Origin of the sequence: Staphylococcus sp. HMSC13A10, assembly GCF_001808005.1 — a bacterium.
Lineage (GTDB): Bacteria > Bacillota > Bacilli > Staphylococcales > Staphylococcaceae > Staphylococcus > Staphylococcus pasteuri.
Window position 1 is genome coordinate 173,014 of the sequence record NZ_KV791823.1, and the last position, 57,671, is coordinate 230,684.

Genomic DNA, 57,671 nt, shown 5'->3' on the forward strand with positions numbered 1-57,671 from the left:
GACCTATTTTTTTAGTATTAAGTATTTTTCTTAACTTAAATACTACATCATGGCTAGTTAAGCCTCTTTCTTTAAATACTGGTAATATACCGTTATACATGGTTTCACACCTTTTTAATTATCAATATTAATATCCCTGGCTATTATACCACTACTAATTAGTAATATGATTTGTTTGATAGATAATTAAAATCTATTCAGTCATTTTATATGTATTTAGCCTGAGAAAAAAGTTTCCCAGGCTAAGTGTTGTCATACTATATTTATTTATCTTGTTTGTGTAAATCTTGAATCATTCGTTCGATTTTATTTCCGTATTCAATGGATTCATCATATTCAAATGATAATTCTGGAATGATACGTAATCTCATACGTGATCCAAGCTCAGATTTGATAAAGCCTTTAGCTTTTTCTAATGCTTTAAATGTGTTGTCGACTTCTTTTTTATCGCCTAAAACTGTTAAATAAACTTTTCCTTGAGATAAATCATTTGTTAATTCAACATCAGTAATTGTGATAAAACCAACACGTGGGTCTTTCACTTTATTGTTAACGATATCCATGATTTCTTTTTTCATTTGTTCGCCAACACGTTCTGCTCTCATATTGCTCATCTTTGTCACCCTTTCTAAATTTTTCTTTAGTTAAAATAAGAGGTGAGATCAAGGCAATTTTCTTTTCAGAAACTTAACGTTGTTTCAAAAAGTGTCGCCAGTCTCAACCTCGAATAAATCATTAGTATAAATTATCTTTTAATTTCAACCATTTCAAACGCTTCAATAATGTCGCCTTCTTTTAGGTCATTGTATTTTTCAATTGTAATACCACATTCATAACCTTGAGCAACTTCTTTAGCATCGTCTTTAAAACGTTTTAGTGTATCTAATTCACCTTCAAATTGTACGATACCATCACGGATAACACGTACACCTGCATTACGTGTAATCTTACCGTCAGTAACATAACTACCTGCAATTGTACCAACTTTAGATACTTTAAATGTTTGACGTACTTCTGCTTGTCCAATCACTTGTTCTTCAAATTCAGGATCAAGTAAACCTTTCATTGCTGATTCAATTTCTTCGATAACGTTATAGATAACGCGATGTAAACGCATATCTACATTATCAGCTTCAGCAGCACGTTTTGCTCCTGAATCAGGACGAACGTTAAATCCGATGATAATACCATTTGATGCATTGGCTAATGTTACGTCTGATTCATTAATCGCACCTACAGCAGTGTGAATGATACGTACGTTTACACCTTCAACATCAATTTTCATTAATGATGCAGCTAATGCTTCAACAGAACCTTGAACGTCACCTTTAATAATCACGTTTAAGTCTTTCATTTCACCTTGTTTCATTTGTTCAAACAAGTTATCTAAAGTAACATTTTTACTTTCTTGACGTTGTTGGATAACACTTTCTTCATGACGTGCTTCACCAATACGACGAGCTTGTTTTTCGTCTTTAAATACTACAAAGCGATCGCCTGCTTGAGGTACATCGTTAATACCAGTAATTTCAACTGGAGTTGATGGACCAGCAGTTTTAATACGTTGTCCTAAATCATTTACCATAGCACGAATACGTCCATACGTATTACCAACTACGATAGAATCACCTTGGTGTAATGTACCGTTTTGTACTAATAGTGATGCAGCTGGACCACGTGATTTATCTAATTCTGCTTCAATTACTGTACCTACAGCTTGTTTTTCTGGGTTAGCTTTTAATTCTTGTACTTCTGCTACTAAACCAATCATTTCTAATAAATTATCGATACCATCACCGCTTAAAGCTGAAAGTGGTACAATGATAGTATCGCCACCCCAGTCTTCAGGAATTAAACCATATTCTGTTAATTCTTGCATAACACGGTCTGGATTTGATGTTGGTTTGTCAATTTTATTAACTGCTACAATTGTTGGAACATTGGCTTCTTTCGCATGGTTAATTGCTTCAATAGTTTGAGGCATAACACCATCATCAGCAGCTACTACTAAAATTGTAATATCTGTCACTTGAGCACCACGTGCACGCATAGTAGTGAAAGCTGCGTGTCCTGGTGTATCAAGGAAAGTGATTTTTTTACCTTCATTTTCAATTTGATAAGCACCAATATGTTGAGTGATACCGCCAGCTTCACCTGCTGTTACTTTAGTGTGACGAATTGAGTCTAGTAATGTTGTTTTACCGTGGTCAACGTGTCCCATGATTGTCACTACTGCTGGACGCTCAATTGCATCTGGATCTTCTGATTCATCATCGAAATAAATTGATAAGTCTTCTTCTTCAATAACAACTTCTTCTTCGATTTCAACACCATAGTCATCTGCAATTAACTCTAATGTCTCTTGATCTAATGATTGATTAATATTTGCAACAATACCTAATAAGAATAATTTTTTAACAATACCTGAAGATTCAACATTTAACTTATCAGCTAATTCGCCAACTGTAATACCTTCTTGGTACGTAATTTTTGATGGCATTTCTTTAGGTTCTGCTTGTTGTTGGTTGTTTTGTTTTTGGTTGTTCTTTTTATTGTTTTTATTATTTTTGTTATTCTTATTATTTTTCTTATTATTGTTGTTATTTTGATTATTTTGGTTGTTTTGTTGTTTACCTTTGTTGTTTTTATTCTGACCACTTTGATTATTTGATTTATTATTATTTTGTTTCTGATTGTTTTGTTGTTTGTTTTCAGATTTTTTGTGATTATTTTGAGTATTTTTAGTGTTTTCTTTGCTTTGTTCTGGCTTGAACTTTTTGTCTAAAGCTTTAATTTGGTCGTCTTCTAAAGCTTGCATGTGATTTGACACTTCAACGTTCATACTCTTTAATTCATCTATAATCTCTTTACTCTTTAGATTTAATTCTTTCGCATATTCGTAAATTCTTTGTTTACTCATATAATCACTCCTCACGATATTCATCTATCATAGATAGCAATTTTTTGGCAAAACCTTGATCAGTTAAACCTACGTTTACCCTCTCACCTTTACCAATAGCTATCCCTAACTCTTCTCTAGTTCCAAATACCCTTAATGGCACTTTATAACTCGAAGTTTTATTTTGTATTAATTTCATAGTGTTAGGAGAAGCATCATTAGCTAATATAACTAATTTAATATTGCCTTTTTGCATATCATTGACAATAACTGATTCACCCGTTTTCACTTTGCCCGCTCTCATTGCAAGCCCTAAAAAATTAAATATCTTCTCATTCATTATTTTGGAATCTCTTCTCTATAAATTAAACGAATAACCTCTTTATAAACAGGTTCTAATTGTTCTTTTGAAGCTTTAAAATATTTTTCTAAAACTTCTTTTTGTTGTGCATTTTCTACTAATTGTACATCTTTAGAAACATAAGCACCTCGTCCTTGTTTCTTACCAGTAGCGTCAGCAAAAATTTCGCCTTCTTTATTGATCACAACTCTAATCATATCTTTTTTAGGATGCATTTCATTCGATATGATACATTTACGCATTGGAATTTTTTTCTTTTTCATGTTACATCATCACTCCAACCTATTTTTCTGTATCTTTATCTTCAACAGAAACGTCATCTGTTTCTTCTAATTCTTCATCTGTCTCAGCAGCTAATTCTGCAGTTGTTAAATTAGATTCTTCTAAATTCACATCATCAAATTCAACATCTTCGTCACCTGTATTGACTACTTCGTCCGCAATAGGTTCAGTTTCAATAACAGGATAAATACCCGCTTCACGTGCATCGCTTTCAGATTTGATATCAATTTTCCATCCAGTCAGTTTAGCAGCTAAACGTGCATTTTGACCACGTTTACCAATAGCTAATGACAATTGATAATCTGGAACGACAACAACTGTTGATTGATTTTCTTCATCAACAATGACTTCTAATACTTGTGATGGACTTAATGCATTTCTTACAAATACTTTAGGGTCTTCATTCCATTGAACGATATCAATTTTTTCTCCACCTAGTTCTTCAACAACCGCTTCTACACGTGCACCTTTAGAACCTACACATGCACCAACTGCATCGATATCAGGATTTTCAGAATAAACACTGATTTTAGAGCGATCGCCAGCTTCACGTGCAACAGATTTAACAATAACTGTACCGTCAAAGATTTCAGGTACTTCTTGTTCAAATAAACGTTTTAGTAAACCTGGATGGCTTCTTGAAACATAAATTTGAGGTCCTTTAGTTGTCTGTTCAACTTTATTAACAAATACTTTGATTCGTTCGTTTGGAATGTAACTTTCATTAGGACTTCTTTCAGCCTCAGATAATACTGCTTCAATACGGCCTAAATTTACGTATACATATCTATGATCAACACGATCAATAACACCTGTTAAAATGTCTTCTTCTTTGTCGATAAATTCATCATAAAGAATTTCTCTTTCAGCATCTCTTAAGCGTTGCATAACAGCCTGTTTTGCAGCTTGAGCACCTACGCGTCCGAAATCTTGAGGTGTTACGTCTTCTTCGTAAATGTCACCAATTTCATATGCTGGATTTTTAACTAATGCTGTACTAATATCCACTTCTTCTCTGTCATCGAATACTTCTTCAACAACTTCTTTTCTTGCTATAACTTTGAAAGTACCTTCATCCATGTTTAACTCTACTCTCACGTTTCTAGCACTATCATAGTTTTTCTTATATGCTGTAATTAAAGCTGCTTCAATTGCATCAATTAAAACTTCTCTAGGAATTTTCTTTTCCTTTTCTAAATATTCAGTAGCTAATAATAATTCATTACTTGACACGATTTTTCCTCCTCACCACATTAAAGCATTACTGCGTGACGTGCTTTTGCAATTTTATTGCGTGGTATTTCTATCGTTTTAGTTTTAGATTTTTCTTTAACTTCTATTAGTATAATATCCTCTTTGACATCTTTTAAAATACCTAACCATTCTTTTTCTTTTTCAATAGGTGCATAAAGTGATACAAAGATAGGATGTGTAATTGCATCTTTAAGTGCTTTTTCATTTTTAATAGGTCTTTCAGCACCTGGAGAAGCAACATCAAGGTAATACATTTCAGGTATAGGATCGTTTTCATCCATTGCTTCGCTGATTTTTTCAGATGCTAACGTACAATCATTTAAATCAACGCCACCATCTTTATCTATAGAAATTCTTAAAAAATGATCTTTACCTTCTTTAACATACTCAATTTCAACTAGTTCAAAGTTAAGGTCATCTAATACGGGTTGAATAATAGGTTCTACTTGTTCAGCTATTTTACTCATACAGGCCTCCCTTTTAGGCAAATAGAAAAGAGCGGGTATATGCCCACTCTTTTGCCTGAGTTACTAATTTTTTAAGCAAGATAAGTATATCATAAGTTTCACTTGTAAACAAATCACAGCATAATCACTATGGTTGTTCATTAAAATGAAATAGTTATTCTATAAATTGATTACTAAAATTAACTCTTATTTTTAATTTACATATCGAAAATTGATAATTGTGCTTTATCAGGTAAGCCTGGTAATGAACCTAAATCATCTAAGTATTCAATTACCTTTTGTGATAGACCTGCTTTTTTATTTAAGTCTTCTTTTGATAAAAATGGTCCTTCTTCTCGCGCTTCAACAATTCTCTTAGCAACGTTTTCCCCTAGTCCTGGAACAGCAATAAACGGTGGAATTAAACTGTCATCTTCAATTATGAAATCGAATGCTTGACTTTTTTCAAGACTGATAGGCTGCATGCGGTAACCACGATGTGCCATTTCATTCATAATTTCAAGAACAGTTAACACGTCTTTTTCTTTTTTGCCTAAATCCATATATCTTGAGTACATATCTTTAACTGTATTTTTAATACTTTCTTTATCTTTAATCATTGTAATTAAATCAAAATCAGATGCTCTAACAGTAAAGTATGATGCATAATAATATAGTGGATGATGCACTTTGAAATACGCAATACGAACTGCCATTAATACATAGGCAGCTGCATGGGCTTTAGGGAACATGTATTTAATCTTACGACATGAATCTAAATACCAATCTGGGACATCATTTTCTTTCATAGCTTCAACCATTTCATCAGTCAAACCACGACCTTTACGCACAAACTCCATCGTTTTGAAGGCCATAGAAGGCTCTAACCCTGCATACATTAGATACACCATAATATCATCACGACAACCAATTACTGATGATAGATCACAAATGCCTGCACGGATTAATTCTTGTGCATTACCTAACCAAACGTCTGTACCATGAGATAATCCTGAAATTTGAACTAACTCAGAGAAAGTAGTTGGCTTAGTATCTTCGAGCATTTGTCTTACGAATCCAGTACCGAATTCAGGGACGCCAAACGTACCTGTTTTACATAAAATTTCTTCTTCAGTAACGCCTAAACTTTCAGGACTACTAAAGATTTTCATCGTCTCTTTATCATCAACAGGTATCGTATGAGGATCAATGCCAGATAAATCTTGTAACATACGTATCATTGTAGGATCATCGTGTCCAAGTATATCGAGTTTCAATACATTATCATGAATTGAATGGAAATCGAAGTGTGTTGTCATCCAAGCTGAACTCTGATCATCGGCTGGATATTGTATTGGTGTAAAATCATAAATATCCATATAATCTGGAACAACGATAATACCACCAGGGTGTTGACCTGTAGTTCTCTTAACGCCTGTACAACCTTTAACTAAACGGTCAACTTCTGCGCCACGTTTGTGAATACCTTGATCATTTAAATAACCTTTAACGAAACCGAATGCTGTTTTTTCAGCAACTGTACCGATAGTACCTGCACGGAAAACTTTATCTTCACCAAACAATACTTTTGTATAGTTATGTGCATTGGGTTGGTATTCACCACTAAAGTTCAAGTCAATATCGGGTACTTTATCCCCTTTAAATCCTAAGAATGTTTCGAACGGGATATCTTGTCCTTCTTTAATTAAATCATTACCACATTGTGAACATTTCTTATCAGGTAAATCAAATCCTGAACCAACAGAACCGTCATCAAAGAACTCACTCGTTTTACAGTGCGTACAAATGTAATGAGGTGGCAATGGATTAACCTCAGTAATCTCTGTCATCGTTGCCACAAAACTTGATCCAACTGATCCACGTGAACCAACCAAATAACCATCATTTAATGATTTTTTAACTAAACGTTGTGAAATTAGATAAATAACTGAGAAACCATTACCTATAATACTATCTAATTCTTTCTCTAAACGATCAATAACTATTTGAGGTAGGTCTTCGCCGTATAACTTTTTAGCATTACTATAACTTAATTCTCGAATTTCCTCATTAGCTCCATCCATTCTCGGTGTATATAGTTTGTCTTTAATCGGAACTACACGTTCAATTCGGTCGGCTAAAGCATTAGTATTAGTTACTACGAGTTCATATGCTTTCTCTTCGCCTAAAAAGTGTAGCTCATCTAACATTTCATCAGTTGTTCTAAAATGTGCTTCTGGTAATGTCGAACGATTTAACGGATTACCTGGTTGTGAAGCAATAAGTATTTTACGTGCAATAGCATCATGTTCATATAAATAATGTGCATTGCCTGTTGCGATAACTGGGATATTCGCACTTTTACCCGCTTCTATTAATCGATTATAGATTTCATGTAATGTTTCAGTATCTCTGATAAGTTCTCGATCGATTAAATCTTGATACAATGCGGGAGGTTGTACTTCTATAAAGTCATAATATTTAGCTATTTTTTCAACTTCAGATTGATCACGTTGCATTACTGCAGTGAATAACTCACCTTCATCGCATGCAGTTCCAACAAGTATACCTTCTCTATATTCATTTAATAACGATCTAGGGATTCTAGGTGTTCTGTAATAATAAGTAACTAGCGATTCACTTACTATTTTAAATAGATTTTTCAATCCTTGTTGATTTTGTACGATTAAAGTGACGTGTGAAGGTCTTGCCCTTTTATAAGCATCTTCATTAGTTAACTTTTTATTTATATCAATATGGTTGGTTACACCTAATTCTTTCATTTGTTGCACCATTTTAATAAAAATATAAGCAGTTGCTTCGGTATCATAAATGGCTCTGTGATGTTGTGTTAAATCCACGCCATATTTTTTGGCAAGGAAATTCAAACCGTGTTTTCCGTATTCTGTATTGATTGTACGAGATAATTCTAACGTATCAATAACTCCGTTAGTTGATGGTCCAAAGCCTAATCGTTCATAACCCGTGTCAATGAATCCCATATCGAAAGAAGCATTGTGAGCTACAAATATAGCGTCGCCAACCCATTCTTTAAATTCTGTAAGTACTTCTTCAATTTCTGGAGCATCGGTTAACATGTCATCAGTAATATGTGTCAAGTTAATGATTGTCTCGGATAGTTTTTCATGTGGGTTACTGAATCTCTCAAATTTATCAATGATTTCTCCGTCTTTTACTTTAACGGCAGCTAATTCAATAATCTTATCGTATTGGTTTGATAAACCTGTAGTCTCAACGTCGAATACTACATAAGTAGCATCTTTTAAATCTCGATCAGTAGGTTTATATGCAATTGGAACGCCATCGTCTACTAACATACCTTCCATACCGTATATCATCTTAATACCATTTTTCTCAGCTGCTGCATGGGCATCTGGAAATGCTTGAACAACATTATGGTCAGTAACAGCTATAGCTTTATGTCCCCATTGAGCCGCTTGGTCAACATATCCGCCAATATTAGGAATACCATCCATTTGACTCATTGATGTATGTAAATGGAATTCAACTCTTTTTTCTGCAGCTTTATCTTTTTTAGGAGATTTTTTAATTTCTTCTATGTCAGACATCATCATAACTAGGTCTCTGACAAATGTATCTTCTTCGATACGACCTTGTGCACGTACCCATTTACCTACACTTAATGCTTTGAAATGATCTAAATCATTTTTATTTTTACGTGTAAACATTTTTAACACTAATGAATCGGTATAATCTGTTACTTTTAATTCTACAATGTGGCGTCCACTTTTTAATTCTTTTAAGTTGATATCAAAAATAACACCTTCTACAGCTACTTTAAATTCTTCTTCAATAATAGACTCTATAGAACGTAGATTTTCAACTTGAATTGGTTTACCAATTTGACACTTATCTACATCACTTTCATTATTATCTTGTTGTTTAGCTTTTTCTGCTTTCATTTTTTCTAATTTTTCAGTAGCTTCTCGTGCACTTTGTTCATCTTCTTCTTGAATATGTGCTTCTAGTGACGCTAAGTCATCATCATGATTGGTATTATCTGTTTCAAACACAATTTTATCAATATCAAATCCGCAATTTTTAAATGCTGCTATTAAACTACCATTACATGCTTTATCAAAGTGATTACGCTCGATATCATTTGATACCATTACTTTTAAAATGTTACCTGACATAATCAAACGTTTTTGTTTTAACTGACCTTTAACTTTAGGTGACAATGCTGTTTGGTCAATACAATGCCCAAAATATTTGATAGCATGTTCATCTTGATTATCAGTATTTTTTACTGTGAAATAGCATTTTACAGTAGCTATTTCTTTAAACTCTTCTACTATTGCATGATTAAAGAGTAAGTAGTCTTCATGTGATAAAAAATGCGGCAATGTAATATGAAATTCCCATGTTCTGTTTTTACTTGAGACATCAATTCTTGTTAACTCGCCTTGCTCTATGATTTCTGAATCTAACTGATTAGAAATTTTAATTTGATCAGCAAGTACTTTAAATTTTTCCTGATTTGTCATTGCCAATACGAAAACCACCTTAAATATATAATTCTCTCGAAAATTCCCATGATTAATATGATATCAATGCTACAAATTATACTGATTTATGCTATGAAGTTCAAAGCAAATTTATATTATATTATACGCTTAAATGACTTATATTTCATTGATTACATTTTGAAATTTTAAAAGAAAATAAAGGAGTGGATAAGAACTCAATTTGAATTCGTTATCACACTCCTACTCAATGCTCGAATACTAAATAATGTAAATATTTCTTATACAATATTTATTAATCGTAATTTAGTTTAATGTTAAATATAAATCTTTAATGTAATCTTCTAATTGATCAATATGAATTTCTTCACTTTCTCCTGTTGAACGTTGTTTTACTTCAACAATTCCTTCTAAAGCAAGTTTACCCACAACAACTCGAATAGGTAATCCAATTAAATCTGAATCATTAAATTTAACGCCGGCACGCTCTTGTCTATCGTCATATAATACATCATATTGCTTCATTAATTGATTATACAATTGGTCTCCAAGTTCGCGTTGGTCATCTTTTTTAGGATTAATAGTGATTAAATGTAAATCAAATGGTGTTACTGATTTAGGCCAAATAATTCCATTATCATCATTATGTTGTTCAACGATTGCACTTAACGTTCTTGATACACCAATTCCGTAACATCCCATAATAAGTGGCTGAGCTTTTCCTTGATTATCTAAGAACGTTGCGTTCATTGCTTCAGAATATTTAGTACCAAGTTTGAATACTTGTCCTACTTCAATACCTTCAGCAAATTGTGCAGCAGAACCATCAGCTAATGTTTCTCCTTCGAGAATGAATCTAAAGTCTCCAAATTCATCTACTTTAAAATCACGGTCTAATTGTACATTATCGAAGTGATATCCATCTTCATTTGCACCCACAACTAAATCAGATAAATCTTTCACAAAATAATCTGCGTAAATTTTTATATCTTTATCGTGAACTGGACCTAGTGAACCAGGATTAGCTCCCAATAAATTGACAATTTCATCTTGCGTAGCCATTTCAATATTATCAGTACCAAAATAAGCTTTTAATTTTACGTCATTTAATTCATGATGCCCTCTAACCAAGACCATTATAAATTCGCCATCTACTTTGAAAATCATTGTTTTAACAATCTCATCTAACGGTCTGTTTAAAAAGTCTGCTAATTCTTGAGATGTTTTAACACCTGGTGTAGCTATTTTTTCCATAGCTTTACCGCTTGATTCTTTAGGATTGGCATGATATACGACTTCAGCTTTCTCAATATTCGCAGCATAGTCTGTCTCGTTACTATAAACAATAGTATCTTCACCAATTTCACTTAATGCCATAAATTCGTGAGTATGACTACCACCAATAGCACCAGAATCTGCTACAACTGGACGCGCATTGATACCTACACGTTTAAAGATGCGATCATATGCGTTATACATGTCTTGATATGTTTCATCTAATGAAGCTTCATCAGCATGGAAAGAATATGCATCTTTCATAATAAATTCTCTTCCACGTAGTAAGCCAAAACGAGGACGTTTTTCGTCTCTAAATTTAGATTGAATTTGGAATAATGTTATCGGTAATCGCTTATATGATTTTAATTCATCTCTTACAAGTGATGTTACGACTTCTTCATGTGTAGGTCCTAATGCAAATTCGCGTCCATTACGGTCTTTTAAACGCATTAATTCAGGACCATAGGCACCCCAACGACCTGATTCTTCCCATAATTCAGCTTGTTGTAGCGCTGGCATTAAAATTTCTACTGCATCAACGCTTTCCATTTCTTCACGAATAATCTTAGAAATGTTATTAAGTACACGAGTTGCTAGTGGTAGATAACTATAAATTCCACTCGTACTTTGTTTAATTAAACCTGCTTTTAATAGTAATCTATGACTTAAAGCTTCTGCTTCTGCAGGTACTTCTCTCATTGTTGGTATAAAAACTTTAGATTGTTTCATAGTAACTTTGCCTCCCTATTTATAAGAAATATCGTTGTATGTCATTCCAAGTAACTAAGATCATAATAATAATTACGAAAATAGCACCGACTGCAATAATAGTCGTTTCTGCTTTTTTGTTTATAGGTTTTCTAAATATTGCTTCGTAGAAAACAAATAAAATACGTCCGCCATCTAATGCAGGTATTGGTAATAAATTCATAATCCCTAAGTTAACACTTAATAGTGCTGTATAAGTAATTAAATTAATGATACCTGATTTCACCACTGAATCCACATTATGGTATATACCAACAGGACCATTTAACATATCAAATGAAAATCCGCCTGTGAAAATACTAGCTATCATTCCGACAACAGCTGTAAATATTAAAGTGCCTGCTTTGAAGAATTGTTCAACACCCATAACTAAAGGTTTAAATACGGTGTGTTCTTTCTCTGGTATAAAACCAATTTGATAAACGGTTTCAGATTTATTTTTAGTTTGTTTGATTTCTCTTTTCTTAGGTTCTAAATCAATTGATTTAGTCTTGCCATCTCGATCAACTTTAATAGTTGTTTTAGCAGATTTATTTTTATCTAAAACCTTTTTAATATCATTGTAGTCTTTAACCTTATGATTGCCGACTTGTACAATTTTATCTCCAGCTTTTAGACCTGCTTTTTCAGCTGGTAAACCTTTTGCCAAATCTCCTACTGTTGTTGTAGGTGTACCCTGATAATAAGCTAAACCAATAAATAACACGATTGCTAAAATAAAATTGAATAATGGTCCTGCAAATAATGTTAAAAATTTAGGTAAAGGTTTTTTATGTGTGAATTGACGATCTCTTGGGGCAATTTGAATTAAACTACCATTTTCAACAAAATATGCTTTCTTAGCAATATTAAAGTGATGACGTTCTTCATCATATGAAGTAATTCCTTCAATAAATAAATTATCTTTAAAATCACATTGTTTTACTTCAATTGCTTCAATTTGTTGAAATTTGTGTTGATCATCTAAGATGATATGTGTAATTTCATCTTGTTCATTTAATTTAATTTTAACGTTCATACCAGGTTCGACAGGTGGTTCTTCAAGTCCATCTCCTGCCATACGAACGTACCCACCTACAGGTAAAATTCGTATCGTATATAACGTTTCATCTTTTCTAAAACTAAATATTTTAGGGCCCATACCAATAGCAAATTCCGGGCACATAATGCCTGCTCTTTTAGCAAAGAACATATGTCCATATTCATGAACAGTGACTAGTACACCAAATACTATGATGAACGCTAATATTGTAATTAAATAGCTCACGCGCTACACCTCAATTTTTTAAGTAATATTTCAATTTATAACTTCCATTAATAATAAGACAATAATAAAAACATTATATTACGATTACCAAATTTAGCATACAAATTTGGATAAGCATTTCAAAATTTCTAATTTTTCCATAAAAGTTATGTATAAGTTATGAAAAGGAGTTAAGAAATGATAATACATTTCAATAACTCCCCCATTATAACATTATATTTATTTGAAAATGATTGATGATATTAAATTTGAATTAAAAGAATGTTTAATAATGGTAATACAAACATAAAGCTATCAAATCTATCTAATATACCACCATGACCTGGTAAAATTCTTCCTGAATCTTTAACACCAAAATGTCTTTTAAATCCTGATTCTACTAAATCACCTAATTGACCAAACATGCTTAAAATAATAGTTACAAGCAATAGTAACCATACATTTAAGTTGAAGTCTACAAAAAATTGCATGAGTAGAGGTACTAATAAACTACAGAAAATACCACCTATAAATCCTTCAATTGTTTTATTAGGACTAATAACCGGCCATAATTTGTGTTTTCCCATTAAACGTCCAAACAAATAAGCACCAGTGTCAGTTAACCAAACAATCAAGAATGCAAATAATATATAATGTAAACCTTCAGAACGTGTTTCATAAAAATACATAAAGCCTATTCCTACGTATGCAACACTCATTAAACAAAATGCCGCATCCATAAAACTAAATCTATTTTTAGATAAAACAGTATAACTTAACACTATAAAACTCATAGCAATTAAACTTTTCAATTGAATGACTTGTACCCAATTTCCAGCATCTTGTGGCAACATAATGATAATTAATCCAATAGCACTAATAATCCCTGGAATTGATACAAATTTAATCATATTCATATTTAAAAGTTCTTTTAATGCAATTAATGCTAATAAATTAGCAAAAAGCATTAGTACTAATCCACCCTTTAATAGGATGGGCAAGAATATTAATAGAGCAATAATTGCTGTCAATGTTCTTACTTTCATACTACTTTACTCCTCACTCAATCCTCCAAAACGTCTTTGGCGAGATTGGTAAATTTTTAAACAATTTTTCAATTCTTCACCATCAAAGTCTGGCCATAATTTTTCATTAAAAATGAATTCACTGTATGAAACTTGCCAAATTAAAAAGTTACTTATTCTTTGTTCGCCAGAAGTTCGAATTAATAATTCTGGATCAGGATAATTTTGGGTCATTAAATGCTGATCTATCATCGTTTCATTAATATCATTACTATTAAGTCCATTTTCTTGAAGTTCATCAAATATCATCTTCATACTTTGGACAATTTCAGCACGACCACCGTAATTAATTGCAAAAATCAATTTCAATCCTGTGTTATTTTTTGTCTTTTCTTTGGCATGATCAATAGCTTCGATTGTTGATTTCGGTAACCCTGTTTGAAAACCAATTGTTTCTACTTTAACATTCTTTTCAATTAATTCAGGTAAAAATGTTTTTAGAAAATTAACTGGTAAATTCATAATATAGTTTACTTCACTTTCAGGTCTAGACCAATTTTCAGTGGAGAAAGCGTATAAGGTAAGATATTTGATACCGATATCACTAGCTTCTCTTGTGACTTTCTTGATTGTTTGCATACCTTCATAATGTCCTTTTATGCGAGGCATTCTGCGTTTTTTAGCCCAACGCCCATTTCCATCCATAATAATAGCAACATGTTCAGGTATATTATGTAAATCTAAATCATTAAATTGATTATTTTCACTCTTGTTATTATTTCTAAGCTTTTTAAACATGGTCTTTCCTCCGAGCCTGATCATCTCTGTAATATAGTATAAGTTGTTTAAACAATCATCTACCATTTTATCATACTCGTTTATAGCATTGAATAAGCAAATAAAAAAACTGTACCAAAGTCTTACTTGGTACAGTTTAGACTAGAATGAAAATAGCATCATTTTGTCTTTCAATTTCATCTCCAGATGTATTGTATCTGGCAAGATGAAACTATCGCATTAAAGTTTAATTACACTGACATAATGTCTTTTTCTTTATCATCTACTAATTGATCAATTTCTTTAATTGAATTATCAGTAGCTTTTTGAACATCGTCTGTTTGACTTCTTAAATCGTCTTCAGTAATGTCACCATTTTTTTCATCTTTTTTGATTTGGTCGTTTACGTCACGACGGATGTTTCTTATAGAAACTTTTGCGTCTTCACCGATTTTTTTAACTTCTTTAACTAATTCTTTACGACGTTCTTCAGTTAAAGCAGGTACAGAAATACGAATTACTTCACCGTCACTAGTTGGATTAACACCAAGGTTAGCAGCGTTTATAGCTTTTTCGATATCAGCAACAGATGATTTATCATATGGTGAAATAACAAGTAATCTTGCTTCAGGAACATTAATACTTGCTAATTGTTGCACTGGCGTTGGTGCACCATAGTAATCTACATTTACACCATTTAATAAATTAGAATTGGCTCTTCCTGCACTAATATTAGCTAATTCTTTAGATAAACTATCGATTGATTTTTGCATTCTTGATTTAGTATCTTTAATAATGTCACTCATTTTTTACACCTCGTATTATTTTGTAATTAATGTACCAATTTTATCGCCCATAACAGCACGTTTAATGTTGCCTTCTTCCATAATTGAGAACACATTTAATGGAATATTATTATCCATACAGAATGATGATGCTGTTGAGTCCATAACTTGTAATCCTTCTTGTAACATTTGAATATGTGTTAAATGTTCATATTTAACTGCATTTTTATCTACTTTAGGGTCAGCTGAATATACGCCATCAACATTATTTTTACCCATTAAAATGACATCAGCTTCGACTTCAGCTGCACGTAAAGCTGCTGTAGTATCCGTAGAGAAATAAGGATTTCCAATTCCAGCCGCAAAGATAACAACACGTTTCTTCTCTAAGTGACGAATAGCACGACGACGAATATATGGTTCTGCAACTTGTTTCATTTCGATTGAAGTTAATACTCGAGTATCGCAATCTAATTGTTCAAGGCTATCTTGTAAAGCTAAAGCGTTCATAACTGTAGCTAACATGCCCATATAGTCAGCAGTACCGCGATCCATACCTAAATCGCTTCCTGTTTTACCTCTCCAAATATTACCGCCACCAACGATGACAGCAATTTCACAATCCATTTTTGCTACTTCAGCAACTTGTTTAGCTACACTTTTAATGATCATTGGATTTATACCAAAACCTTTGTCACCTGCAAGTGCTTCACCACTAAGTTTTAAGACTACACGTTTATATTTTGAAGTTTGAGCCATTTTCTTATCCTCTCTATAGTAGAAATATGTAAAAGTATATAAGTAAAGAAGACACGGATGTCTTCTCTAAAGCAAAGTATCTACTTCACTTTGAGAAAACCTTTCAGGTGTCTTCTTTCTTGTTAACAATATGACTAATTATTTCATTTGTCCTTTAACTTCATCTGCGAAGTTTTCTTCACGTTTTTCCATACCTTCGCCTACTTCATAACGTACGAAGTCAACAAGTTTACCACCTTTAGATTTTAAGAAAGCTTCAACTGTTTCGTCTGGGTTTTTAACGAAGTTTTGGTCAACAGCACAAATTTCTTGTAAATATTTACGTAAACGACCTTCAACCATTTTTTCAACGATGTTTTCTGGTTTACCTTCGTTTAATGCTTGTTGTTTAAGTACTTCTTTTTCATGGCTAATTTCATCTTCGCTTACTTGATCAGATGAAACGTATTTAGGGTTGATTGCAGCGATATGCATAGCAACATCTTTAGCTGCTTCTTCGTCAGTAGTACCTTCAACAACTGTTAATACACCGATACGTCCACCCATGTGTAAATAAGCACCAAAAGCATCGTTATCAGTTTTAGTTCTAACTGAGAAACGACGGATACTTAATTTTTCTCCAATTGTAGAAATAGCTTCTTTCATTTTTTCGTCAACAGTTTTACCGTCTTCAAATTTAGTTTCCATTAATGCATCAACTGATTCTGCTTTTGTAGCAAGAACTTGGTTAGCAATTTCTTTAACTAAATTTTGGAAACCTTCGTTACGAGCAACGAAGTCTGTTTCTGAGTTGATTTCAACGATAGCTGCTTCGTTACCATTGATTTCAACATGTACAAGACCTTCTGCAGCGATACGATCAGCTTTTTTAGCTGCTTTAGCAATACCTTTTTCACGTAAGTAGTCGATCGCTTTATCCATATCACCATCAGTTTCAGTTAGCGCTTTTTTACAGTCCATCATACCAGCGCCAGTTTTTTCACGTAATTCTTTTACAAGTTTAGCTGAAATTGCCATTAATTATTCCTCCAGTATATATAATTCTATTATAGATATATCTAAATTCTACCATTATTGTTAGTAAAATTTCCAATACTCTATACTTTATTTTTATTTTTTAAAAAAAGGTGATAAGCATTAGTATCTTATCACCCATTTAAACTATAACTTAGTTTGATTCAACAGAAGTGTTTTCTTCAGTTGTTTCTGCTTTGTCAGATTCTTCTTTATCATCTAAATTGATGTTTTGTTCTGCAGCTACTTCTTCGTTTGATACACCTTGTTGACCTTCTAAAACAGCGTCTGCCATTTTACCAGTTAATAATTTAACGGCACGGATAGCATCGTCGTTTGCTGGGATTACATAATCAATTTCATCTGGGTCACAGTTAGTGTCAACAATACCCACGATTGGAATATTTAATTTACGTGCTTCAGCAATTGCGTTGCGCTCTTTACGAGGATCAACTACGAATAATGCTTGAGGCATAGTTTTCATATCACGAATACCGCCTAAGAATTTAATTAAACGGTCGTATTCTTTTTTAAGTTCAACAACTTCTTTTTTAGGTAATACTTCGAATAATCCGTCTTCTTCCATTTTTTCAATTTCAGAAATACGTTTGATTCGTTTTGAGATTGTTTTGTAGTTAGTTAAGATTCCACCTAACCATCTTTGGTTAACGTAGAATTGTCCAGCACGTTCTGCTTCAGCTTTAACTGATTCTTGTGCTTGTTTTTTAGTACCTACGAATAAGACTTTACCGCCATCTTCAGATACTTGTTTAATAAAGTTGTATGCTTCTTCAACTTTTTTCACTGTTTTTTGTAAGTCAATGATATAAATACCATTTCTTTCAGTGAAGATATATTTTTTCATTTTTGGGTTCCAACGACGTGTTTGGTGGCCGAAGTGAACACCAGCTTCTAACAATTGTTTCATTGATATAACTGCCATTATAAATTCCTCCTATTGGTTAATTACCTCCATAACAAACTCATATAAAGACAATAATTAAATATTGCACCCTCTATATTTACATTTATTATGTGCGTATTGGCTTCATAGCCGAAAATAAATATATCATAATTTGATGTTTAATGCAATGGCTTTCTACTGATTAGTTGAATGTAATTGAGCAACTTTTAATCTCTTAATTAATGTTAAAATCACAATCAAAAAACAACTGAGTAGATAACATAAAAAAGGTTCAGGTATAAAAGTACACTACCCAAACCTAAATTGATTTATTATTTATTTCGCTCTAATTCGTCTAAGAATTTTTCTTTTTTAACTTTTATAAATGTACCCTTCATACCTAGTGAACGTGACTCAATAACACCAGCACTTTCAAGTTTACGTAAAGCATTAACAATTACTGAACGAGTAATACCAACTCTATCAGCTACTTTAGATGCGATTAGTAATCCTTCGTTACCACCTAATTCATCAAAGATGTGTTCAATAGCTTCTTTTTCAGAATATGATAATGAATTAATCGCCATAGTAATTGAAGCTTTATCGCGTGCTTCTTTTTCTACTTCATTGTGTTTTTCACGTAAAATTTCCATTCCGATAACAGTAGCTGCATATTCACCTAAAACTAAATCGTTTTCGTTGAAATCGTCTTGTACTCTTCCTAAAACTAAGGTACCTAATCTTTCTCCTCCACCTAGTATAGGGAAAATAGTTGTTTTACTATTAATAAATACTTCTCTATTTTCTGGCGGGAATACAGTTAAAACATTATCAATATCAATATTTGATTGTGTTTCTTTTACGTCCATTAATTGATCAGTGTATTCTGCAGGGATGTGTCTATCTTCAAGCATGTGAATGATACGATCACTTTTAAGTAATTCGTTTAAACTTGATCCTAAAATTTTACCTCTTCTCGACACGATGAATACATTTGTAACTGTAACGCTACTAATTGTTTGGGCTACGTCCTTAAAATCTACTGCGATGCCTTTGTGTTTCTGTAATAAAGTGTTTAACTCTCTTGTTTTAGATAATAAGCTCATAATTTTTCTCCTTCTTTGTATATTTATAGAATAAATGCACTTAAATCTTTATTTGTTGAGATTGATTTTAATTTATCGTCTACATATTGCGGTGTAATATCAACTACAGCATTTGGCATGCTTGGTGCCTCAAATGATAAATCCTCTAACATTTTTTCTAATATTGTGTGTAATCTACGAGCACCAATATTATCTGTATCTTGGTTAACTTGATATGCGATTTCAGCTAATCGAGTAATAGCTTCGTCAGAGAAATTAACAGTTACTTCTTCTGTTTCAAGTAATGCTTCATATTGTTTAACTAGTGATAATTTAGGTTCTTTAAGAATTCTTACGAAGTCTTCGACTGATAGACTATCAAGTTCTACTCTAATTGGGAATCTACCTTGAAGTTCTGGAATTAAATCACTAGGCTTAGAAACATGGAATGCACCAGCACCAATAAATAGCATGTGTTCAGTATTTACAGTACCATATTTAGTTTGAATCATGCTACCTTCAAGGATTGGTAAGATATCTCTTTGAACACCTTGTCTTGAAACATCTTGTCCGCTATTTTGGTTATTTGTTGCCACTTTATCAATTTCATCAATAAAGATAATTCCCATTTGTTCTGCCAATTCTAATGCTTCTTGGTTTGCAGTTTCTTGATCAATTAACTCATCAGCAAAATCATCTGCTAATATTTTACGTGCTGTTTTAACTGGTACTTCACGTTCAACTTTCTTCTTAGGCATAAGTTGATTCATCATATCTTGCATTTGTTGATTTTGATTCGTTCCTAACATGCCTAATGCACCAGGATCTTGTTCAACTTTAATACGTACTTTTTCTTCTTCTAACTTACCTTCTTGAAGTTGTTGCTTGATTTCAGAACGTTTTGTTTTAATCTCTTCTGTTGGTGGTTCTTCCTCTTCTTCATTGTTCTGATTAAAATTAGGAATAGCACCACCAAAAAGTGATTCTAACGGATTGTTTCCTTGAGAAGCTTTTTTCTTCATACTTGGAACTAACAATTTAACTAGTTTGTCATTGGCTTTTTGAGTTGCTTCATCTTTAACCAATTCTTTCTTTTCATCTTTGACTAAACGAACGGATACATCTACTAAGTCTCTTACCATGCTTTCTACGTCTCGTCCTACATAGCCAACTTCAGTAAATTTAGTTGCCTCTACTTTAATAAATGGCGCACCAACAATTTTAGCCATTCTACGAGCTATTTCAGTTTTACCAACACCAGTTGGTCCAATCATTAAAATATTTTTAGGTGCAATTTCTTGTTTAGATTCTTCATCTAATAAACTTCTTCTGTATCTATTTCGTAGGGCAATGGCCACTTTTCTTTTTGCGTCATCTTGCCCGACAATATATTCATTTAATCGAGATACAATATCTTTCGGTGTTAATTTAATACCATTTGTATCCATGAATGCTTTACCTCCATATATCATAAATTACTTGAAATTAGTGTTATTTAATTTATATACAAATCAATTTGCTCGAATGATTAAATATATTTATAATGTTTCAACTATAATATTATCATTTGTGAATACACAAATGTCAGATGCAACCTTCAAACTTTCATATGCCATTTCTTCAGCAGACATATGAGTTGCATGTCTCTTAAGTGCTCTACCTGCACTTAATGCGTAATTCCCACCTGAACCTATGGCGATTAAATCATCATCAGGTGCTATAACTTCTCCTGTACCACTTACAACTAAAATAGCATCTTTATCCATAACAATTAGCATTGCCTCAAGTTGACGTAGTTGTTTATCTCCTCGCCATTCTTGCGCAAGTTCAACAGCAGCTCTTTCAAGATTTCCGCTAAATTGTTGTAATTTAGTTTCGAATTTTTCAAAAAGTGTAAATGCATCAGCAACACTACCTGCAAAGCCTGCAAGCACTTTACCATCATATAAACGTCTCACTTTTCTAGCTGTTTGTTTCATAATGACTTGTTGGCCTAATGTGACCTGTCCATCTCCTGCCATTGCAGCACCGCCATTATGTCTAACAGCATATATCGTTGTTGCATGTAATGAATTATCCATAAATCATTCTCCTTTTTTTGCTCGAGGGTGTGCATTGAGATAAACTTTTCTCAATTGTTGATTTGATACGTGCGTATATTTACCAGTTGTTGATAAATTAACATGACCTAATAAAGATTGTACTGTTCTTAAATCAGCGCCTTGATTAAGTAAATGAGTTGCAAACGTGTGTCTTAACTTATGCGGATGAATATTTGTAACACCTGACGTACGTTTGACCACATCATTAAGTACATATCTTACGCCTCTTTCTGTAATAGGCTGACCCTGCATATTAACGATTAAATAATCATGATCAACATTTTTTAAAGGTTTGAATTCCTCTAAATACCGTTCGATACTTTGTTTACAAAATTCTCCAAAAGGTATAAATCTTTCTTTATTACCTTTACCTAATACTTTGACACCAGGTAAATTCATATCTAAGTCATTTCTTTTTATATTCACTAACTCAGAAACGCGAATTCCCGTGGCATATAGTAATTCAAGTATGAGTTTATCTCTCATGCCCTTTTTATTGTCAGTATCAACTGTTTTAAATAATGCTTCCATCTCTTCTTCATAAAAAAATTGAGGAAGGTATTGTTCTTTCTTAGGATGTACAAGTTGAACAAAAGGATTAACGACCGTTTCATCTTGCGTCATCCAATATTCATAAAAAGTACGTAACGTAGAAATTTTACGTGAAACTGTAGTTCTTTTCAAATTTTTCGAATATAAAAAACTTAAATAATTTCTTGCATCTTTATATTCAAAATCATTTAAATCTAAACACTCTTGATCTAAAAAATGATTAAATTGCACTATATCGTCATGATAAGACTTTAGTGTATGATCTGAAAAATTCCGTTCAACTTTTAACATATAGAGAAACGCTTTTTGAATATCATTCAATAAATTTCGCCTCCATCATATTGAATTGTAGCATATTCGTGGTAGGGCTTACAGTGATTTGATATTCAATTCAAAATCTTTCGAGAATTGTAATGCTATATCTTTATAAGCAGTAACCAACAAAAAACTAGATAGCATTTGCCACCTAGTTCATGTACTTGAAAATTATAAAGTTTTTTTATAATTCTCAAGATATTCTAAAGCACGATTCGCTTGAGTTTCATATCTTTCTTTTTTATCTTTAATACGTTTTTCTAATGATGGTAATAATCCAAAATTAGCGTTCATCGGTTGGAAGTTCTTTTCATTCTTGGCATGAGAAATGTAATATGCCATACTACCAATCATTGTTTCTCTTGGGAAAATGACTTCACCTTTATTTAATAATTTATGTGCCAAGTTAATACCTGAGACTAAACCACTTGCAGCACTTTCAACATATCCTTCTACACCTGTCATTTGACCAGCAAAGTAAATGTTGTCATGTCCAATTAATTCATATTTTTCATTTAAAACATCTGGAGAGTTGATAAATGTGTTTCTGTGCATCACACCGTATCTAACGATATCTACGTTTTCTAAACCAGGAATTAACTTAATAACTTCTTTTTGTGCTCCCCATTTTAAATGTGTTTGGAATCCAACAATATTGTAAAGTGTGCCAGCAGCATCATCTTGTCTTAATTGCACTACTGCGAACGGTCTTTTTCCTGTTTTAGGATCTTCTAATCCAACAGGTTTCATTGGTCCAAATAACAACGTTTTACGACCACGTTCTGCCATAACTTCAAATGGCATACAACCTTCAAAGTATTTTTCTTTTTCAAATTCATTTACAGGAGCTACTTCCGCTTCTAAAACAGCGTTATAAAAACGATCAAACTCTTCTTCAGTCATAGGACAATTTAGATAAGCAGCTTCACCTTTGTCATATCTTGATTTTAAATAAACTTTATCCATATCTATACTATCTTTTTCAATGATAGGTGCTGCAGCATCATAGAAATATAGTTGATCTTTACCAGTAATGTCTACGATTTCTTTAGCTAAGTTTTCAGTTGTAAGTGGACCAGTAGCTATTATTGTATAACCCTCTGGAATACTGTGCACTTCTTGATTTAGCACTGTCACATTAGGATGATTTCTAAGTGTATCTGTAATATAACCTGCAAAATCATGTCTATCTACTGCAAGTGCACCACCAGCTGGAACTCTTGCTTTATCTGCTGCTTGAATAATAAGTGAATCCCAGCGTCGCATTTCTTCTTTTAAAACACCTACAGCATTTGTAAGTGCATTACCTCTTAACGAGTTTGAACATACAAGTTCAGCAAATTTGTCAGTGTGATGTGCAGGTGTCTGCTTAACTGGACGCATTTCTATTAAATTAACTTTAATTCCTCTTTCTGCTAATTGGTAGGCAGCTTCAGAACCAGCTAAACCTGCACCAACTACATTGACTGTTTCTGTCATGTTATTGCCTCCTGCTATTCTCATTTATATAAAATTCTAACGAGTAATTTTATTAATAAAACTATAAAAATAGCTCTCGCAATGTAATGCGTAGCTATTTTTATATAGATATCTATTTTTGTACTTCTTCTTTATAATCACAATTTGAACAAGTTACTTGGCTGCTTCTGCCTTTTTTCTTTTCAACTAAGTAATGATTACATTTTGGACAGTCTCTACCGATTGGTTTATCCCATGAAATAAATTCGCATTCTGGATAATTTGAACAACCATAGAAAATTCTGTTCTTCTTAGATTTACGTTCTACAACATCGCCATCTTTACAAGTTGGGCATTTCACGCCAATTGTTTTAACGATGGCTTTCGTATTACGACAATCTGGAAAATTAGAGCAAGCCATAAATTTACCGTAGCGACCCATTTTGATAACCATCGGAGAGCCACATACTTCACAATCTTCACCTGCAGGTTCGTCTTTGATTTCTATTTTTTCCATTTCTTCTTCGGCACGTTCAACGTCCTGTTTGAAACTATTATAAAAATCTCCAACTACTTTTCTCCAATTTGTGTCGCCTTCAGCGATTTTATCAAGAAGTGTTTCCATATTTACAGTAAATTCAACGTCAATGATTTCAGGGAAGTATTCTTTAACTTGTTCATAAACAATTTCCCCTAATTCAGTTGGCATGAATCGTTTACTATCTAATTTGACGTAATTACGTTTTTGAATTGTGTCAATTGTTGGTGCATAAGTTGATGGTCGACCAATTTTTAATTCTTCTAATGTTTTAACTAGTCTAGCCTCTGTAAATCTTGGTGGTGGTTGAGTAAAGTGTTGTGCAGGTTCAATTTGAGTGGCAGTTACTTTATCTCCCTGTTCTAATTTAGGTAATTTATTTTCTTTTTCACTATCTTGGTCATCTTTAGTTTCAACATATAATGTCATGAAACCTTTAAACTTAATTGTTTGACCATTAGCTCTAAATTTAATGTCATTTTGTGTTACATCTAAAGCGATAGTATCTAAAATTGCTGGAGCCATTTGACTTGCAACAAAACGTTCCCAAATCAATTTATATAAACGATGTTGATCACGAGTTAAGAATGGTTTCATATCATCAGGTGTTCTTAAAGTACTTGATGGTCTGATAGCTTCATGGGCATCTTGATCCCCTTGTTTACCAGTTGCTTTTCTTTTAGAAACATATTCGTTTCCGTATTTATCAATTATATAATTTTTAGCTTCAGACTTTGCTTGGTCTGAGATACGAGTTGAATCGGTACGCATATATGTTATTAGACCAACTGTACCTTGTTTCTTTAAATCAATACCTTCATAAAGCTGTTGTGCAACCATCATTGTTTTACGAGCTTTAAAATTGAGTTTACGCGCTGCCTCTTGTTGTAATGTTGATGTTGTAAATGGATTAGCTGGATTACGTGTTTTTTCTTTCTTATTCACGTTAGTGATTTCAAATTCGTCACCATCTAATGCAGCAGTGATTTTTTCAACATCATCTTTTTTATTTAGTTTATAAGGTTTGTTTTTATAATGAAGAAATTTAGCTGTGAATTTAGATTTTTTATATCTAAATTCTCCTTCTATTGTCCAATATTCTTCAGGTTTGAAGTTTCTAATTTCATTTTCTCTATCAATAACAAGTTTCAATGCTACAGATTGTACACGTCCTGCAGATAGACCTTTTTTAACTTTCTTCCATAATACAGGAGAAATATTATAACCAACTAATCTATCAAGTATACGACGTGCTTGTTGCGCATCAACTAGATCCATCTCAATACCTCTTGGGTGTTTGAAACTATCTTTTACAGCATCTTTTGTTATTTCATTAAATACTACTCTGTTTTCTTTTGAATCTTCTAATTCTAATATTTTTGATAAATGCCAAGCAATTGCTTCACCTTCGCGGTCAGGGTCACTAGCCAGGAAAACTTTTTTAGCTTTCTTAGCATGTTTCTTTAATTCTTTAACTACGGGACCTTTACCACGTATTGTTATATATTTGGGTTCATAATTATCTTCAGTGTCCACGCCCATTTGACTTCTAGGTAAATCACGAACGTGTCCCATTGAAGCGATAACTTTATATCTTTTTCCTAAATACTTTTCAATGGTTTTAGCTTTTGCAGGCGATTCAACTATGACTAAATTATCTGCCAAAGTGATTTCCCCCTTGCTAATCTAATTACTAAAGATAAATGATAAACGGTCAATTTTGTTTTTGTCAATGTTTTAATATTTTATGACGCATTTTGTTATATTTTTTAATTAACTATTTGTCTTTTTCTTTAATGATTTTAATCCATTTTATTACAGTCTAATTGCTTAATATACACTATATTCTTAAATTGAATAGTCTTGTAAGATATCATGTTCATTCACAACAATCGTTGCGCCTTCTTGATGCAATAATAAATTCCCTTTTGTTGAGGTATCAAATATTTTTCCTGGTAATACATAGACATTTCGATTTTGTTCAAGTGCACAATCTATAGTAATACGACTTCCACTTCTTTCATTAGCTTCTGTTAATAAAACACCTTTTGATAAACCACTAATCAATCTGTTCCTTGCAGGAAATTTATATTTCGCTATTGGAGAAAATGGTGGATATTCGCTAATAACAATACCTTGTTCTTCAATTTTCTTTCTAAGTGAAAAAGTAGATTTTGGATAATGATGTGTATGTCCATAACCTAATACAGCAATTGTAGGCAAATAGGCATTCAATGTCTGTTGATGTGCCTCACTATCTGCTCCTGCAGCAAGACCAGATACAATTGTAAGTTGAGCTCTTTTAAATGAAGGAAAAAGATAATTAAGTGCTTGGCTTGTATAGTTTGTACACTTTCTAGCACCAACTATAGCTAAAGTTTTATCGTTTTTTAAAATGTCTTTATTACCCTTATAAAATAAGACAAAAGGATAATCATAAATTTCTTTTAATAAATAGGGATAATCTTTATCAAAATAGGTGATATAGTTGATATCTAATTGTCGAAGAACTTTCATAATTTCATTATATTGAAATTGTTTGTAGTCAAGGAACTTAGGCAATAATCGTGGCTGGTATTGAGTAATCCAACAATGTAATAACGATTCTTGTTCATAATCATTAACATGAAAGAGCTGTGGATAATATTGGTTGAGTTGATGTATTTGTGAAGTAGTAAACTGAGCCCAGTATAATTTAAGTAAAAAATGTTTGTTCAAAATCATTGCTCCTTTAATTAAATTATACACAGAAACAACTTGCTTTTGTGTTACAGTTCATAAACATATAAATGGAAAATGTAATTCAATTTTAAGAAGTAAAATTTTAACCATTGTAAATTTTTAAAATCTTCATTAACTTCTATAAAAAAGCTCCCAATATCTTGATAAACAGTGGGAACTTTTTTAATTATAGTTTTGTGTTACTATTTATTGTTTCAAATTGTATATTTTATATAATAGTGGTCGTACAGGTATAATAAAGTCTCCGATTAATTCTTCAATATGTGTATTAAATCCCTTTTTAAATTGTTGAACGCCATAATCTTCAGCATCTAATCCAAACTTCCCGGTTATCCCATAAAAATTATACCGATTAATTTTATGTTCTTTTGCATATCTAATCATTTCCCATTGTAATCTATAAGCACCCATATATTCATTATACTTAGGATTAGAGCCACTAGATAAGTAATAAACTTCATCCTTAGTACAAATAAATAACGCAGCTGCTAAGTCTAAAATTTTTCCATCCCTTTTAATTAATTTCCTAGTTCTGAATATTTTCTTCTCGACGCTTATTTTTTGTGATTCTAATTGAGATAATAATGTCTTATTTTTCTTTGAATTTGGATATTTAATTAATATACTTTTAGAGTTTTCAATTTGTTTTTCAATTGTTAATATTTTTTCTTGTAAAATATCTAGATATTCTATTAAATCTATATAAGCTAATTTAATCATTGCATCTTCTTTATATATATCTAGCATTTGTTTAAAATATTCTTCTTCTCTAAACTTAAATCCATGCTTTTTTTCGGCCATTTGGAATAATCTATAAAATTTAGAAATTTCATTAATAGATAACGTTCTAACTTTTACACCAATTTCAATTGTTTTTAGAACATTGCGTCGCGTTTGATAATTCATATCTTTTAATAATTGCTGTTCAGATTTATCATCAATATTTAAAACTGACATCCAACGAATCTGGCTCATGTTTGAATATCCGATACTATAACCTTGGTGTAAATATCCTAGATTTCGGAGCGCATTCATTATCTGTTCATTATTATAATGCTTAATTATTTTTCCGTCAGGATTTCTTATGTTTTCTATAATATAAGGGTCCACCAAAACATATACACCTTTATGCTTCCATGTATACACCTTCAAATTTTCAAAGAAATAATTGAGTAATGATAAATTGTCATAATCTAATATGGGACCTCGATGAGTATAAAAATACTTATAATACCTTAGTATGCGTGCTTCTGTAAGTACGCATGCAGCTAAGACTTTATTATTATCATCTTTCACCCCAACTATATGTGAATCATTATTATTTTTTTGCCTATAATCATATAGTTTCAATGACTGAGTATAGTGTTTAAAATGAGATTGAGCAAATTCATCAAATTCTTCTCTAGTTAAAATAGTAAATTTCATTAAAATTAACCTACTTTCTAGATAATTAAATTATGCTTTTTTAAATGGTCGTATGAAAATCATATCGTAATCATAATCATGAACAACTTTATGTGCTACTTCAGTTTTACGCCAACCACCTAAATTCCAATTTTGATCTAAACTTTGAAATTTCATTAATTTACCATCATAATCACCATTTAACACAATTGCGGTATGACCAAATCCTCCACCATATCTCCCACTAAATACAACGATATCTCCTGGTTCTGCTTTAAAAGATGGTGTATTATGATAAATTTTAGCTTCCCCATTAAAATTATTAGCATATGGAATATCTTTAGCTCCATAACCTTTAAGTCCATGTCCATAAAGATGGTTCCAATATACATTAACTAAATCAAAACATTGCCACCCATAACTACCATCAAAATCCCAACCTTTATTCTCCAATGTCTTTAAATAATCAAGTGTAGTTGAATTATTTTTAGGTTGTATTTTTTTCTTTGGCTCGATAAGAGGTGTCATCGGGACTTTCAATTTTTGCCCAATAAAAATTAAATTTGGATTAGATATATTATTTGAATTTTGCAAATTAGTAACTGTAGTCTTGTATTTTAAAGCTATCGCACTAAGTGTATCACCACTTTTAACAGTATAAATTTGTGTACTCGGTGCGGCTCTAAAGAAATAGCCGCCAGAACCATAAGAGTTATTTTTATTTGATTTATCAATATGAGTAGTTGAGATAACTGAATTTTCAGATTTTTTTAAATTCTAAATTCTCAATCTTCTTTTGACCATTTTGTAAGTTTAAGTTTTTTATTTCATTATTGTATCTAACATTTTCTGTTACTTATTTATTTTTTTGGACTTTAATACTATTTTCAGATGTATCGATATTGGATTTATTAATAACCTGATTATTGGAATTTGATTTTTCTTTAGTTACTACATTTATATTCGTATTTTCTTCAATAATATTTTGTAAGTGATTTTCTTCTCCTCTTAAAACGTTAACTTGATTTGTATTTATAATATTTATATTATTAGTGTTATTTTTTTCTTTTAAAGTTATTTTTTGTTCTTCACTAAGTTGATTATTATTAATTTCATCGGCACTTGCCGTGTTAGAAATCCCTATTAACATAAAAGAACCAATTGCTAATGAAAATACTCCTAAACTAATTTTTCTGATTGAAAGTCGCAAATTAATATGATTGAAATTATACATGATGTTACACTCCTGTTGTTAAATATATTATATAAATAATATATCATTTTACACAACTTATTGTAAATGTTTTTTATAAAATAAATAACCTAGGGCTACAAAGAACCCTAGGTTTATCAATTAAAATTATTTAATAGTTAATAATTCTTCGTAAATGCCTGCTTCTTTAGCTGCATCAATTAAAGTTGTACCGATTTCTGAAGGTGTATCTGCAGTGTGTACACCACAGATGTTAAGTGTTTTAATTTTTTCTTCAGCAGTACCTTTACCACCAGAAATAATCGCACCAGCATGACCCATACGTTTTCCTGGAGGTGCTGTTTGACCACCAATGAATCCAACTACAGGTTTATCCATATTTTCTTTAATCCATTGAGCTGCTTCTTCTTCAGCTGTACCACCGATTTCACCAATCATTACTACAGCTTTAGTTTCAGGATCTTCATTGAAAGCTTTTAAAACATCGATGAAGTTAGTACCGTTAACTGGGTCGCCGCCAATACCTACAGCAGTTGTTTGACCAATACCTTCTTCAGTTAATTGGTGAACTGCTTCATAAGTTAATGTACCTGAACGAGATACAACACCTACGTGACCTTTTTTGTGAATGTAACCTGGCATAATACCAATTTTACATTCATCCGCTGTAATTACTCCTGGACAGTTTGGTCCTACTAAACGTGTTTTTCTACCTTGTAAATAACGTTTAACTTTAACCATGTCTACAACAGGAATATGTTCAGTAATACAAATCACCATATCTAAATCAGCATCTGCTGCTTCTAAAATTGAATCTGCAGCAAATGGTGCTGGAACGTATACTACTGATACGTTTGCTCCAGTTTCTTGTTTAGCTTCTTCAACAGTATTGAATACTGGAACACCTTCTACTACTTGTCCACCTTTACCAGGTGTTACCCCTGCGACAATTTGTGTTCCATAATCTAACATTTGTTTCGTATGGAAAAGGGCAGTAGACCCTGTAATACCTTGTACCATTACTTTTGTATTTTTATCTATAAATACACTCATCTTAGTGTTCCCATCCTTTCCTTATGATTCTTTAACAAGTTTAACAATTTTTTGAGCGCCGTCAGCCATAGTTGATGCTGGCTCAATTGCTAAACCTGAATCATTTAAGATTTCTTTACCACGTTCTACGTTAGTACCTTCTAAACGTACTACAAGTGGTAAAGTTAACTCTACTTCTTTAACTGCTGCAACGATACCTTCAGCGATAACATCACATTTCATAATTCCACCGAAGATATTTACAAAGATACCTTTAACATTTTCGTCACCTAAAATGATTTTGAATGCTTCAGTAACTTTTTCTTTAGTAGCGCCACCACCACAGTCTAAGAAGTTAGCTGGATTTCCACCAAAATGATTGATTGTATCCATAGTAGCCATGGCAAGTCCTGCACCATTAACCATACAACCAATATCACCATCTAATGCAATATATGATAAATCATATTTAGATGCTTCGATTTCTTTTGGATCTTCTTCTTCTAAATCTCTTAATTCCATAATGTCTTTATGTCTGAATAAAGCATTGTCATCGAAGTTTAATTTAGCATCTAATGCTAAAACTTCACCGTCACCAGTTGTTACTAGTGGGTTAATTTCAACGATTGAACAATCTTTTTCAATAAATACATTGTAAAGTGACATTAAAAATTTAGCAGCTTTACCAATTGATTCTTTAGGAATATTGATATTGAAAGCAATTCTACGTGCTTGATAAGGTGATAATCCTACAACAGGATCAATTGTTTCTTTAAAGATTTTTTCAGGAGTTTTAGCAGCTACTTCTTCAATTTCAGTACCGCCTTCTTCTGATGCCATTAAAGTAACACTATCAGTAGCACGATCAATTACAAATCCTACATAATATTCTTTTTGAATGTCGCAACCTTGTTCGATATATAAGCGTTTAACTTCTTTACCTTCAGGTCCTGTTTGATGTGTAACTAATTGTTTACCTAATAATTCATTAGCGTAAGTTTCAACTTCAGATAGTGATTTAGCAATTTTTACACCGCCTGCTTTACCTCTACCCCCAGCGTGTATTTGTGCTTTAACCACGTATACATCTGAATCTAATTCTTTCGCTTTTTCCACCGCTTCTTCAGCAGTAAATGCTACTCGTCCTTCTGGAACGGCTACGCCCATTGAACGAAATATTTCTTTACCTTGATACTCGTGGATATTCATCTTCCATCCTCCTGTTTCTTAGGTTAAGTTCCTTTTCAATTATAAAAAATGAAAGCGTTATTGTAAACTGATACCACTCTTTTTTTGCAATTAATTTAAAATTCAAACTATTATTTGATTGATTTAATAGGTTCAAACGTTTTTCGGTGTTCTTTTATAACGCCATATTCTTCTATACCCTTAAGGTGTTCTTTAGTACCATAACCAACGTTATTTTCAAATCCATATCCTGGAAATTGCTCAGCTAATTCTTTCATATAGTTATCTCGATGTTCTTTAGCCATAATACTTGCTGCTGCAATTGATACACTTTTAGCATCACCTTTAATAATAGACGTCTGGTTAATTTCGTTATCTAATTTCATCGCATCAATTAATAAATGTGTGGGTTTTAATTTTAAATTGTCTATTGCGCGTTGCATGGCGATTTGTGTCGCTTTATATATATTGAATTGATCAATTTCTTCTGCTGTTGCAACACCATAAGCGTATTCAGTAACACCATCTATTAATTGTTGGTTTAATTTTGCTCTATTTTTAGCAGATACCTTTTTAGAGTCATTAAGGCCTAGATAATTATGGTCATTATTCAAAATCACTGCACAAGCTACAACTGGTCCAGCAAGTGGACCTCTGCCCACTTCATCGATGCCACAAATAACTTCGTCGGCATTATTTGCTAACAATTCATTTTCATAGAAAGTCATCTCATGATATTGTTCTATGAGTTGTAATTCTTTTTCTAATTGCTTTTTACGACTAGCAATTGCTTGCTGTACACCTTTTCGATTATCCAAATTAGCTTCATGTTGTTCTAGTTCTTCAATCGTATCAATTTGTTCAAGCAACTGCTTCATTTCTTTAATCGTTTTAGACATGTTCAATGTCACTCTTCATTTCTTTAAATATATCAAAGCAATATGTGCCGATTTTAGCATTTCTAATTTCATAAATAATTAACTCAATAACCGCTTCATAATCCACTTCATTACCCTTTTGTAATAAACCTCTTCGACGTCCAATTGCATCAAACCACTCTAATATTTCTGCATCTTCATCCACTTCAATATTGTAATGTGATTTTAAACCAACTAAATCTTTTTTAATCATAAATTGAAGTCCATAAATAGCTACTTCATCTAAGTGAACGATGCTATCTTTAATTGCACCAGTTAGACTTAGTTTCTTCCCTACTTCTTCATCTTCGAATTTTGGCCATAAAATTCCGGGTGTATCTAATAATTGTAACGAGTTTCCTACTTTAATCCATTGTTGTTGTTTCGTAACTCCAGGTTTATTACCAGTTTGAGCAATGCTTCGGTTCGCTAGTTTATTAATTAGCGTTGACTTACCTACATTAGGAATACCAACTATCATGGCACGTATTGCTCTAGGTCTTAATCCTTTTGCTTTTTCTCGATCGAACTTTTCTTTCGTCGCTTGTATTGCTGCTTTTTCAACATCTTTTAAATTTTTACCATGTTTAGCGTCGACAGCTACTGGATAGTAACCTTTATTTTCAAAGAATTGTTCCCATTTTTCCAATTCCTTTAAGTTAGTCATGTCTTTTTTATTTAAAATAACTACTCTTGGCTTTTGTTTTATTACTTCATCAATCATTGGGTTTCTTGAACTATAAGGAATACGTGCATCTACAAGTTCAAATACAACGTCTACTTTCTTCAATTGTTCGCTTACTTCCCTTTTAGCTTTGGCCATGTGGCCAGGATACCATTGTATTGTCATTGTCATCACCTTTCATCAATACTTTTCATCTTTTACATTGTATAAATTATACTCTAACATCTTCTCATAAACTAGGTTTAGTTTAACACGCGAACTATAATAACTTGTTTTTAAATATTTTAGCGATTCTATACTTTAAGATTCTGTAAAATAGTTTAAATTAAAGTATAAATACTTTTCATCGTCATTACTATCCCCTACAATTTGGGAATAGTCATAAAAAATTATAATCAAGATAAATATATGGAGTAGGAGTCAGTCATGAAAAAATTTCTCAAATACTCACTTATTTTCTTCTTTCTATCATTAATTGGTCATAGTTATGTTATTTATAAATTCTATCATGACGGCATACTATTTACTGGACCTAATGATGGTATGGAACAAATGGTACCTATCCAGATGTACTTATTTAATCAATGGAGTCATGGTAATTGGTTTTATTCATCTGACTTTGGAATAGGTGGAGATTTCTTTACAGATTTAAGTTATTACTTTTCAACCAATATTATATTCATTATCAATGTTTTAGTAATTATGCTATTAAAGCTATTCATACATATTGATACTACACAATTATTATTTTGGATGAACAATGCGCTTATCGTTTCAATTTTCAAAGCAAGTTTAGCGCTTTATTGTACATATTTATATGCAAAGCACTTAACAAAAAATCACATCATTAGCATGTTAATGGCATTTTTATTTGTAATTTCACCTTTGTATTTCAGATTTACAGTATACTGGCCGTTTTTCAGTGATGTATTTATTTGGATGCCATTATTGTTATATTCGATTGAACGATTTTTTAAAACTAAAAAAATAGGTTTATTTATAACATCAATGACATTGATATTAATTAATAATTTTTACTTTGCTTATTACTTACTCATTATCGGTGCAGGATATATTATCATTCGAATCTTGTTTAAACATGACAATGATAAAGTTTCACGTAAACAAGCATTTTTGATTTTCATCATAAGTGGGATCTTATCTTTAGGAAATAGCTTATTTATTTTCTATCATAGTGTGCAAGGTTATTTAGGTAATCGACGTATTCCATTTACAGGAAAAGTGCCTCGTTTTGAACATCTAGATGCAAATACAAATTTATTTTTTGATAATTATCTTATTGTCATTTTATTTATTACGATTCAAGCTATTTTATCCTTTAAATTATATAAACATTTTTATTATCGTTTATTTGCTATTCTAACTTTTGTATTTATTTTATTTAATTTTGTACCGTTCATAGACCAGTTATTTAATGGATTCTCTGCCCCACAAAAAAGATGGCAGTTTATCATTGCATTTAATTCAGCTATGTTAATAGGACTTTATGTTAAATATTTTAAAACTGTAAAAATTAAATCTTATCTTCTAACAAATATTATTGCGCAAAGCGTCGTATTTACTAGTGCCTTCGCCTATCATACTTATGTTGCATGGATGATATTTGTACCTATAGTTTCTCTTATAGGATTGTTGATTTTAGTTCTCAATGATAAAACAAGCCGTATTAAATTATCATATTTATATATTGTTGCTATAGCTTTATTAAATATCATGGTGTCATTTGTATTTATTAAAAATCAAATTTATTTTGAAGATCATAAGGATAGAGCTAATACGTTCTACTTAAATTCAAATATGTATAGTTCAGATTTACAAAGATCACTAGTTAATCAAATGAAATCATCTAAACGTGAGGATGAGCGTATCGATTGGAGAGTTAATGAGCAAGATAATACACCTATGTATCAAAATTTCAAAGGATTGAGCCTATATTCAAGCATTTTCCATCACAATATTCTAGATGATTATTATGATGATTTAAAAATTAACTTAGCAGAGGAATCATTAAGTAGGTATCAATCTACAAATGGTAGACAAAATATAGCTAGTCTTTTCTCCATTCGTTATCTCATGTTGAAAGAATATCAAGATAATGTCCCGAGCTACTTTAAAAAGGTTAAAAAAGCAGGACAATATTCAATTTATGAAAACACGCTAAATCTGCCTTCAGTTAAAGTTACAGATAACGTTTTTAATGAAAAGTCTTTAAAAACACCAATTGACCGTGAACATGCCATGTTAGATGGTGTTGTTTTAAATAAAAAAGGACAAAACTATCATAAAAAAGCAGATAATTTACTAAACAGAGTGAAAATTTCAAGCGACAATATTTCTAAATTAAAGCATCATAATATTAAAGTTACTCAAAATACAGGACATATTAAACTTCATATTCCTAAAAAATTAAGAACTCAATATACTGATTTTTACTTAACGATGAAGATCAAAAGAGGTGTTCCAGATAGCAATTATACGGTCAACGTAAATCAATATAATAACAATCGTCTATATAACGATTCTGTATACCGCACAGGTGTAGATACCCAATTATACCGTGCTCAACCAGATAAAAATGGCGATATCACGATTCAATTATCTCCTAAAGGTACATTTAACTTACAATTATTAAACCTAAATGGTGAAAATTATGATACGCTCAAAAAAGCAAAGCAACATGCAAATTTTAAAATGAATTATCAGGACATTAAAAATGGTGTGAAAGTCAATTTAGATCAGCATAATAAAGGTATTGCGACCATCAATATTCCTTATAGAAAAGGTATGAAAGCTTTCGTAGATGGTGAAAAAACAGAAGTCTATAAAGCTAATGGCATGATGACAGGAGTTCCAGTAAATAAAAATGACAAAACGATCATCATTAAATATCAACCACCTTTATGGAATACAATGATTTTTATATCAATAATTAGTATGATTGTAAGTTTGATATTTATTAAATATTTAAAATCTATAAAGAGAAAGAAGAGAAAGCATAATGTATAAAAAGATCACTTCCAATCCTTATTCATTTCTATTATTAATTATCATTGCAAGTGCTATTTTATCACTATGCATTTATCTCCCTTTCATTTATCTTTTTATTACTAAAGGAACAGTGTTTAGTGGTAATGGAGATGGATTCAGACAAATGATGCCATTTCAAATGTATTTATATGAACATTTCTCTACTTTCAAAGGATTCTATGATGAATCCTTTGGTTTAGGTGGAGATTATGTAAAAGGACTTGCCTATTATTATTCAATGTCACCTCTTATGTGGATTAACTTTGGTTGGATTTGGATTTTAGAAAAAATAGGATTAGCGCACCCACACGATATCAATTTTTGGCCTGCAAACCAATTAATAATGGCGTATGTTAGAACCGTTCTTACATTTATTTGTACATTTTATTTCTTTAGATATTTAAAATTCAAACCTACTTCAGTCATCTTAGCTACAATAATGTATTGTATTTCTACAGTTGTTATCTACTACAATTTTACATGGTCTTTTTATGGTAATTTATTAATTCTATTACCACTTTCTTTACTCTCTATGGAACGTTTCTTTAGAGAAAAGAAAATTGGACTTTTTATATTTGCCATTGGTTTGACCCTTTTTATGAATTTTTACTTTAGTTATTATCAAGCAATCGTATTAGGATTTTATTTTATTTATAGAATAATCATGACGCATCCAAAAGATATTGTGACTAGATGGCAAAAATTCTATATGCTTCTAATTGCTGTAATATTAAGTGTATTAAGCAGTATATTTGGATTGTTTACAGGACTTTCTTCATTTTTTAACAATGATAGAGCACAGAATTCTAAATTTGAAATCACTTTATTGACAGATCTTACAAACAGTAATTTTAATATTTTTTCAGATGGATTTTATATAACGATTACTTTTATAACAATTATTGCTTTATTTTCATTCAAATTATATCGTCATTATTATTTTAGATTATTTGCCATAGTGACATGGATATTATTGATTGGCTCATTATCACAATACTTTGATAGTGCATTTAATGGTTTTTCAATGCCCCAAAGACGTTGGGTTTATGCATTAACGTTATCTTCTAGCGCATTAGTTGCATTATTAATACAGCATATTAGTGAATTATCACTTAAAAAATACTTAATAGTTGCAATACCTATTAGTTTATATGGAATCATTTACTTTTTGGAAGCAAGTCATACTATTTATTGGATTCCGGTATCAATCATACTTATTGTCGTATTAGGTTTCATCATTAAAAAACCTATGCTTGCTAATCAATGGTGGCTCCAACTTTTATTAATATTACTCATTTTTCTACAACAATTAGCGATTGAACATGTGACTTTTAAGAAGACAATTGAGCCTTATCAATCAACGATGAAGGATATCAATGATCCTAGCTATAGAGGTCATACTTTAAACGATAAAATACAACAAATTAAACAATCACAGTCCAACCCATTGTCTAGAATCGATTACATGTCTTTTTACGGGTTAAATTCACCATTCATTTATCACTATAATGGGATTTCTTTATACTCAAGCATTTTTGATGGAGACATTTTGAAGTATTATGATAAGACAATGCAAATCAATATGCCAGTAGATAAAAATAGTACTTATCGTTATCTAGGCAATCGTGCAAACTTAATGGCATTATGGGGTGTAGAAGATCGACTTAGACATCCTAATGATTTAAATATCCCTTATGGATTCAAAAAGAAAGCATTAATTAACGATAGCGGTGATCAATGGATTCATTCACATAATATGATGCGTTATCCAGCTGCACATATTACAAATAAAATATATGATGCGAAAGATTTAAAATCTCCTTTAGATCAAGAACAAGCTATGCTTCAAGGTGTTGTATTTAATCAGAAAGACGATAAATCGAATACGTCTTTCAGTTCAAATCCAAATCTGTTATCACATACTAAACGTACGTTAGTTAATGCTAAACGACTTGATAATAATCATATTGAAGTTACTAAAAATAATGGAGGCATTCATCTTCAATTACCTCAATTCATTTCTAAACAATATAAAGATTTATACGTTGAAATGGATGTTGAATTATTATCACCAGATAAAAAACATACAGTAGGTGTAAATGATTACAGTCAAAACCGTAATGAGCTCACTTATAAATATCGTCGATTCGTAAGCCCAGTCACAATGCGTATTAAATCATCAGATGATTTAAATATAAAATTATCTAAAGGCAAATACCGTATTAAAGTTAAAGGTATATATGGCGAAAATTATCAAATATTAAAACAAAGTACCCAACAATTAAAGCATGTGCATATTGATAAACAACGAAATGGTTATACAATTAAAAAAGATAAAAATGACAGTGGTTATTTAGTTATGCCTATACCTTATGCTAAAGGAATGAAAGCATCTATTGATGGTCATACAGAAAAAGTTGAAAAAGCAAATGGTATCATGACAGCGATTCCTGTTAAAAAAGGACAAGAAATGATTAAACTAACTTATACACCACCTCATTTTTACTTATTAATCATTATTTCGATTATTGGTATCATCGGCAGTATAATATTTACCAAAAAATTAAATAAAAGAAATTAAAAAAGTATGAGTCTTATCAAATGTTTAAGTTGATAGGACTCACACTTTCTGTATAGATTTTTAATAACATTAAAGGATTTGTATTCACAAACGAATATATACCCATTCATACAAAAAGCCATTAAGCTATCATATTAAGATAACTTAATGGCTTTTCTAAAGTATAGTCTTCATACGTAACTACGTTATTAGTATGCTGATTAACGAATTTCTTGGATTCTAGCAGCTTTACCACGTAAATGACGTAAGTAGTATAATTTAGCACGACGTACTTTACCGCGACGTTTAACTTCGATTTTTTCGATTTTTGGAGTGTGTAATGGGAATGTACGTTCCACACCTACAACTGAAGAAATTTTACGAACTGTGAAAGTTTCTGAAATTCCTCCACCACGGCGTTTGATTACAACACCTTCGAATACTTGGATACGTTCACGTGAACCTTCAATGATACGAACGTGTACACGTAAAGTGTCACCAGGACGGAATGAAGGTAAATCTGTACGTAATTGTGATTTAGTTACTGCTTCGATTAACTTATGATTACTCATTATAAATTCTCTCCTTCAACCTATGTTCTTGCCTAGACAAATGTATAGCAGCGGATCATAGTGATTTTTAGTGCTTTTTCACACTTAAATTATGTTAGCACAACGTTAGTCGTTTTTCAATTGGTTTTTATATGTTTGTATGATTTTTTTATCTTTATCAGTCAAATCATATTGTTTTAATAAATCTGGTCGTTTATTTAATGTACGAATAATTTTCTGTTCATGACGCCACTCATCAATATGTGCGTGATTACCTGATAATAACACATCTGGTACTTTTAAACCTTTAAATTCTCGTGGTCTTGTATATTGTGGAAATTCCAATAAGCCATCTGAGAATGAATCATCTTGATGTGATTGTTCATTACCTAATACACCAGGAATGAGTCTAACAATGGCATCTGTCATCGTCATTGCAGGTAATTCCCCACCTGTTAATACATAATCACCCATAGATATTTCATCAGTGACTAAATGTTCCCTAATACGTTCGTCATATCCCTCATAGTGGCCACAGATAAACACAATGTGCTCTGCTTCACTTAATTCTTGTGCAATTGCTTGGCTAAATGGACGTCCTTGAGGACACATTAAAATAACTCGAGTATTATCTGTTCTGTTTAAGTCTTCCATTGCATTAAACACTGGCTCAGGCTTTAAGACCATACCTTGTCCACCACCAAAGGGATAATCATCAACTTGATTGTGTTTATTGATAGAATAGTCTCTAAAATTAATAGTATTCACTTCAATAATATTTTTGTCTTGAGCTCTTTTTAGTATCGAATGGTTAAGCACGCCATCAAACATCTCTGGAAAAAGTGTTAAATAATCAATTTTCATTAATCTAACAATCCTTCCATTGGCGTGATAATCACTTTTTTACCTTCAACATCTACTACTTTAACTACATCTGCAATATAAGGAATTAAATATTCTTTATCTCCTTTTACAACCCAGACATCGTTAGCTCCAGTTTCAAAAATACTTGTAATTCTACCAATAGGTTGTTCATTATCATCAAAGACAGTACAACCTATAATATCAGAATAATAAAATTCATTTTCTTCTAATTCTATTTCTTCATGGTCTCTTTCTTGGTAAAGCGTAGCACCTTTTAAATATTCGATATCATTGATATTATCAATGCCTTCAAATTTCAACATATGAAATCCTTTATGTACACGATATGATGTTATAGTTAAATCTTTTTCAGTTTGATTTAATTTAGCTGTTAACACTTCTCCTGGTTGAAAACGAGTATCTGTAAAATCAGAATTAGATTTTACTTTCACTTCTCCTTTAATTCCATGAGTATTAACGATTTGTCCTACTTCTACTTCCATTAATACTAACCTCCTTATATTGCAAGTTTATTTCATAATATCACTTTACCATTGATTAAAGTTATTAGTTATTGATTTGTTATAAGTAAGACATTGATATAAATAAAAAAGGCACCAAATAATGGCGCCCTAACTAAATTGATAGATTAGTCAATAATGACTAGAATTATTTAGTGTGTTTTTGGTCATCAAATTTTTTCAAAATACCTTCTCTTGATAAGATATTGTGAACTGTATCTGTTGGTTTAGCACCGTCTTTTAACCATTTTAATGCTAATTCTTCGTCAATTTTCACTTCTGGAGCATTAACGTGTGCTGGGTTGTAAGTACCGATTTGTTCGATGATACGACCATCACGTGGTGAACGTGCATCTGCAACTACGATACGATAGAATGGGTTTCTTTTAGAACCTAAACGAGTTAAACGAATTTTAACTGCCATTATAAAACTCTCCTTTGAACATTTCAATTTTTATTTTCTACAAGAATAAATAATAACAGGTATATAAAACTTTGTAAAGACATTTTTCTTTACCAAATCTAAATTCATGAAATGAATTGTAGATTTGGTTATGCATTAGCTTTAGCTAAGGCGTTCCTCTTCGTTACTTTTTTCTGAAAGAAAATTAGTGTTGGTTATGGGAGTGGGACAGTTAAAGTTTAATTTACAAGGGACATCAATAAACAAAATCATGTGTATTAAACAGCTTACTAAATTTTAAATAATTACAACTTTAACGTCGTCCCACCCCGGCAAGGTTGACTAGTATAGAAAAAAGCTTAAAAAGCGCATTTTCTATACAGACAACTACTGCCAATATAAGATTTTATCCCTTTATATCAATATATTTCAAACATATCTGTTCTAAATTCATAAAATGAATTGTCATAAATAGGTTCCTAATCGTACATACGATTAGGTAAGGCATTCCTCATACATAAAAAATTCCAACAGACTGAAATCTGTTGGAATATATAAAATATTAGAAAGGTAAATTCATGCCTTTTAGCATATTTTGCATTTGATTACGTTTTGCTTTTTTACCTTTACCGCCACCAGTAAATTGTTTCATCATTTTCTTCATGTCGTTAAATTGTTTCATTAAACGATTCACTTCTTGTAATGAACGTCCTGAACCTTTAGCGATACGCTTTTTACGTGATACATTTAACATTGCTGGATTTTCTCTTTCACTAGGTGTCATTGATTGGATAATCGCTTTAATATGGTCGATTTGTTTATCGCTCATATTAAGTTGATCTAATCCTTTCATCTTATTCATACCTGGAATCATTTTCATTATGTCATCCAATGGTCCAAGATTTTTAACCTGATCAAGTTGCTCTAAGAAGTCATCCAATGTAAATGATGAATCTCGCATTTTTTTCTCTAAATCTTTAGCTTTTGTTTCATCAACATCTTGTTGTGCTTTCTCAATTAAGCTTAGTACATCACCCATACCTAAAATACGAGATGCCATACGTTCTGGATGGAATAGTTCTAAACCATCTAATTTTTCACTCATACCTACAAATTTAATTGGTTTTTGAGTAACGGAACGAATTGATAGCGCAGCACCACCACGAGTGTCACCATCTAACTTAGTTAATGTTACACCCGTTACATCTAATTGATCATCAAATGATTGAGCTACATTAACAGCATCTTGACCAGTCATAGCGTCAACAACCAACATAATTTCATTAGGTTTCGCTATTTCTTTAACTTCTTGAAGTTCATTCATCAATGCTTCATCGATGTGTAAACGACCTGCCGTATCAATAATAACAAAATCTAAATGTTCTTCTTTAGCGTGTGCCAATGCGTTTTGAACAATTTGTTGAGGTTTAACTTGGTCACCTTCACTATAAACAGGTACATCCAATTGTTTACCTACTGTTTGTAATTGGTCAATGGCAGCTGGTCTGTAAATATCTCCAGCAACTAACATTGGTTTTTTATTATATTTTTTACGCATTAAAAGCGCTAATTTACCAGCAGTTGTTGTTTTACCTGCACCTTGTAAACCTACCATCATGACAACAGTTGGTGGTTTATTAGCCATTTTGATAGATGAATTTTCGCCACCCATTAAATTAGTCAATTCATCTTGAACAATTTTAATGACTTGTTGTCCAGGTGTTAATGACTGCATTACATCTGAACCTAAAGCACGTTCTGAAACAGTTTTGACGAAATCTTTAACAACTTTAAAGTTAACGTCGGCTTCTAATAATGCAAGACGCACTTCTCGCATCATTGCTTTAATATCCGCTTCGGTAACTTTACCTTTACCACGCATTCTTTGCATTGATGCTTGTAAGCGATCCGACAATCCTTCAAATGCCATAATTATTCCCTCCTCATCGTTATTCTAATTCTTCTAATTGATCTATATATTGCTTTAATAATTCTGGTTTATCAAGAGATTGTTTCATTTGATTATAAATATCTCGTCGTTGTTCAAACCTTTTGTATAATCCTAATTTAGCTTCATAATCTTCAACTAAATCGCCAGTTCTTCTTATATTATCATAAACTGCCTGTCTACTCACTTTAAAAGTATCAGCAATTTCACTTAAAGCATAATCTTGTAAATAAAATAATTCTAGATAATTTCGTTGTTTATCAGTCAAAAGTGACTGATAAAAGTCGAAGAGATAATTCATACGTAACGTTTTAACTAAATCATTTTGGCTCATTATTATTTTCCTCATGATTATCAGCTGAAACGTCACTACTTTCTTCTGGAATTTCTTCATTTTGTTCAATCATATCTGCAAATAAACCATAAACATAACTTTCGGGATTAAATGGTTGCAAGTCGTCTAATTTTTCACCTAAACCTACATATTTAACTGGTATTTTAAGTTCATTTCTAATAGCTAACACAATACCACCTTTAGCTGTACCATCTAATTTAGTTAATACGATACCTGAAACATCTGTTACCTCTTTAAATGTACGAGCTTGTGATAATGCATTTTGTCCAGTTGTGGCATCTAAACAAAGTAATGCTTCATGTGGCGCGTCTGGAACGGCTCTACCAATAACACGTTTAACTTTTTCAAGTTCTTGCATTAGGTTAGATTTATTTTGTAAACGTCCTGCTGTGTCACATATTAAAATGTCTACTTGTTTATGTTTAGCAGCATTAATTGCATCATACATTACAGCTGCAGGATCTGAACCTTCACTTTGGCTAATCACTTCTACACCAACACGTTCGCCCCAAACTTTTAATTGTTCAATAGCGCCCGCTCTAAAAGTATCACCTGCTGCAAGCATTACTTTTTTACCTTCCATTTTATAACGATATGCTAATTTACCGATTGTTGTTGTTTTACCTACACCATTAACACCAACCATTAAAATAACATTTAAACGTCCATCTTCTAAATTCATCACTTCAGATTTATCATCTTCTTGGTGATAAATTTCAACAATTTTTTCTACGATAACTTCTCGTAAATCTTCTGTCTCTTGAATGTTACGACGTTGTGCTTCAACACGTAACTCTTCAGTAAGTTGCATTACCGTATTAAAACCAACATCAGCTGTAATTAATATTTCTTCTAATGCTTCAAAGAATTCTTCATCAACTTTTCTATAACGCGCTATTAAGTTATTTAACTGTTCTTGGAAATTTTCACGAGATTTTTCTAATCCAGCTTTAAATTTCACTCCGATTTTTTGTGCTTCTATTTCTTCAAAATCTTCAATTGAAATTAATCCATCTTCATCAAAGTCAGCTTCACTTAACTTTTTAGGTTTCTTTTTAGGTTTTTCTTCTTCAATTTCATTTTGTAACCCTTGTTGTGAATCGTCAGTCTTTTTCGAAGACTCATCAATTTCTTCCTCATTGGATAATTCTTTTTCTATATCTTTTTCACTCGATCCTGAAAATTTATCTTTTAAGCGTTTAAAAAAGCTCATGCTTCTTCCTCCTTCATAACCTCATCTATTGTATTTAGGTTAACACTTACTAATTTAGATACTCCTGATTCTTGCATCGTAACACCATACAAACGATCTGAAAATTCCATCGTTCCTTTACGGTGCGTAATCACAATGAATTGCGTTTGATCAGATAACTCATTGAGATATTGAGCATATCTGATTACATTTGCTTCATCCAATGCCGCTTCGACCTCATCTAAGATTACAAATGGGGCTGACCTTACTTTTAAAATAGCGAATAATAAAGCTATTGCGCTTAATGCACGCTCTCCACCACTTAATAATGATAAATGTTGTAATTTTTTGCCAGGTGGTTGCACGATAATATCAACGCCAGCTGCTAGATAGTCATCTTCAGTGAGTTGTAACTCAGCCTTACCACCGCCGAACAGTTGTTTAAACACATTACTAAAATGATTTTGAACAGCGTGAAACGTCTCTTTAAATCGTCCTTCTACTTCTTTATCCATTTCATTAATAATTTGTTCTAATGTAGATTTTGCCTCACGCAAATCTGTTCGTTGTTCATTTAAGAAAGTATAACGTTCATTTAATTCTTCAAATTGTTCAATTGCATTTAAATTAACTGGGCCTAATTCATCAATGGACATTTTTGTTAATTTAACCTTTTTACGTAAAGAATCGATCTCTTCATCATTGTCATAAAGTGTACGTGCTCTTTCTACCGTAAGTTGATATTCATCATTAAGATGATCGATAGCATGATTGATTAATACATCTAATTTAGATTGATTTGCTTTAATATCTTGGTAATGATTTTCGATAGACAATAAATCTTGGTGGCATTCTTGAAGATTATTATCATTGTCTTCAATCATTTGATTTAAGTCAACTCGTTGTTGTTTAACTTGATCTAGTTGCTGATTTAATTCAGTTCTTTCACGTTCTTTATCCTTAATTTGTGTTCGGATTTTATCAAACGCTTGCTCACCCATCATTTCATCTGAATTAAATAATTCTATTTTTTCTTTAATAGTATCAAGTTGTTGTTCTGTACTTTGTAATTGTTTATCTAAACGTTCGATGTCTTGTTGTTGAGCTTTAATACGCTCTTTGACTACTGCTAAATCTGATTGTTTTTGATGCAGTTGTTGTTGTGTTTGTGTAGTAGATGCTTTACCTTCTTTGGATAATTTTGTATAACGCTCGATATCTTCTTCAAGTTGTTTTAATTCTGCTTTAATTTCAGCTAAATGTTGTTGCTTTTGTTCGAGTGTTTCTTTACTCTTATCACTTTGATAACCATCATTTTTTTCAAATTCAAATTCTTCATGTTCATCTTTAAGATGTGCTTCTTGTTTCTTCAGACGATCAAGTTCTAATTCATAGCCATGTGCTTTTTCTTTCAAAGTATTATAACTTTGACTGATATCAAAATATTGTTCACTTAATTTTTCAGAATGAGATTGATGGGCTTGAAATTGTTTTTCAAATTCTTGAGTCTGTTGTTGATAATCTGCTAATTGCTTGCGCATTGTTGTAAGTTCATCTTTTTGAGACAAGATGCTTTTTGTTTTACGAGCGCCACCACCTGTCATAGAACCACCAGGGTTAACTACATCTCCATCAAGTGTAACAATTCTTGTACGATAGCGAATTGATCTCGCTAAGTCATTAGCATGCTTTAAGTCTTCAACTATAATTGTATTACCCAATAAATTCTCGACAATGTTTTTATATTGAGACGATACCTTAACAGCATCTGAAGCAATATTCACAAATCCTTCTGAAGATTGTGCTGTTGATTTGATATCTGAAGCTAAATAACGCGGTTGAATTACATTTAACGGTAGAAATGTTGCTCTCCCTAAACTGCGCTGTTTTAAAAACTGTATTGCTTGGCGTCCATCTTTCTCATCTTCAACTATAATGTGTTGTAATGATGCACCTAAAGCTGTTTCGATAGCCTGTGTTAAATGGGATGGAACGTCAATAACTTCTGCTACAGCACCATGAATACCACTTAATTCTTTACCTTTAGCTTTTAATATATGTTTTACGCCATTAAAGAAATACGTATAATCCTCTTCTTGTGTTGCTAAACTATCAATACGAGATTTTAATTTCTCGTTATAACGATAAGCTTGATACAATTTATTTTCAAATTCAGACTGGTGTTGTTTCGATTGAGTCAATTGTTTCTCTACTTCTTTGATTTGTTGTTCAGTCTTTTTCATTTCTTTCAGAGTTTGATTATAATCTTTTTCAGTATTTGAAATGTTATTTTGTATTTCTTTCAATTGATTAAAAGCTTCAACTAATCTAGAATCAAGCCTTGATTTTTTAGCTTCATTTTCATTAATAGTATGCTCTAAAAAACGAATATCATTATTCACGTCTGACTGTTTAGACATCAACTCATAATATTGGTTCTTTATTTCTTCTAATTTTTCATCATGTTGTTCATCAGAAACATATAATTTAGATTCAAGTGTCTGTACTTCTTTATTTAATTCTTTTTGTTTCTGTTTTAATTGATTTAATGTATGAATTGCTTCTTCTTTTTCCTGTTGAACATTTTCTAATTGAGTCTGTAAGTTGTCTTGTTCTTCTTCAAATCTTGCATTAGTTTCTGACTGATTCTTTTTACGTTCTTCCAATACATTAAGTTGACCAGAGTATTTTTCAAATTCTTCAGTTGCCTTGACTAGGTTATAGTTTAATTGTTCAATCTGTTGGTCTAACTCTTGACGTTTACCTTTATGCTTTTGCAATAATTGATTAATTTGACTTTGTTCAGCCTCTTTATTTGCTTGTTTACCTTTTAAATCATTAAGTTGTTCGTCTAGTTGAGCGTTATCTTTTGTATATTGATCAATATCATGGACAGTAACAATTACATCACTTTTCTCCATTTCTGATGATAATTGTTTGTATTCTTTCGCTATAGCCGCTTCTTCTCTTAAAGGTTCAACGCGTCCTTCTAAATCATATAGAATGTCTTCAACACGTGTTAAATTATCTTCAGTATGATCTAATTTTTGAACGGATTCAGCTTTACGTTTTTTATATTTTAAAACTCCTGCTGATTCTTCGATAATTTGTCTTCGATCTATTGGCTTTGCATTTAAAATTTCATCAACTCTACCTTGAGAAATAATCGAAAATGCCTCTTTACCTAACCCAGAATCTAAGAACAAATCAATAATATCTTTTAATCGTGCACGATCATTATTTAAATAATACTCACTTTCACCACTACGATATAAACGTCGTGTGACTTCAACTTCTTCAGCATCAATTTGTAATTTTTTTGAATGATTATCTAATTTTAATTTAACTTCTGCATAATTTTGGGGTTTGCGATGTTCTGCACCAGAAAAAATAATATCTTCCATCTTAGAACCACGAAGTGATTTTGCAGATTGTTCACCTAAAACCCATTTAATCGCATCAGTAATATTACTTTTACCGCTACCATTTGGACCAACAATTGCTGTAACACCTTTATCAAACTGAACATCAGTATGGTCTGCAAATGACTTAAATCCTACGGCATCTATTGATTTTAAATAAACCATGCTATTCTCCTTATCCAAATCCACGTTGATTCTTACTTCGAAATCAACTTATTGTTTGATGCATATTCATGTTGATTGCATCAGTATTCAACTTATACAAATCACATAACGTTAATCTCTATTGGATGTATTTGTATGTCGTAACATTATTTGTTCTTCATCATTTTATAGGCACGTTCAGCTGCTTTTTGTTCAGATTCTTTCTTAGTTTTACCCTTACCTTCAGCAACAGCTTGCTTTTCTAATATCACTTCGGAAGTGAATAAACGGTGATGTGCTGGACCTTCTTCTTTAATCAAACGATAAGTAACGTCACCTTTGTTTTGTGTATGAACAAATTCTTGAAATTGTGTTTTGAAATCTACAACTCCATCTAGTTCATCATCTTCTACATAAGGGAAGATAATTTTTTCGGCGAATTTCCACACCGTATCTAACCCTTGATCCAAATATAAGGCACCAACAAATGCCTCAAAAGCATCAGAAATAAGGGAAGGTCTAGTTCTACCTCCAGTTTTTTCTTCACCTTTTCCTAACAAGATGAGTTCATTTAATTTAATTTTATTTGCAAATATTACAAGTGAAGGCTCACATACGATAGTCGCTCTCATTTTTGTTAAATTACCCTCTGGTAAATCTGGGTGTTTATCAAATAAATAACGTGAAACCGTCAATTCTAATACCGCATCACCTAAAAATTCTAAACGTTCATTATGAGCTAAACGATCCATATTAAAATCATTGATGAAACTAGAATGTGAAAACGCTTGTTGATATAAATCTATATTTTGATATTCAAAACCTAACTCTTGCATCTTTTGTGCAAATTGTTTTCGAAATTGATTAACCATCTCTGTCTTTTTATGATTGGTCATAAATCTTACCTCCTCAATTAATGATGCGTTAACTATAATTTTACGTGAAATTGCAATAAAACAAAAGAAAAAATCTGAGCCGACACAAAGACGACTCAGATATAGGTTTATTATTTTTCAAGACTATTGATGAATTTAACAGCATCACCAACAGTGTTGATTTTTTCAGCTTCTTCATCAGGAATTTCAGTACCAAATTCATCTTCTAATTCCATTACTAATTCAGCGATATCAAGTGAGTCAGCGCCTAAATCATCTTTGAAAGATGCATCTTCAGTTACTTTATCAGCATCTACACCTAAACGGTCAACGATGATATCTTTTACTTTATCGAAGTTTTCCACGTCGATTCACCTCCTTTAAAAGCGTCTATCCATAGACTATTATATTTTCCCATTTTAGATTCTAAAATACAAGTAGAATTTGGTCGCAAGACAGAAATTCTACTGATTTCGTTGTCTTGCACCCGCAAGGTTGACTAGATCAATCATGAACTTTGTGAAATGATTGGTCAGACAACTACTGCGTCACTTGCATTTCATGCATAGTGTTTCTTAGGGAGCAAATCTGGAATTTCCAATTCCTTAGTTTAACCCCAACTTGCATTGTTTGACGATTTTCTTTTCGAAAATCCCTGTGTTGGGGCCCCAGCACCCACAAGGTTGACTAGTTTACTAATAAGTTTTTAACGCAATTAGTGAACAGTCAACTACTGTGAACATGAGCTTTAGCTCAGGCGTTCCTTAATACTAATCGCCCCAACTTGCGTTGTCCGGCGATTTTCTTTTCGAAAATCTCTGTGTTGGGGCCCCGGCACCCGCAAGGTTGACTATAAAGTATCACTACTATTTTAATAGTTTAGTGATAATTACACATTAGTTTTAACTAATGTGTTCAATAATTTTAACTAAGTCAACTAATTTGAGCATAATCGTTACATGTACATTCCGCCATTAACATGGATAGTTTGACCAGTAATGTATTTAGCTTTGTCTGAAGCTAAGAATGCAACTGTATTAGCGATATCAGTATCTTCACCAAAACGAGCTAATGGAATTTGACCTAACATTTGTTCTTTTAAGTCATCACTTAAAGCATCTGTCATATCTGAAACAATAAATCCAGGTGCTACTGCATTAACTGTAATACCTCTTGAAGCTAGCTCACGTGCAGCTGATTTAGTTAATCCTACAACACCTGCTTTAGTTGCTACATAGTTTGCTTGACCTGGATTACCAACTGCTCCAACAACACTTGATAAGTTGATAATTGAACCACTACGTTGTCTTAACATTTGAGGCGTAACTTTTTGAATACAATTAAAGACACCTTTTAAGTTTGTGTCGATAACGTCATCCCATTCTTGTTCTTTCATACGCATAAGTAAATTGTCACGTGTGATACCTGCATTATTAACTAATACATCGACAGAACCAAATTGGCTTACGACTTCTTTAATCATAGCTTTAACTTCGTCTCCATTTGCAACATTAGCTTGAATTGCAAAACTTTCGACACCTTTTGCTTTAATTTCTGAAACGACTGCTTCTGCTTTTTCTTGATTGCCAGCATAGTTTACAGCTACATTGTAGCCCTCTTCTGCTAACTGAATTGCAATACTACGACCAATACCTCTTGAAGCACCTGTTACTAATGCACTTTTTGTCATTATTCATTCCATCCTTTCACATCTTCAAGCGTTTGAATTGAAGTTATTTTAACATCTCTATTAATTTTCTTAATAAGACCTGATAAAACTTTTCCTGGACCAATTTCGATAAAATGATCAACACCTTGATCTATTAACCATTCTGTTGATTTAATAAATTGAACTGGTGAATAAAGTTGTTTAACCATATTATGTTTAATTGCTTCTGGATCAGTTTCTCCTTCAGCATTGTAGTTTTGAACGACTGGAAATTGTGCTTCATGCCATTCGAATTGATTAATATACGCTGCAAAATCTTCTTCAATTACGTTCATCATTGAAGAATGGAATGGGCCAGAAACTGCTAATGGTAATACACGTTTAGCACCTAAAGACTTTCCTTTTTCAGCTAACTCATCAATCAAGGATTTATGTCCAGATACTACAATTTGACCTGGTGAATTAATATTAGCTGGCTCAATTAATTCATCATCTGTTGAAAGTTCTTTACAAATTTTATCAACGTCATCATAATCCAAGCCTAATACTGCTGCCATGCTACCTACACCATTGGGAAATGCTTGGGCCATTAATTCGCCACGTTTACGAACGATTTTTACTGCATCTTCAAAAGAAAGAACACCACTCGCAACTAAACTAGAATATTCACCTAAACTATGACCCATAGTGAAATCAGCATTTACATTTTCTAAAGTTTCTAATAATGCAACACTATGTGTTAATAATGCAGGTTGTGTATTTTCTGTTTCTCCTAATTTACCTTCTTCATCTGTAAACATTGTTTCTAGTAAATCAAAATCAACTGCTGCTTGTGCTTGGTTCAAAATTGTCGTAGCTTTGTCATCTACATTATATAAATCTTGAGCCATTCCGACCTTTTGTGCACCTTGTCCAGGGAATACGATTGCTGTTTTACCCATTTGAATCACCAACCATTTCTCTCATAGTTTGTACAATTTGTTGTTCTCCTGCAATTTTTGCTTGGCGAATTGCTGAATAGAATGCTTTAGCATTAGAACTACCATGTGCTTTTACAACAGTACCATCTAAACCTAATAAAACAGAACCACCATATTCTGAGTAATCCATTTTTGAAGCAAATTGATCTAAATCCTTTTTAAGAACAACTGCTGCCAATTTATTTTTGAAACTACTTAATAATGTTTCTTTCAACATTTTACCAATTGATTTAGCTGTACCTTCTAAATTTTTAAGTACCATATTACCTGTAAATCCATCGGTTACAACAACATCAACATTACCGTCCATTAATGTTTTAGCTTCTACATTACCAGTAAAGTTAAAATCTTGTTGCGCTTCCATTAATTCATAAGTTTTCTTAGTAAGTGTATTACCTTTTGCCGCTTCTGTACCAATATTTAATAATGATACTGACGGTTGTTTGATGCCTCTAATTTTTTGTGCATATATATTACCTAATTGTGCATATTGCAATAAATGTTCAGGCTTAGCGTCTGCATTAGCGCCAACATCTAAAAATACAAATCCCTTACCATCAATAGTTGGTAAAGTAACAACGAGCGCAGGTCTTGAGACGCCTTTAATTCTTCCAACAATGAACAAACCTGCTGACATCAATGCGCCTGTATTTCCTGCTGATACACAACCATCTGCCTCTCCAGATTTTACTGCTTCAGCCATTTTAACCATTGAACTGTCTTTTTTACGTTTAATTGCTCTAACTGGTTCATCTTCCATTTCGATTTTTTCAGAACAATGTCTAAAATCTATACGTCCATGATTTAAAGTATATTGGTCTTTATCACCAAATAAAATAATTTCTAAATCTTTAAAATTATCTACAGCTTTTTTTACGGCTTCTAATACGATTCCTGGTGCGTCGTCTCCACCCATCATGTCTACTGCAATTTTAACCATTAAATTCATCCTCACTTATATAGAACATTTTAAAATTACCTTTAAATACTAGATTATCTTTTACATAAGAGTTTACTTCTATAAAATAATGTTTATCTGTTTGTTTTATTACTTTTGCTTCAGCTTTCACTGTATCATTTAATTTAACTTTATCCAGAAATTTAATATTACTTTCTTGAGTTAAAACTGTTGGGTTATGTATAAGTGCTACACACAGTGAATTTGCTTGTGCAAATAAAATATGACCTCTAGCTATTGATGATTTCGAAAAAACTGAATCTGTTGTAATTTCAATCATTGATGTAGCAGTATGATTCGGTTTCAACTGTACTAAATCACCTATAACTTCATTAGCTTCCATTGATTTAATTTGATCATAATTGTGTTCTGCCACTAACTTAACACGTTTTCTTAATTCTGGAATATTAAGATGTGTACGGTCTAGTCGAATTGTTTGTATACTCACTTGGAACATTTCACAAAGTTCATTATCAGTAATAAAGGGGTTATTATCTATCGCTTGTTGAATAGCTTGTCTACGCTCGTTTTTCTTTAATTTCACTATCTCACCCCTCATTTTAGTACCAAGTCTTAAACATTCCTCACATATCATAACACTTTCTATTTCAATCCCTCAACAATAAACTATAATAGATATTTAAAATAGTTTTTAGATTATTGAAAATGGCGTCTTAATAGTACTCCAACAATTAATCAAAGCTCATATCTAATAAATTATCTTCAATGAAATGTCTTAAATGATCATAATTTGAATTGAAAAATTCTCCTGATTGAATTAATTCACCAGCTTCATCTCTAGCAACTTCTAACATTCTATAATCTTCTACTATATTTGCAACTAAGAAGTCAGGCAATCCACTTTGCTTAACGCCAAAGAAATCTCCTGGACCTCTCATTTCTAAATCGCGTTCACTTAATTCAAATCCATCCGTTGTTTGTGTCATGATAGTCATTCTTTCAATACCTGTTTCTGTTTTAGGTGAAGCTATAAGTACACAATAACTTTGATGCTCACTTCTACCAACTCTTCCTCGTAATTGATGTAGTGTAGATAAACCGAAACGATCTGCATCATAAATCATCATAAATGTTGCGTTAGGTACATTTACACCAACTTCAACAACAGTAGTAGAAACTAAAATATCAATCTCATGTTGACTGAATCGATGCATTACTTCATCTTTTTCCTCATTAGTCAATTTACCATGTAATAACCCTACTTTATTTTGCCCATAGTATTGTTGTAATGATTCATATAACTCAACTACATTTTGTACATCTTCTAAATGTTCTGAGCTTTCTATAAGCGGACATATCACATATGCTTGTCTTCCTTTTTTAAGTTCGCTTGTCATTTGAGTTAATACTTGTTCATATTGTTCATGCTTGGCCCAACTCGTGATAATCGGCTTTCTTCCTTTTGGTAATTGTTTAATAGATGAAACGTCCATTTCACCAAATACTGATATAGCTAAAGTTCTTGGAATTGGGGTTGCCGTCATAAATAATACATTAGTCATAGCACCTTTTTCTCTTAAACGTTGTCGTTGATTTACACCGAAACGATGCTGTTCATCTGTTATAACCAAACCAACATTTTCAAATGTTACATCATCTTGTATTAAAGCATGTGTACCTATAAGACAATCAATTGTTCCATTTTCAAGTTGTTCAAGTAGAATACGACGTTTTTTTCCTTTTACAGACCCTGTTAACAAGGCTACGTTCATAGTTTCTCCGAATAAATCAATTAAACTTTCTGCATGTTGTTCAGCTAATATTTCTGTTGGTACCATTAATGCAGATTGATATCCAGCCGTTTTTAAGGCATACATACATATAGCTGCTACAACAGTTTTACCTGATCCTACATCGCCTTGTAATAATCTATGCATACGTATAGGTGCTTTTAAATCTCTAAAGATTTCATTCACACTACTTTTCTGAGCATCTGTAAGTTCAAAAGGAAGTGAGTCTATAAAAGATTTCACTTTTTGAATATCATATTTTATTTCGATAGCCTCATCTGAGGTCTTTTCCAATCTATTCAACCATTGCATACGCAATTCAAACATAAATAATTCTGTAAAAGCATATGTCCGTCGTGCTCTTAACAAATCATGTTTACTTTTTGGATGATGTAACGTTTTAAGTGTGTAATCTAATGTTTCTAATTTATATTTTGTTCTTAATTCATCTGATAACCATTCATGAATGACCACATCATCTAGTAATTGGCGAATATTATCTCGAAGTTGCTTTTGTTTAATGCCTTCTTTAATACGGTAAACCGGCTCTAGTTGCGTATCATTCGAATTATCTTGCTGATTAAAAAACATTCGATTGCCATTAATTTCTTGTTTAGCTCGATTCCATTTTCCTTTTACAGTTACGATACCATTTAATTCGATTTTCTTTTTTAAATAAGGTTGATTAAAAAAGACGCATTTAACGGCAATCTGATTGACCATAATATGTACTGTTAATTTAGACTTATTTCTTCCAAAGAATGCTACAGTTGGAGATGAATAGACTTCCCCTTGAACTGTCACTGTGCTTTGATCTTCGGCTTCATTTAAATCTATAACAGTATTATCTTCGTAACGTGTAGGTAAATAAAGTACGAGGTCTTCCACAGTATTAATATTTAATTCTTGTAACACAGCCAAACGTTTAGGTCCAATGCCTTTTATTTGATTTAAAGGATACGGACTTTCTATTAAATTGACTTTCGCCATATTCGATCACCTTAATTTAAATTACTCTATTAAACGAGTTTTGATTATTAAACCCATTCTACCATTTACACAGCTTAACGTTGATAGAAACGCATTACGAAACTAAAGTTTACATAATATATTTATGTTAGACTTTATTATTATCATTTATTACTAAATATAAAAATAAAACGAGAATGAAGTATACAGCTATCTCTGCATAAAACTTCAATCTCGTTATCATTTATAGTTTACCTATATTACTCTTATTCAACCGCGAATAAATATTGATATATTGGTTGTTGTCCATTATGGTTTTCAATTTCAACATCAGGATAAGTAGACTCAACCCATTCAGTTAATTGATTCGTAATTTGTTGCTTACTATCTTCTCCAGCTATAATAGTTAAAATTTCACTATCTTCACTTAACATAGCTTCTAACAATTGCTTAGTAGCTGTATATTGATCAGCGTCACAAGTTATAATTTTATCTTCAGCAAGACCCATAAACTCATCTTTTTTGATTTCAACGCCATCAATTTTTGTATCTCTAACAGCAAATGTTACAGAACCTGATTTAACAACATCTAATGCATTGACCATATGGCTTTTATTATCTTCTAATGAAGAATCTGCATCAAACTGGAATAATGCTGCAATACCTTGTGGTACAGATTTTGTAGGGATTACTACTGCTTCTGCATCAACTATTTCAGCTGCTTGTTCACTAGCCATTAAGATATTTTTATTATTTGGTAAAATAATAGCACGTTTACATTCAGACTGTTCAATTACTTTGACAATATCTTCCGTAGATGGGTTCATTGTTTGACCACCACTAATGATATGAGTTGCACCCATCGATTTAAATAATTCTGAGATGCCGTCACCCATAGATATAGTAATAATTGCTGTTTCAACTGTTTGAGGTGTTTCGTGTTTATGATTGTTTGCTTCTTTTCTGATCACTTCACGATGTTGTTCTCTCATGTTTTCAACTTTCAGTTTGATTAATTCACCATATTGTTGTCCGTAATTAAATACTTGACCTGGATATTCCGTATGAACGTGAACTTTAACAATTTCATCGTCATTAATTACTAATAAGGAATCTCCAAATTCGCTCATATCTTGACGGAATTCTTCTTCTTTAAAAGGTTTCTTATCTTTACCAAAACGAACCATCATTTCAGTACAATAACCATAGACGATATCTTCAGTATTGATAACACCATGGAAATCGTGTTCATCATTTACTAAAGTATCAGTATCTAGTTTTGGTTTAGATGCTTCTATAGTTTCGCCATTTAATCCTTTTAAAAATCCTTCATATACAGATAATAGACCTTTACCACCACTATCGACAACGCCGACTTCTTTCAATACGGCAAGTAAATTAGGGGTATTATTTAATGATTTTTCAGCTGCTTCAATAGTTGATTCCATAACTTCAATACAATCATTTGATGTTTCAGCTTTATCCACTGCTGCTTGAGCTGCGTCTTTAGCGACCGTTAAAATTGTCCCTTCAACTGGTTTCATAACAGCTTTATAAGCAGTTTCAACACCAGCCTGCAAACTAGCAGCTAATTGTTGAGCAGTAATTTCGGCTTCTGTTTCGATATTTTTACAGAATCCTCTAAATAATTGAGATAAAATAACACCAGAATTACCTCTAGCACCCATTAATAATCCTTTAGAGAATGTTTTACCTAGTTCTCCAATGTTTTGTGATAAATTATTTTCAACTTCTTCACGACCAGAAGTGATTGTAAGATTCATATTAGTCCCTGTATCTCCATCTGGTACTGGATATACATTAAGCGAATCCACTAAATCTGCATTATTAGATAAATTTTGTGCCCCTTGTATTATCATATCGGCAAACAATTTACCATTGATTTTGCTAATCATTTCACGTT

General features: G+C 32.0%; 47 protein-coding genes and 1 pseudogene (1 of these 48 running past the window's edge). 2 read left to right on the forward strand and 46 right to left on the reverse strand.

Annotated features, from left to right (window positions below; genetic code table 11):
• From truB to ylqF, 30 genes and pseudogenes are all read right to left on the reverse strand, one after another.
• A protein-coding gene (gene truB, locus HMPREF3125_RS00835; protein ID WP_029055439.1) for a tRNA pseudouridine(55) synthase TruB crosses the window boundary here: on the reverse strand, nucleotides 1-100 show its start. It extends 818 nt beyond the left edge of the window; the window shows 100 of its 918 coding nt (coding positions 1-100); it begins with the start codon at nucleotides 98-100; the stop codon falls past the left edge of the window.
• A 163-nt stretch (nucleotides 101-263) separates the two neighbouring features.
• The gene (rbfA, locus tag HMPREF3125_RS00840; protein WP_017638365.1) at nucleotides 264-614 is read right to left on the reverse strand and encodes a 30S ribosome-binding factor RbfA; all 351 of its coding nucleotides are present in this window, start codon (nucleotides 612-614) and stop codon (nucleotides 264-266) included.
• A gap of 131 nt (nucleotides 615-745) precedes the next feature.
• Nucleotides 746-2,920 (reverse strand): translation initiation factor IF-2, encoded by a 2,175-nt coding sequence (infB, locus tag HMPREF3125_RS00845; RefSeq protein WP_070451337.1) that lies wholly within the window; start codon nucleotides 2,918-2,920, stop codon nucleotides 746-748.
• A gap of 4 nt (nucleotides 2,921-2,924) precedes the next feature.
• Nucleotides 2,925-3,239 (reverse strand): L7Ae/L30e/S12e/Gadd45 family ribosomal protein, encoded by a 315-nt coding sequence (locus HMPREF3125_RS00850; RefSeq protein WP_017638367.1) that lies wholly within the window; start codon nucleotides 3,237-3,239, stop codon nucleotides 2,925-2,927.
• Entirely contained in the window at nucleotides 3,239-3,523 is a 285-nt protein-coding gene (rnpM, locus tag HMPREF3125_RS00855; protein ID WP_017638368.1) for an RNase P modulator RnpM, read from the reverse strand. Before rnpM ends, HMPREF3125_RS00850 begins: the two co-directional genes overlap by 1 nt.
• A 19-nt stretch (nucleotides 3,524-3,542) precedes the next feature.
• A complete protein-coding gene (nusA, locus tag HMPREF3125_RS00860; RefSeq protein ID WP_017638369.1) occupies nucleotides 3,543-4,775 on the reverse strand; it encodes a transcription termination factor NusA in 1,233 nt (410 codons plus the stop codon).
• A gap of 20 nt (nucleotides 4,776-4,795) precedes the next feature.
• A complete protein-coding gene (gene rimP, locus HMPREF3125_RS00865) occupies nucleotides 4,796-5,263 on the reverse strand; it encodes a ribosome maturation factor RimP (RefSeq protein WP_017638370.1) in 468 nt (155 codons plus the stop codon).
• A gap of 197 nt (nucleotides 5,264-5,460) precedes the next feature.
• Nucleotides 5,461-9,771, reverse strand: a complete 4,311-nt coding sequence (locus HMPREF3125_RS00870) for a PolC-type DNA polymerase III (RefSeq protein WP_141738034.1) — start codon at nucleotides 9,769-9,771, stop codon at nucleotides 5,461-5,463.
• Between the two features lie 285 nt (nucleotides 9,772-10,056).
• A complete protein-coding gene (locus HMPREF3125_RS00875; protein WP_070451340.1) occupies nucleotides 10,057-11,757 on the reverse strand; it encodes a proline--tRNA ligase in 1,701 nt (566 codons plus the stop codon).
• Nucleotides 11,758-11,776: 19 nt separating this feature from the next.
• Entirely contained in the window at nucleotides 11,777-13,063 is a 1,287-nt protein-coding gene (gene rseP / locus HMPREF3125_RS00880; protein ID WP_017638373.1) for an RIP metalloprotease RseP, read from the reverse strand.
• A 242-nt stretch (nucleotides 13,064-13,305) separates the two neighbouring features.
• On the reverse strand, nucleotides 13,306-14,088 hold the full coding sequence (locus HMPREF3125_RS00885; RefSeq protein ID WP_017638374.1) for a phosphatidate cytidylyltransferase: 783 nt from the start codon (nucleotides 14,086-14,088) through the stop codon (nucleotides 13,306-13,308).
• Between the two features lie 6 nt (nucleotides 14,089-14,094).
• Complete coding sequence (locus HMPREF3125_RS00890; protein ID WP_046466612.1) at nucleotides 14,095-14,865, reverse strand: isoprenyl transferase; 771 nt, start codon at nucleotides 14,863-14,865, stop codon at nucleotides 14,095-14,097.
• 230 nt (nucleotides 14,866-15,095) lie between these two features.
• The gene (gene frr / locus HMPREF3125_RS00895) at nucleotides 15,096-15,650 is read right to left on the reverse strand and encodes a ribosome recycling factor (RefSeq protein WP_017638376.1); all 555 of its coding nucleotides are present in this window, start codon (nucleotides 15,648-15,650) and stop codon (nucleotides 15,096-15,098) included.
• Nucleotides 15,651-15,665: 15 nt separating this feature from the next.
• Nucleotides 15,666-16,388, reverse strand: a complete 723-nt coding sequence (gene pyrH, locus HMPREF3125_RS00900) for a UMP kinase (RefSeq protein WP_017638377.1) — start codon at nucleotides 16,386-16,388, stop codon at nucleotides 15,666-15,668.
• Between the two features lie 138 nt (nucleotides 16,389-16,526).
• Nucleotides 16,527-17,405, reverse strand: a complete 879-nt coding sequence (gene tsf / locus HMPREF3125_RS00905; protein ID WP_017638378.1) for a translation elongation factor Ts — start codon at nucleotides 17,403-17,405, stop codon at nucleotides 16,527-16,529.
• 151 nt (nucleotides 17,406-17,556) lie between these two features.
• Nucleotides 17,557-18,345, reverse strand: coding sequence for a 30S ribosomal protein S2 (gene rpsB / locus HMPREF3125_RS00910; protein ID WP_029055444.1), 789 nt, complete (start codon nucleotides 18,343-18,345; stop codon nucleotides 17,557-17,559).
• A gap of 293 nt (nucleotides 18,346-18,638) precedes the next feature.
• Nucleotides 18,639-19,412: a GTP-sensing pleiotropic transcriptional regulator CodY gene (gene codY / locus HMPREF3125_RS00915; RefSeq protein ID WP_017638380.1), complete on the reverse strand. Its 774-nt coding sequence runs from the start codon at nucleotides 19,410-19,412 to the stop codon at nucleotides 18,639-18,641.
• 23 nt (nucleotides 19,413-19,435) lie between these two features.
• On the reverse strand, nucleotides 19,436-20,839 hold the full coding sequence (gene hslU, locus HMPREF3125_RS00920; protein WP_017638381.1) for an ATP-dependent protease ATPase subunit HslU: 1,404 nt from the start codon (nucleotides 20,837-20,839) through the stop codon (nucleotides 19,436-19,438).
• 90 nt (nucleotides 20,840-20,929) lie between these two features.
• Nucleotides 20,930-21,472 carry an ATP-dependent protease subunit HslV gene (gene hslV, locus HMPREF3125_RS00925; RefSeq protein WP_017638382.1) on the reverse strand — a complete coding sequence of 181 codons (543 nt, stop codon included), beginning with the start codon at nucleotides 21,470-21,472 and terminating at the stop codon, nucleotides 20,930-20,932.
• Between the two features lie 3 nt (nucleotides 21,473-21,475).
• A complete protein-coding gene (gene xerC / locus HMPREF3125_RS00930) occupies nucleotides 21,476-22,366 on the reverse strand; it encodes a tyrosine recombinase XerC (RefSeq protein WP_017638383.1) in 891 nt (296 codons plus the stop codon).
• A 165-nt stretch (nucleotides 22,367-22,531) separates the two neighbouring features.
• Nucleotides 22,532-23,839: an FADH(2)-oxidizing methylenetetrahydrofolate--tRNA-(uracil(54)-C(5))-methyltransferase TrmFO gene (trmFO, locus tag HMPREF3125_RS00935; RefSeq protein ID WP_070451342.1), complete on the reverse strand. Its 1,308-nt coding sequence runs from the start codon at nucleotides 23,837-23,839 to the stop codon at nucleotides 22,532-22,534.
• Between the two features lie 112 nt (nucleotides 23,840-23,951).
• Complete coding sequence (gene topA, locus HMPREF3125_RS00940; protein ID WP_026083538.1) at nucleotides 23,952-26,027, reverse strand: type I DNA topoisomerase; 2,076 nt, start codon at nucleotides 26,025-26,027, stop codon at nucleotides 23,952-23,954.
• Between the two features lie 177 nt (nucleotides 26,028-26,204).
• A complete protein-coding gene (dprA, locus tag HMPREF3125_RS00945; RefSeq protein WP_070451344.1) occupies nucleotides 26,205-27,074 on the reverse strand; it encodes a DNA-processing protein DprA in 870 nt (289 codons plus the stop codon).
• 210 nt (nucleotides 27,075-27,284) lie between these two features.
• Nucleotides 27,285-28,523 carry an aminoacyltransferase gene (locus tag HMPREF3125_RS00950; protein ID WP_070451346.1) on the reverse strand — a complete coding sequence of 413 codons (1,239 nt, stop codon included), beginning with the start codon at nucleotides 28,521-28,523 and terminating at the stop codon, nucleotides 27,285-27,287.
• Nucleotides 28,524-28,553: 30 nt separating this feature from the next.
• Nucleotides 28,554-29,201: pseudogene (locus tag HMPREF3125_RS00955) on the reverse strand (LysM peptidoglycan-binding domain-containing protein); the annotation flags it as partial.
• Between the two features lie 157 nt (nucleotides 29,202-29,358).
• A complete protein-coding gene (locus HMPREF3125_RS00960; RefSeq protein WP_070451348.1) occupies nucleotides 29,359-29,736 on the reverse strand; it encodes a YSIRK-type signal peptide-containing protein in 378 nt (125 codons plus the stop codon).
• 126 nt (nucleotides 29,737-29,862) lie between these two features.
• Nucleotides 29,863-30,768, reverse strand: coding sequence for a succinate--CoA ligase subunit alpha (gene sucD / locus HMPREF3125_RS00965; protein ID WP_070451350.1), 906 nt, complete (start codon nucleotides 30,766-30,768; stop codon nucleotides 29,863-29,865).
• A gap of 21 nt (nucleotides 30,769-30,789) precedes the next feature.
• A complete protein-coding gene (sucC, locus tag HMPREF3125_RS00970) occupies nucleotides 30,790-31,956 on the reverse strand; it encodes an ADP-forming succinate--CoA ligase subunit beta (RefSeq protein WP_017638388.1) in 1,167 nt (388 codons plus the stop codon).
• Between the two features lie 110 nt (nucleotides 31,957-32,066).
• Nucleotides 32,067-32,834: a ribonuclease HII gene (locus tag HMPREF3125_RS00975; RefSeq protein WP_017638389.1), complete on the reverse strand. Its 768-nt coding sequence runs from the start codon at nucleotides 32,832-32,834 to the stop codon at nucleotides 32,067-32,069.
• A complete protein-coding gene (gene ylqF / locus HMPREF3125_RS00980; RefSeq protein WP_029055448.1) occupies nucleotides 32,827-33,702 on the reverse strand; it encodes a ribosome biogenesis GTPase YlqF in 876 nt (291 codons plus the stop codon). Before ylqF ends, HMPREF3125_RS00975 begins: the two co-directional genes overlap by 8 nt.
• A gap of 261 nt (nucleotides 33,703-33,963) precedes the next feature.
• Between ylqF and HMPREF3125_RS00985 the strand changes: the two genes are divergently transcribed.
• Both HMPREF3125_RS00985 and HMPREF3125_RS00990 read left to right on the forward strand, forming a co-directional pair.
• Complete coding sequence (locus tag HMPREF3125_RS00985) at nucleotides 33,964-36,564, forward strand: YfhO family protein (protein ID WP_070451352.1); 2,601 nt, start codon at nucleotides 33,964-33,966, stop codon at nucleotides 36,562-36,564.
• Nucleotides 36,557-39,166: a YfhO family protein gene (locus HMPREF3125_RS00990; protein ID WP_070451353.1), complete on the forward strand. Its 2,610-nt coding sequence runs from the start codon at nucleotides 36,557-36,559 to the stop codon at nucleotides 39,164-39,166. Before HMPREF3125_RS00985 ends, HMPREF3125_RS00990 begins: the two co-directional genes overlap by 8 nt.
• Nucleotides 39,167-39,366: 200 nt before the next feature.
• Here the strand turns inward: HMPREF3125_RS00990 and rplS are convergent, their stop codons facing one another.
• From rplS to fakA, 16 genes are all read right to left on the reverse strand, one after another.
• A complete protein-coding gene (gene rplS / locus HMPREF3125_RS00995) occupies nucleotides 39,367-39,717 on the reverse strand; it encodes a 50S ribosomal protein L19 (protein ID WP_070451355.1) in 351 nt (116 codons plus the stop codon).
• A 105-nt stretch (nucleotides 39,718-39,822) separates the two neighbouring features.
• The gene (trmD, locus tag HMPREF3125_RS01000) at nucleotides 39,823-40,560 is read right to left on the reverse strand and encodes a tRNA (guanosine(37)-N1)-methyltransferase TrmD (protein WP_029055451.1); all 738 of its coding nucleotides are present in this window, start codon (nucleotides 40,558-40,560) and stop codon (nucleotides 39,823-39,825) included.
• The gene (gene rimM, locus HMPREF3125_RS01005) at nucleotides 40,560-41,063 is read right to left on the reverse strand and encodes a ribosome maturation factor RimM (protein ID WP_070451358.1); all 504 of its coding nucleotides are present in this window, start codon (nucleotides 41,061-41,063) and stop codon (nucleotides 40,560-40,562) included. Before rimM ends, trmD begins: the two co-directional genes overlap by 1 nt.
• Nucleotides 41,064-41,229: 166 nt before the next feature.
• Entirely contained in the window at nucleotides 41,230-41,505 is a 276-nt protein-coding gene (gene rpsP / locus HMPREF3125_RS01010) for a 30S ribosomal protein S16 (RefSeq protein WP_017637120.1), read from the reverse strand.
• A 541-nt stretch (nucleotides 41,506-42,046) separates the two neighbouring features.
• Entirely contained in the window at nucleotides 42,047-43,414 is a 1,368-nt protein-coding gene (gene ffh, locus HMPREF3125_RS01015) for a signal recognition particle protein (protein WP_029055452.1), read from the reverse strand.
• Between the two features lie 19 nt (nucleotides 43,415-43,433).
• Nucleotides 43,434-43,766, reverse strand: a complete 333-nt coding sequence (locus HMPREF3125_RS01020) for a putative DNA-binding protein (protein WP_046466606.1) — start codon at nucleotides 43,764-43,766, stop codon at nucleotides 43,434-43,436.
• Nucleotides 43,753-45,000 carry a signal recognition particle-docking protein FtsY gene (gene ftsY, locus HMPREF3125_RS01025; protein WP_070451360.1) on the reverse strand — a complete coding sequence of 416 codons (1,248 nt, stop codon included), beginning with the start codon at nucleotides 44,998-45,000 and terminating at the stop codon, nucleotides 43,753-43,755. Before ftsY ends, HMPREF3125_RS01020 begins: the two co-directional genes overlap by 14 nt.
• Nucleotides 44,997-48,566 carry a chromosome segregation protein SMC gene (gene smc, locus HMPREF3125_RS01030; protein ID WP_070451362.1) on the reverse strand — a complete coding sequence of 1,190 codons (3,570 nt, stop codon included), beginning with the start codon at nucleotides 48,564-48,566 and terminating at the stop codon, nucleotides 44,997-44,999. The genes ftsY and smc overlap by 4 nt, the downstream gene beginning before the upstream one ends.
• Before the next feature lie 146 nt (nucleotides 48,567-48,712).
• The gene (rnc, locus tag HMPREF3125_RS01035) at nucleotides 48,713-49,441 is read right to left on the reverse strand and encodes a ribonuclease III (protein ID WP_017637125.1); all 729 of its coding nucleotides are present in this window, start codon (nucleotides 49,439-49,441) and stop codon (nucleotides 48,713-48,715) included.
• Between the two features lie 110 nt (nucleotides 49,442-49,551).
• Nucleotides 49,552-49,785 (reverse strand): acyl carrier protein, encoded by a 234-nt coding sequence (locus HMPREF3125_RS01040; RefSeq protein WP_000426914.1) that lies wholly within the window; start codon nucleotides 49,783-49,785, stop codon nucleotides 49,552-49,554.
• Between the two features lie 590 nt (nucleotides 49,786-50,375).
• Nucleotides 50,376-51,110, reverse strand: coding sequence for a 3-oxoacyl-[acyl-carrier-protein] reductase (gene fabG / locus HMPREF3125_RS01045; protein ID WP_029055455.1), 735 nt, complete (start codon nucleotides 51,108-51,110; stop codon nucleotides 50,376-50,378).
• Complete coding sequence (fabD, locus tag HMPREF3125_RS01050) at nucleotides 51,110-52,030, reverse strand: ACP S-malonyltransferase (protein ID WP_070451364.1); 921 nt, start codon at nucleotides 52,028-52,030, stop codon at nucleotides 51,110-51,112. Before fabD ends, fabG begins: the two co-directional genes overlap by 1 nt.
• Nucleotides 52,023-53,009 (reverse strand): phosphate acyltransferase PlsX, encoded by a 987-nt coding sequence (gene plsX, locus HMPREF3125_RS01055; RefSeq protein WP_070451366.1) that lies wholly within the window; start codon nucleotides 53,007-53,009, stop codon nucleotides 52,023-52,025. The genes fabD and plsX overlap by 8 nt, the downstream gene beginning before the upstream one ends.
• Entirely contained in the window at nucleotides 53,002-53,571 is a 570-nt protein-coding gene (gene fapR / locus HMPREF3125_RS01060) for a transcription factor FapR (RefSeq protein ID WP_017637129.1), read from the reverse strand. Before fapR ends, plsX begins: the two co-directional genes overlap by 8 nt.
• 148 nt (nucleotides 53,572-53,719) lie before the next feature.
• A complete protein-coding gene (gene recG / locus HMPREF3125_RS01065; protein ID WP_070451368.1) occupies nucleotides 53,720-55,768 on the reverse strand; it encodes an ATP-dependent DNA helicase RecG in 2,049 nt (682 codons plus the stop codon).
• Between the two features lie 245 nt (nucleotides 55,769-56,013).
• Nucleotides 56,014-57,663, reverse strand: coding sequence for a fatty acid kinase catalytic subunit FakA (fakA, locus tag HMPREF3125_RS01070; RefSeq protein WP_070451370.1), 1,650 nt, complete (start codon nucleotides 57,661-57,663; stop codon nucleotides 56,014-56,016).
• Between the last annotated feature and the right edge of the window lie 8 nt (nucleotides 57,664-57,671).

Coding starts and splice junctions, on each gene's coding strand:
- infB (WP_070451337.1), bottom strand. CDS start 2,920: ATGAGTAAACAAAGAATTTACGAATATGCGAAAGAATTAAATCTAAAG.
- HMPREF3125_RS00990 (WP_070451353.1), top strand. CDS start 36,557: ATGTATAAAAAGATCACTTCCAATCCTTATTCATTTCTATTATTAATT.
- rimM (WP_070451358.1), bottom strand. CDS start 41,063: ATGGAAGTAGAAGTAGGACAAATCGTTAATACTCATGGAATTAAAGGA.
- frr (WP_017638376.1), bottom strand. CDS start 15,650: ATGAGTGACATTATTAAAGATACTAAATCAAGAATGCAAAAATCAATC.
- HMPREF3125_RS00885 (WP_017638374.1), bottom strand. CDS start 14,088: ATGAAAGTAAGAACATTGACAGCAATTATTGCTCTATTAATATTCTTG.
- HMPREF3125_RS00950 (WP_070451346.1), bottom strand. CDS start 28,523: ATGAAATTTACTATTTTAACTAGAGAAGAATTTGATGAATTTGCTCAA.
- rplS (WP_070451355.1), bottom strand. CDS start 39,717: ATGAGTAATCATAAGTTAATCGAAGCAGTAACTAAATCACAATTACGT.
- HMPREF3125_RS00960 (WP_070451348.1), bottom strand. CDS start 29,736: ATGTATAATTTCAATCATATTAATTTGCGACTTTCAATCAGAAAAATT.
- HMPREF3125_RS00985 (WP_070451352.1), top strand. CDS start 33,964: ATGAAAAAATTTCTCAAATACTCACTTATTTTCTTCTTTCTATCATTA.
- ylqF (WP_029055448.1), bottom strand. CDS start 33,702: ATGACAATACAATGGTATCCTGGCCACATGGCCAAAGCTAAAAGGGAA.
- ftsY (WP_070451360.1), bottom strand. CDS start 45,000: ATGAGCTTTTTTAAACGCTTAAAAGATAAATTTTCAGGATCGAGTGAA.
- plsX (WP_070451366.1), bottom strand. CDS start 53,009: ATGGTTAAAATTGCAGTAGACATGATGGGTGGAGACGACGCACCAGGA.
- HMPREF3125_RS00870 (WP_141738034.1), bottom strand. CDS start 9,771: ATGACAAATCAGGAAAAATTTAAAGTACTTGCTGATCAAATTAAAATT.
- rnc (WP_017637125.1), bottom strand. CDS start 49,441: ATGACCAATCATAAAAAGACAGAGATGGTTAATCAATTTCGAAAACAA.
- fabG (WP_029055455.1), bottom strand. CDS start 51,110: ATGACAAAAAGTGCATTAGTAACAGGTGCTTCAAGAGGTATTGGTCGT.
- HMPREF3125_RS01020 (WP_046466606.1), bottom strand. CDS start 43,766: ATGAGCCAAAATGATTTAGTTAAAACGTTACGTATGAATTATCTCTTC.
- rimP (WP_017638370.1), bottom strand. CDS start 5,263: ATGAGTAAAATAGCTGAACAAGTAGAACCTATTATTCAACCCGTATTA.
- recG (WP_070451368.1), bottom strand. CDS start 55,768: ATGGCGAAAGTCAATTTAATAGAAAGTCCGTATCCTTTAAATCAAATA.
- ffh (WP_029055452.1), bottom strand. CDS start 43,414: ATGGCATTTGAAGGATTGTCGGATCGCTTACAAGCATCAATGCAAAGA.
- HMPREF3125_RS00890 (WP_046466612.1), bottom strand. CDS start 14,865: ATGTTTAAAAAGCTTAGAAATAATAACAAGAGTGAAAATAATCAATTT.
- pyrH (WP_017638377.1), bottom strand. CDS start 16,388: ATGGCTCAAACTTCAAAATATAAACGTGTAGTCTTAAAACTTAGTGGT.
- trmFO (WP_070451342.1), bottom strand. CDS start 23,839: ATGACAGAAACAGTCAATGTAGTTGGTGCAGGTTTAGCTGGTTCTGAA.
- HMPREF3125_RS00850 (WP_017638367.1), bottom strand. CDS start 3,239: ATGAATGAGAAGATATTTAATTTTTTAGGGCTTGCAATGAGAGCGGGC.
- tsf (WP_017638378.1), bottom strand. CDS start 17,405: ATGGCAATTTCAGCTAAACTTGTAAAAGAATTACGTGAAAAAACTGGC.
- rpsP (WP_017637120.1), bottom strand. CDS start 41,505: ATGGCAGTTAAAATTCGTTTAACTCGTTTAGGTTCTAAAAGAAACCCA.
- fakA (WP_070451370.1), bottom strand. CDS start 57,663: ATGATTAGCAAAATCAATGGTAAATTGTTTGCCGATATGATAATACAA.
- fabD (WP_070451364.1), bottom strand. CDS start 52,030: ATGGGTAAAACAGCAATCGTATTCCCTGGACAAGGTGCACAAAAGGTC.
- codY (WP_017638380.1), bottom strand. CDS start 19,412: ATGAGCTTATTATCTAAAACAAGAGAGTTAAACACTTTATTACAGAAA.
- trmD (WP_029055451.1), bottom strand. CDS start 40,560: ATGAAAATTGATTATTTAACACTTTTTCCAGAGATGTTTGATGGCGTG.
- HMPREF3125_RS00875 (WP_070451340.1), bottom strand. CDS start 11,757: ATGAAACAATCTAAAGTTTTTATACCAACAATGAGAGAAGTACCTGCA.
- hslV (WP_017638382.1), bottom strand. CDS start 21,472: ATGGATAATTCATTACATGCAACAACGATATATGCTGTTAGACATAAT.
- HMPREF3125_RS00975 (WP_017638389.1), bottom strand. CDS start 32,834: ATGTCTAAAACGATTAAAGAAATGAAGCAGTTGCTTGAACAAATTGAT.
- hslU (WP_017638381.1), bottom strand. CDS start 20,839: ATGGATACAAATGGTATTAAATTAACACCGAAAGATATTGTATCTCGA.
- sucD (WP_070451350.1), bottom strand. CDS start 30,768: ATGAGTGTATTTATAGATAAAAATACAAAAGTAATGGTACAAGGTATT.
- rpsB (WP_029055444.1), bottom strand. CDS start 18,345: ATGGCAGTTATATCAATGAAACAATTGTTAGAAGCTGGTGTTCACTTC.
- sucC (WP_017638388.1), bottom strand. CDS start 31,956: ATGAATATCCACGAGTATCAAGGTAAAGAAATATTTCGTTCAATGGGC.
- rbfA (WP_017638365.1), bottom strand. CDS start 614: ATGAGCAATATGAGAGCAGAACGTGTTGGCGAACAAATGAAAAAAGAA.
- smc (WP_070451362.1), bottom strand. CDS start 48,566: ATGGTTTATTTAAAATCAATAGATGCCGTAGGATTTAAGTCATTTGCA.
- rnpM (WP_017638368.1), bottom strand. CDS start 3,523: ATGAAAAAGAAAAAAATTCCAATGCGTAAATGTATCATATCGAATGAA.